The following is a 44128-nucleotide window of genomic DNA, read 5'->3' as shown; positions in this document are numbered from 1 at the left end:
ACGGGGGGGGGGGGGGGGGGGGGGGGGGGGGGGGGGGGGCCCCCCGCGGGGGGGGGGGGGGGGCCCGCCCCCGGGGGGGGGGGGGGGGCGGCCGCGGGGGGGGGGGGGGGCGGCGCCCCCCCCCCCCCCCACGCCGCTGGACCGCAAGGCGTTCGAATCTTTACCTATCGTTACTGACCCATGCTGCTCCGCCGATGTCTTCAGGGATGCAGTAGTTTCCCATGATATCCCGTGTGCATACTTGGAAGCGAACCCGGCTGCCTTGGCCGCCGTAGTAGTTGGTGCTGCTGTTTTCGTAAAGGTCCTTGTTGCACTGTCCCCAATTTGGGGCATTTAGATTGTTGTTGCATTCACCGTGTCGGTACGGTCTCCATGTCGAGCCGTCGTGCAGCCAGTTCTCCCAGTAGATGAAGGTTTGATCCCCGTCTGTGCTCCCATCTTGGATGCGCCAGATGTCTCCATTCTTGACGAAGCAGCCTTTGGCGGACAAGCCCCCAAAGGGAGGTTTGCTGACTGTGGTGCACTTGTCGCCGTTTTCCTCGAAGGTGTAACTGGCGACATCGTCTTCGAATGGTTTGGGGAAGTCGGTGGCGAGGGCTTGGCCTTGGGACCCGAGAAGGAGGATGCCGATCGCAAAGGCCATAACAACAGTCCTTCTCATGACTGCTTCTTTCTTCATGGTTTCTGATTAAACGGGCGGGTGGGGATCACTGCAAGGGTGTTGGATGTTCGGAACAGTTCGGAACAGTTCGGGGTTGACTGAACGGCCTTTGGGCTGGACCAAGGGGATTCGCTCAGCGCTCAGCTGTCGCAGGGACCCACACCGCCGGCGTTGGCGCACCTGTTCACCGACAAGCAGGGCTTCATGTGGCAGCCGCAGGACGACTTCGTCCAGCACTTCGCCGCCGACGTCGCCCCGGCCGGGCCAAGGCGATGCACGCCGTACAGCAGCCAATTGCCGGCTCAACCTTCACGGAAGCGATGGGAGTCCCGGCCTGGAAATCATTACCGTCCTGGTACCTAATAGCCACGCAGGACCGAGCGATCCCGCCAGCCGCGCAGCGCATGTTCGCCAGCCGCATGGCCGCGACCACCAGCGAAGTCCCCGCCAGGCACGTCCCGATGGTTTCTCACCCCGGCGAAGCGGCACAGCTCATCAAGACCGCAGCCGAAACCCGGACCGCAATGCCGGCAGGGCCTGTCGCCGCTCACGTCAGCGAAGCCGGTCCCGTCGAGTTCGAGCTTCCCGACATCACCACGGGAGAGCGGCTGACTCGGCTGGTCGCCGTCCTGTTCACCTCCTCGCGGGGGAAGCTGCTGAACGACACCTACTGGTCGCAGTTGTGGGCGGACTGGCGCGAGGCTGCCGGACGGCCGAAGGATGGCACCTTCCACTCCCCGCGTCACGTCTTAGCCACGAGGCTGATGAGCAACGGTGCCGAGCCACAGGAGGTACAGGAGGCGCTGAGGCACGCCAACCGGCGAATCACGCTGGAGACCTACGTCCACTGGCTGCCGAAGAAGGACCGGCCGCGCGGGCCTGGTCGGCGACCTCCTGCGGCACGCAGACGGCATGCTGCCGAAGCATCCCACCGGTCAAGATCAAACCTGAGCTGTGCCCTGGTTGTGCCGGATGATCTTCAGTCGGAGTTCTTGCAGCTCAGAGGGGGTTTGTGGTGGGCCGCCTGGGACTCGAACCCAGAACCTAAGGATTAAAAGTCCTCAGCTCTGCCAATTGAGCTAACGGCCCGCCGTACCAGGCTACCGGAACCCTGCTCCCAGAGGCGGCCGGGAGTGTTTTCGCTGCTGGGTCAGGCCGTTGCCGAGGGCGGATGCCGTGACGTGGCAGCCGCCCGTTACTGACAAGGGCTCAGTCCCGATCGACCCTGCGCGCTGCCGTCGATTTACCCACAGAGCGCGGCGTAGAGCGCCTTCACCGTCGTACCTGCCGTTGTGGCGACCTGGTGTACCACCACCTCGGGTAGTTCACCGGCCCCGAGGCCCGCTGCGGTCGCGACGGGAGGGTGTCGATTCCCGCCGCCCTTACGTTTCTGCTGGACGACGAGGTAGAGGACCTCCATCGCGGCCTGCTCGGTCGGGAAGTGCCCGCGTCGTCGGGCGGCCTGCCGGAACCGGGCGTTGAGGCTCTCGAGCCCACTGCTTGGCGCCTTCGCCGCCGCTGCCGGCCCACATGCCCAGCACGTCACGTTCTCCGTCGAGGCTGATGCCGACCACGACGTAGACGGTCCGGTTCGCGACCTGTCCCTGGCGGATTTTCATCACCAGGGCGTCGATGAACACCACCGGATAGATCCGGTCCAGGGGCCGTTGCCGCCAGGCTTCCACCTCGTCCAGGACGCTGTCGGTGACCCGGCTGATCAACTCCCGGGACACGTCGGCGTCATACACGTCAGCCAGATGGGCGGAGATCTCCCCGGTCGTCAATCCTTTGGCATGCAGCGACAGGATCGCCTCGTTGAACCCGTCCAACCCGCGGGCATGCTTCGGGACGATCCGAGTGATCCCTGCGAGGAGCCCACCCGGCCCGACCAGGGACACCCCGTCGGCCTTGGCCCGCTCGACCAACTGCTGAGCGAACTCCACCTCCGCCGCCGTCGACCGCGGAAGCTGAACAGCGTTCTTCTTGTCTGCCATGACGTGGTCCTTCCCGGACAGGATCAACGTCCTGTCCAACGGACTACACCCAGGTCAAACACGGAAATCTACGCAGTCCCGGCTCTGGCACCGTGCCGGGTCATTCGCCCGTGGACTCTCCAAGAACACCGTAGGCATTGCGGAGGTTCGTTCGCAGTAGCTCGGACACCTGCCTCAGCACCGTATGGTGTCGCTGAATGAGCTGCATCTCGTGCTCAGCGATCACACTCCGGAGCACGCCGGAGAGGTTGACCTCGTCACGACATCCGCGGTCCGCGAGCGCCACGGCGATCTCTGCATCGGACGGAGCCGCCGCGGTGGTGCGCTCCGCCCAGCGTGGGTCGCTCTGCGCCTGGTCGGGATCTGTGTATGGGTGTCCCGCTCGCTGCATGCACCTGCGCCACGCGGCAACTACCGATCGATAGCGGTCGTCCGTTCGCGCCTGGTCGGCAGCGCGCGACTCTAGCGCCTGGACTCCGCGCTCCGGCATGATGGTCGGGTCCACGGCCGAGAGGTCGACTGCGGGAGCCCCGCGGTGCAACGAGCGCCGAGCCTGTCCGTCACAACCCCCCGGCGGCACTGCCCGGCCGGAGAACTGAGGTTCGGTACCGCTGAAGACCGGCAGTTGGTTTTCCGGAATCACGATCGGTCGCGCTTCCCGGCGAGCGGCGGCAGCCACCTCCTCAGCGAATCCCGGCGGGCCTCCGTAGCCGTGCTTCTGCACGTCTTGTGAACCGAGCCAGTACAGCAGCGTCGCATGTCGGGGGTGCCTCGACGGCGCCTGCGCTGACTCGGAAAATGCCAGGCCAAACGTAGTCATGCAGTCGTGCAACAATCGGATGTTCGCCCGGTGCACGGCGAAATTTTCGGCCGGGGTCAGTTCATAGCTGTCAAGCGGGAGGACAAGCCCGGCCGCCCCGCCAGGGTTCTGCCCTACCAGGGGCACCCCGTCCGGGCTCCGCGACGTCGTGTTCGCCAGGCAGCCTGCGACGGCGAGCACCGCCGCAAGGAACAGACCAGTCACCGCAGCCCAGGTTTTCAAAGCCCTCATAGGACACTCCCTGTCAAATCGCACGGGGGGACGCGCCGTCCTCCCGCACCGCGGTGCCGATGGCCGCGATGCGGGAGGACCCGGCTTATCGCCAGATGACCGCCGGCCCGTACGCCACGGCGCTGTGCATGTACTTCGCCTGCACCTTGTAGGCGTGGGCGTCGTCGACGCCGGCGGTGTAGTCCTGGGACCATTCCTGTTCACCGTCGCGGCTGCCACACGCGTAAATCGCCTTGTCGGACTGGTTCACCCAGATCAGCGATACCAGGTCCAAGCCATAGTTGTACATCTTCGCCCAGGCGTACCACTTCCCGCCGTACGTCCCCTGGTTCACCCGGATATAGGTCGGCCCGCCGACGTTGGCCGTTGTCCCCGGGACCGGCGAGATGTTCGACGCCAGGGACGGCTCGCTCAACCAGTTGCCACACCAGACCGGGGCGGCGGACGCGGGCGTGGCCGCCACGGTCACGGCAAGGGTCGCCGCCACGGCCGTACCAGCACCGACCCCGATAATCTTCCTGACTAGATTTGCAGCCATCATTGACCTTTCTGATTGATGGACAGTCGTATTGCAGCCCGACGCCCCTCGCGAGGGGAATCGCCAGTTCATTCTTTCCGTCCGAGGGGAGGCTCCGGTTCCTGAGTAGGGACGACGGGCGGCTCGAGTGCGAGCGTCGGTCGGCTATCGGCAATCCGGGACGGCCTGGGACGGGTGATGCATGGCCGACAATCCGGTCCATCGTGTCTAATTTCCGGCCGAGATGTCGGCTGAGCTGAGGTCAGACGCCGCAGGCCAGCGCCGTCGTTGACGTCTTGGACGTGCCGGTGGTGGCGTTATATATCGCACCTTTGAAGGTATGGCTACCCGTTCCGGAGCACGTGTGACTAACAGAGCGGCTCGTGTTGCCACTGAAGGTCACGTAGTTCAACAGCTCCCAACCCGCCCCGTTCCAGACGTAGAGCTGCGTTTCCCAACTCGATGAGGTGCTGCAACCCGTGGTGGTCCCGGTGGTGACCGCCTTGCCGCCGCTTTTGACTGGGGTCGAGACGGTCCAACTGCATGCTGCCTGAGCAGGCTGAACATAGGATATCGATGCTCCAGATCCCAGAGCGAGTGCCGCCATTGCTAGGGCGCCCCGGCGCCGCAATCGGTGCATAATATCGACTCCCTTCGGTGGGTAATTGATTCCTGCCGCGTGCTCCGTGTGAGCGACAGGCCAATATGGATGGGCGGAACCAGTTGCTATTGCGCCATCAGGGTGACCATCGAAAACAGCCATAATTGCCGCAGGAGGCCATTGGAGGTCACGGCTGATCCGGCCGCTTCACCCTTCTTGCTAGGGTGAGATGAGCCAATCACCACCGCCCATCCCGAGCAAGGCATTACGGTGTACGAGACTGTACGGATCCGTTCCGAACACCAAGAGGTGCTCCCAGCAGGGCGCGACGATTCCTCATTGGTCTGCGGGTCGGCGCACGATCTCGATCGCGGTGCGCGGCCAGCGTGTTGCTGGCGCGGTCGACGAGGCGGCCGGCAGACCCGCCCGAGCGGGTCTCGGTCCGGTGTATCGGTGGAGAGTCCCATATCCCGGCTCTGGACCGGTCGGGTCTCATCGATCACCAGGGGGTGCACTGATCGCACATCGATACAATACGTTCCGTGATGATGCAGCCGCCGGGGCCCGGCACGACACGTACGACGGCCGAGTTTGTCGCCCAGTTGCGCAGCGTGAAAGCCTGGTCCCGGTTCTCGTACCGAGAGCTGGAGCGGAGGGCCCGGCGTGCCGGCGATCAGTTGCCGATCAGCACCGTCTCCAGCGCGCTCAATCGAATCTCACTACCGTCCGAGGAACTGGTGGCAGCCCTGGTGCGCGCCTGCGGCGGCAATCCGGCGACCGTGGCGGAGTGGGTGGCCGCTCGCCACGCGTTGACCCCGAGCGACCGGTTCGGGTCGGCTGCCGGTGTACCCGGGCCGGAAGCGCCCGTCGGTTCCGCTCTAGACGGGCCAGCCGGGAGGCAGTGGCCCCCCTGTCTGCTGCCGCCGGACCTGCCGCTGTTCGTCGGTCGGGACGACGAGCTCTCCGAGGCTCGGCGGCTGCTCGACCTGGACTCGGCCGGGCCGGTGACGTTGTTGGTCAGCGGTCCGGCCGGAGTCGGCAAGACCGCCTTCGCGGTACGCCTCGGGCACCTGCTCACCGACCGGTTTCCGGACGGCCAGCTCTACATCGACCTGGGCGGATTCGGCGACGAGCCACTGGGGCAGGTTGCCGTGCTGGGTGCCTTTCTGCGGGCGCTCGGCGTGCATGGTGGGGCGATGCCCCCGGACCTCGCCAGCCGGGTCCATTTGTACCGAACTCTGCTGGCGCAGCGAGAGGTGCTCATCGTGCTGGACAACGCGGCGACCACCCGACAGGTCACCGACCTGCTGCCGAGTGGCGGTCGGTGCGCCACGATCGTCACCAGCCGGACCACACTGGCGGACCTGGGCAGTCGCCGCCTTTCGCTGGGCACCCTGGATTCGACCGCAGGTTTCGCGCTGCTGCGGGAGATGCTGGGCCGCGAGCGGACCACCGCCGAACCCGACGCCGCCCGGTTCATCGTGGAGGCATGCGGGGGGCTTCCCCTCGCGGTGTGGGTGGCCGCCGCGCGGCTGGCCGCCCGACCGCACTGGCCGTTGGTCAGGGTCGCCGAGGCGCTCGGCGACGAGCAGCGCAGACTCGACGAGCTGGCCGTCGGTGACATCGCCGTCCGGGCCAGCCTGGAACTGACCTACCGGGGGATGACCCCGACGGCGCAGCAGGCCCTGCGCCTGCTCAGCCTGTCGCCCGGCCCGGACTTCGCTGCCTGGGCGCTGGCAGCGCTCATCGACACCACGATGGCGCACGCGGAGGCCGTCATCGACGACCTGGTGGAGGTGCACCTTGTGGAGGTCGGCGCCACCGGCGCCACCGGCTTCCGCTACCGGCTGCACGACCTTGTCCGGCTCTTCGGCCGGGAGTTGGCGCAGCGGGCGATTTCGCAGCAGGACCGGGCGGCGGCACTGGACCGGCTGCTCGGCGGGAGCCTGTACCTGGCCGACCTCGCCGCGGATGCCCTCGGGGCGGACTTCCAGGGCAGCTCACGGGCCGAGCTGGTGTCCTGGCGGCTCCCGGCACCGGATATCGATCAGCTGATCGCCGATCCGGTGGCGTGGTTCGACGACGAGCGCCGCTTCCTGATCACCCTGGTCGACCAGGCGCTCGACACTCCCAACATCGGACCAGCGGCTGGAGTGGCCGTCGCATTGACGACCTTCTTCCAGGTCCGCAGTCACTTCGACGAGTGGGAACGGCTCCAGAGCAAGGCCCTCGACGCCGCGCTGCGTACCGGCGACCAGCGCAGCGCCGCCAAACTTCACCGCTGCCTCGGCGAACTCACCACCATCCTGGACCGTTACCCGGAGGCGCTGGACCACTTCCGGCAAGCTCTGCTGCTCGCTGACGGTCGGGAGCCTGCCTACCAGGAAAGCGCCGCCGCCGGCCTCGCCTACGTGCACCGGCTGCTCGGCCAGTACGACTCGGCGGTGCGCCAGTTCGAGGAGGCCGTCGCACTGGCCCGGGCGAGTGACAACGTCAACTGTCTCGTCTACGCCACAAACGGCATCGGTGTCATCGATCTGGAACAGGGGCGGGTCGAGGCCGCCATGGCACGGTTCGAGGAGTGTCTGCAGGTAAGCCGGGCAGCCGGGTACCGGCCCGGTGAGGCCCAGGCCCTGCGCTGCCTGGGGCAGAGCCACCGCGCTCTCGGCGCATACCCGGCTGCCGTGGACTGCTTCCGACGGGCCGCTGCGATCAGCGAGGACCTCGGCGACCGGCTGACCGCCACCCACGCCATCTGCTGGCTCGGCGACGTTCTGGTACGCCAGGGCGCGCACGGCGAGGGACGCCGCCTACTGGCCCGGAGCCTCTGGATCTACCGCGAGTTCGGCAACGTGTGGGGCGAGGCTGCGGTGGCCTACGCGCTCGCCGAGGCGCAGCTCGCCGTAGGGCGCCCGGTGCTGGCCCGGCGGCGCGCGGAGGCCGCCGTGAAGCTGTGGCGGCAGGTCGGCTCCCGGAGCTGGCTTGCCGTCGGCCTCGACACGCTGGCCGAGGCGCACCGTCAGGCCGGAGACACAGTCGCCTCGGCGCGGATCCGGGACGAGGCGGCCGCCGCCCGAGCAGCCCTGCACGACACGGGCCCTCGGCGGTGAGTCGACCCGTGGCCGCAACGGCCAGCCGGCGCGAAGTCGGCCGCGCCCAGAGTCGCCGAATAAGGGCACGTTTGACCATGCCGGGGAATGGAAGCACACATCCGATGAGGACGCACTCCCAGCATCTATCGCTTTGAATGACCTTGAGGCGGCCCACAGAATCTGGCCGCTGATCAGCGAATATGTACAAAGGTCGCTGGATTGTAGTATCGATGCCGGCTGCTGGTGGCGGCAGCGTGTCGGATGTGGTTGGCCGCATCCGGTGGTCGCTGTGTGGATCTTGCAGGGGTGTTCGCCCTGGGTTGCCCGTTACTGCTCGTATAACCCGATCGCGGCGCGGAACGGCGCTCGCCCCGGGTGTCGATCCTGACCGGCGTCCGTCCGAGGCGATGATCCGCCGGCTGTCGCAGGCCCCCGATGCGGACCTGCTCACCCATCACGCCGGCCTCACCGGGGCTGGGCGATGGTGGCACCGCTGACGGTGTCCACATACCACCGCTGATACTGCTCCAGCGGCCATCCGCGTTGCCGGACGAGCCAGTCGAAGTTGCGGACGTCCTGGGCCAACCAGAGGATGTCGGCCACCTGTTCGACGTCCAGGTCAGGGCGGAGGGCCCCCGTGCCGACGAGTTCCGCGGCGAACATGGCCATGCCGCGACGGCGCTCGTCGACGTTCTTGCGCCAGATCTCGGCGGCGTCCGGATCGGCCGTGGCCGCTCCGGCCAGCGCGAGCATCACCTGGGCCTGCCGGGTGTGGACCTCGACCAGATGGCGGGCGTATCGGGTGAGCTTGGCGCGGGGGTCGGCGAGCGCGCGGATCTCGGCGACGAAGGGCCGGTCCGGCAGGGCCACCGGTTCGTCGTCGCCGGCCAGGGTGACGTCAACCAGCTGGGAGAGCAGTTGGCGCTTGCTGCCGAACGCCGCGTACAGCGTCTGGACCGCGACGCCGGCTTCCGCGGCGACGACGGTCAGCGGCGTAGCCGCGTAGCCGGGGTCGACGAACAGGCGGCCAGCCGCTTCGAGGATTGCTCGCCGGGTCTGTCGGGACTGCTCCTGCCGCCGGGACGAGTCATAGCGTCTCTTGACAACCACTGTCTGAGTGTAGTGCTCTATTGGATAGGTTCTTACTCTATCGAAAGGGCGCGGTCATGCCGTTCGGTGTGTTGCAGGAGATGCCCGGCGTCAGCGAGGCGGAGTACCAGCAGGTAGAGCGCCACCTCGGACCGGACCGGCCGCCGGGACTCCTCGCCCATGTCGCCGGCCCGACCGAGGACGGCTGGCGGATCATCAACATCTGGCAGGACGAGGCCGCGTTCCGTCGGTTCCAGTCCGAACGGCTGGTCCGGGCCGCAGGCATGGCGGCGCAGGAGGACGGCTTCGACCCCGCGAAGGCGGCCAGCTTTCGATCGATGAGCGTCGACGGCACCGAGATGCCGTTCTGATGGCCGACACCGCCACCCTGCGGTCCCGTAACGCCGCTTTCTGGACGGGAGCGGCAGCCGGCTGGATCCGCCACGCCGATCGGCAGGACGAGATCGGCCGACCGCTGGGCGGGCCCGCCATGGATCGAATGGCCGTTCGGCCGGGCGAACGGATCCTCGATGTGGGCTGTGGTTGTGGCGGCACCACGGCCGAACTCGCCGGGGCGGTCGGCGAGAGCGGCGCGGCGGTCGGTATCGACATCGCCGAGGCGATGGTGGCCGCCGCCCGGCAACGGTTCCCCACAGACCGGTATCAGGGTATCCGGTTCCGCGCGGCCGACATCGAGACCCTCGACGTCGTGCCGGGGGCTCCGTTCGACGCGGCGTACTCGCGAATGGCCCTGATGCTGTTGGCGGATCCGGTCGCCGGCTGCACCACGATCCGGCGGTCACTGCGCCCGGGAGGGCGCCTCGCCGCGACCGTCTTCCGCGACGGCAGCGTCAACCCGTGGGTGTCCGCGGCGATGCTCGGCGCAGCGCCGCACCTCGGGCCGTTACCACCGTTACCGGTGGGCGACGAGCCCGGTCCGTTCTCCTTCGCCGACCCGGCGCGGCTCGCCCGGGTCCTCACCGTCGCCGGCTTCACCGCCGTCACGATCACGTCGTGTGACGTCGCGATGGATGCTCCGGACGACGCCGATGCCGTGGCCGAATGGCTTGTCGAGGTCGGCCCCGCCGGTGCCGCGTACCGGGCGGCTCCGCTGGCTGGTCAGGCTTCGGCCCGGGCGGGGGCGATCCGGCTGCTCGACCGGTTTCGTGAACCTGGCGTCGGCTACCGACTGCCCGCCGGCCTGTGGCTCGTCACCGCGATCGCCGCCGGGGTTGACGGTGAGTCACGCGTTACACAGTCCGCGGACGAGCCATCCGCTGCGGCCCGACCGTCGGTCACCCACCACCGACAACCACGTCAGGACGAGAACCGATGAGAACGATCCGTACGCTCGCGCCGGCCCTCTGTCTCGTGCTCGCCCTGACGGCGTGTGCCGACGCCGACGCGCCCGAGCCCTCCGGGGCCGCGGCACCGGGCACCCCCGCAGCAGCCGACGCCGCGTCCAGCGCGGCCGGATCCGCTCCGGCCGGTGGCCCGACGCCGGTGTCGGCGAAGGAGGTGTGTGCCTACCTCGACGGCCAGTTGCCGACGCTGCGAGGGATCGGGTCCGAGACGGGCACGATGGCCAACCTCACCGTGAACCTCTATTCCTGGTATGAGAAGCAGGGTGCCGTGCCGACCGGCCGTCAGATCGACGATCAGACCCGGCAGGAGTGCCCGGCGACCCGGACCGAGGTGCTCGAACTCGCCGGTATGGAGAGCTTCGAACGCTTGTAGCCGCCACGAGCCGGCGACGCCCGATCGGCGTCCGGTCGCCGGACCTGGGACGTCGTCGGGATCTGCCCCGACCGGTGGGGATGTGCGCATGGTGAGAGGGCGGGGCATGCGCGTGAGCGGGCGGTCAACGGCGGCGGCACATGACGGACGGTGAATCCGGGTATGGTGCGGTGTGTCGGTGTCGCCGGGCTTTCGCCAGTAATCGAGACACCGATCGGGCCCCAGGGCGAGCGCCGGGTCTGTCACGAGGTTTTCGGCACGAGATGCCGACGACCTGACGTGCCTCTCTTTCCAAGACAGGACTACCGCATGGCATCGAATGGTAACGATCAACCGGTGTTGTTCTTCGCCACGGCGAGCACCGACGGGCTCGACGGTCCGGGCGTGACTTTCGACGGCAGCGAGGAGGCGATGCGGCGACTGCGCCATCCGTTCGCGGTGGAGCAGACCCAGCCGCCGGCGGGCCACGACCCGGAGCAGCGCGCCTGACCCAGTTTCCGTCGGGCGGGCCGACGCTGCGCAGGTCACGTGGCCGGCAGGTGGTACTCGTCGTCGGTGACGTGTGCCCGCTGAGCGGGCGACCTACGTGGTTCATGGGCGCAGGAGGGTCTTGATGGCGCGGCGTTCGTCCATGGCCCGGTAGCCCTCGGCCGCCTGCTCCAGGGGCAGTTCGAGGTCGAACACCCTGCCGGGGTCGATCTGCCGGTCTCCGATCAGCCGCATCAGTTCGGGGAGGAAGCGACGCACGGGGGCGGGCCCTCCGTGCAGGTGCACTCCGGAGAAGAACAGCTCCAGGCCGGGCAGCTCGACGCCGTGGGTGACGCCGACGTAGCCGACGTGCCCGCCGGGGCGGGTGGAGTGGATGGCCTGCATCATCGATTCCCTGGTGCCGACGGCCTCGATGGTCGAGTGCGCGCCGAGCCCGTTGGTGAGTTCCTTGATCCGGGCGACGCCCTCGTCGCCGCGTTCGGTGACGATGTCGGTGGCGCCGTAGTGCAGGGCGAGCTTCTGCCGGTCCTCGTGGCGACTCATCGCGATGATCCGTTCGGCGCCGAGTTGCCCGGCCGCGAGCACGCCGAGCAGCCCGACCGCGCCGTCGCCGACCACGACGACGGTCTTGCCCGGCCCGGCCTCGGCGGCCACCGCGGCGAACCAGCCGGTGCCCAGCACGTCGGAGGCGGCCATGAAGTCCGGGACCAGGTCGTCCGACGGTACGTCGTCGGTGGCGACCAGGGTGCCGTCGGCGAGCGGAACCCGCGCGAACTGCGCCTGCGTGCCGATGGCGCCCATCGGCTCGGCGTGCACGCAGCGGGACTGGTAGCCGGCCCGACAGATCTCACAGGTGTTGTCCGAGGCGAAGAACGAGCCGACCACGAACTGCCCCGGCTTGACGTTGCGCACGTCGCCGCCGACTTCCTCGACGATGCCGACGTACTCGTGACCCATCGGCGCGGGCCCGGCGGACTTCTCGATGCCCCGGTAGGGCCACAGATCCGAACCGCAGACGCAGGTGGCGGTCAGCCGGATGATCGCGTCGGTGGGCGCGATGATCCGCGGATCATCGCGATCCTCCACGCGGACGTCACCGGGGGCGTACAGAAAGACACCACGCATTATTTCTCCTCCAGGGTTCTTTGCCGTTAGCTACCCGGCTGGGACGCTGGAACCGTCGTGCCGCTACTGAAAACCGTCGTGCCGCTACTGATCGTCTTCCGTGGTGGCGATCGGAATGGGTTCCTGGCCGCGCAGCTCTTCCTGCCGGCGCAGTCGCACCACACGCTGGTACCGCCGCGCCTGTCGTTCTACCTCGTGGCCGTCGGTGGGCTGGCGGTGTCGCCGGGAATCATCGCCTCGACGCTGCCGCTGCTGCGCCGGATCACCGGCCCGGAGACCGCCCGGAACGAGTGAGCCACCGTCGTTGCCGAGGACCAGTCGTAGGCCGGGTGGGGACGAGCCGGGCTGGCGAGGAGCACCACCGTGGCGGTGTGGCGCGAACGAGCGCGGTCCGGGATATCCTCGGCGCATATGGCTACTTTTCGCAGCGCCTCAGTGCTTCTCTCCTCGGACGGCACCAGGACCCCCGGCACCGCCGCCCTCTTCGCCGAGCCCGCCCGCAAGGGTGGGACCCCACCGTGGGCAGGCGACTTCCGACCCGCCAACAGCTCCGGCAACGGCCCCAAGAACGCGGTCGGGAAGACCTTCACGTTGGAGCTGCCCGACGGCAGCACCGGCAAGGTCGTGGTCCAGAGCCTCAAGAGCGGGAAGGGAGGCGTCGTGCTGGCGTTGATGGGCGAGGACGCACCCCCCTTCTGATCTGCCGCTGAGAACGATCGAGCCGCTCGCGGCCCTGGTCGGCGGCGGCCCGCCGACCAGGGCCACCGGTCAGCGGCGGCCGGTGGCCAGGGCGACGAGGTACTGTCCGCCGCCCGCGTCGACGCTTGCGGTCACCGGCAGGCCGGGCACCAGCCGGGAGAACCGGTCGACCAGCCAGTCGGCCGCCTCCTGGGCGTCCTTCCTGCTCGGACAGCGGGCGACCAGCTCGCGGCCACCCTTGCGTTCGAGTCGCTCGGCGACGGTGATCAGCGGCGCGGGCTCCACCACGTGCAGACGGTCCGGCCAGGCGATGACCACCTTGACAGCGCCCTTGCGGGTGTTGCAGGCACGGTGCGCGAGTCGCTCGGTGACCTTGGCCTTCTTGTCAGCGGTGCGGCTGTCGACGCTGGGACCACGCGGGTCGTTCACCGGCATGTCGGCATCGACCGGCTCGTCACACACCCAGCATCGCCAGCTGTCACGCCTTGCGACGTCATCGAGGAGACTCATCCGAGCAAACTAGCCTGTCAGCTCCCGGCCAACGACCGGGTGTGGCCGGATCGAGGTCGTCGAACTCCCGGCGGTCGACGTCGAGCACCCCGGCCGTGGCGGCAGCCGGGACCGGCGTCAGCGGCAGAGCTGGGCCCGCACCTCCCCCCGCCCCTGACGGTCGCGGCGAGCAGGAGGCCCGGGGGATTCACGACCGGCGCAACGGGTACCGGGCCAGCATGCGGATCGCGGTGGTGGGTGCGAGCGGGAACGCCGGTACCGCCCTGTTGCGCCGGCTGCGCCGGGAGCGGGGCGTGGAGCTGGTCGGGGTGGCTCGCCGGCTGCCCGGGCCGAACGCCGGCGAGCCGTACGACGGACTGGAGTGGCACTCCTGCGACATCGGGGCGCCGGGGGCGGCCGAGCAACTGGCGGTGATCTTTGCCGGAGCGGACGCGGTGGTGCACCTGGCCTGGCAGATCCAGCCGAGCCACGACCAGCGGGTGCTGCGCCGGACCAACGTCGGCGGCAGCCGGGCCGTGGTCGACGGGGTGCTCCGCGCGAAGGTGCCCGCCCTCGTGTACGCCTCCTCCGTGGGCGCGTACGCCTCCGGCCCGAAGGACCATCCGGTCAGCGAGCGCTGGCCGGTGACCGGGGTGCCCGGCTCGTCGTACAGCCGGGACAAGGCGGAGGTGGAGGCGCTGCTCGACCAGGTCGAGCGGGAGCATCCGGAGCTGCGGGTGGTGCGGATGCGTCCGGGGCTGATCTTCCAGCGGGACGCCGGCACCGAGATCACCCGCTACTTCCTCGGGCCGCTGGCTCCGGTGCGCCTGCTCCGGTACGGCCGCATCCCGCTGGTGCCCAGCCACCGTCGGCTGCGGATGCAGGCGGTGCACGCCGACGACGTGGCAGACGCGTACGCCCGGGCGCTGCTCGGCGACGCGCGCGGCGCGTTCAACCTGGCGGCCGATCCGGTGCTCACGCCGGAGCTGGTGGCCCGGCACTTCCACGGCTGGACGGTGCCGGTGGCCGCCCCGCTGCTGCGCGGCGCGGCGGCGCTGACCTGGCTTGCCCGGCTGCAACCGGTCGACGCCGGCTGGGTGGAGCTGGGCCTGAACGCGCCGCTGATGTCCAGCGCGCGGGCCGAGGCCGAGCTGGGCTGGCAGCCGAGGGTGGACGGGCTGACCGCCCTGCGCGACCTCTTCGCCGGCATGGCCCACGGCGGCCACACCGACAGCCCGCCGATGTCCGCCGACCCGGATCTTCCGGGCCGTTCGGCCGGCCTGTTGAAGGCCCGCCCCGCCGGGCAAGGCAACCCGTACTGACCGCCGGGGCGGGACCGGGGGCCGGGTGCGGGGGTTCAGGCGTGGGACAGGGCGAAGGCCACCAGGAAGCCCAGCACCGTGATCAGGCCGACCAGCAGGTGGGCATCCTCGAACGCCTCGGGGACCATGGTGTCGGTGATCATGGCGAGGATCGCGCCGGCCGCCAGCGCGGTGATCGAGGCGAGCACCTCCGGGGGCGCGCCGCCCAACAGGGTGTATCCGGCCAGCGCCGCGAGGCCGCTCACCAGGGCGATCCCGGTCCACAGGAGGAAGACGTACCGGCGGGTGCGGCCGGCCCGACGCATCCCCGCCGCGCTGGACAGCCCCTCCGGCACGTTGCTGAGGAACACCGCGATCACCGTGACCGCGCTGACCGCGCCGCCGGTGAGCAGGCTCGCGCCGATCACCACGGACTCGGGGATGCCGTCGAGCAGCGCCCCCACCGCCATCGCCGACCCCGACCCGGGCTGTTGCCCCTCCGAGGGCTGGTCGCCGGAGCGCTTGCGGTGCCGCGCGCCGCGCCGGGCCAGCAGCACGTTCGCCCCGGTGTACGCCAGCGCGCCGCCCGCCGCCCCGATCGCCGTCGGCAGCAGCCCGCCCTGCTCGTGCGCCTCGGCGACCAGCTCGAAGGAGACCGCGGACAGCAGCACCCCCGCCCCGAAGGCCATGACGGACGCGACGACCCGTCGCGGGACCGGCACGAACCAGCCCAGCGCCGCCCCGACCAGCAGGGCCGACCCGGCCAGCAGACCCCAGCCGCCCGCCTGCAACCACTCCGGCATTCGCGGAACGCTACCCGAATGCCGGGCGGCGAAAACGGGTCAGAAGTCCGCGTACAGGTAGGGGAGTCGGCGGGGGAAGAGGCGGCGCAGCTCGACGGCGGCGTCCGCCGGCACCTGGCCGAGGCCGCGGACGTCCACCTCCGCCGGGTCCAGCACCCCGTACGCCAGGGCGGAGAGCCCGGCCGCGGTGAGCGTGGCGGTCGGCGCGGTGCCGGTGGCGTCGTCGGCCACCAGTTCCAGCCGGCCGGTGGTGCCGTCGAGCAGGTGGCTGCCGCCCAGCCAGCGGTCCCCGGTCAGCGAGATCCGGGCCCGGCCGGGCCCGGCGGGGAGGCCGGACAGCGCGTCCAGCGAGAGCAGCCGGGCCATCGGCGCCGCCGACCCCGGTCGGGCGACCCGGGCCTCGACGTGCACGGCCAGGTCGGTGAGCCACAGCTCGGGCAGCTCGTCGGCGGCCACCCGCAGCCGCACCCGGCCGACCTGGTCGACGTGCCGGGCCAGGAACTGAAGGATCAGCGCCCGGGCGTACGGGTCGGCGACCAGCAGGTCGTCGCCGGCCAGTTCGCCTCCGTGGTCGTCGATCCGGTACGTCAGCACGCCGACCGTCGCGCCGTCGACGCGGGCGGTGACCAGCCACCGGTCGTCGTCGTCGCGCAGCCACACCGCCCGGGTCTCGGGGAAGAGCGCGAAGCCGTGCCGCTCGGCCAGGCAGCGCTCGGTGAAGGCGCGGTGCGCGGCGTACCCGGTGCCGGTCCGTTCCCAGCTCAGCTCGCCGGGCAGGTCGGCGCGCAGCAGCGGGGCCAGGTCCGCCGGCGTGAAGGTGACCGTGCGGGACCGGGGCAACCCGACGTAACCGAACCGCTCGTAGAACGAGGCGCGGAACGGGTACAACGCGCTCACCAGGTGCCCCTCGTCGCGCATCTCGTCGAGCAGCCGGTGCAGCAGGGCCCGGACGTGTCCGCGCCGGCGGGCCAGCGGATGGGTGGCCACCCCGGCGACGCCGGCCATCGGCAGCACCGCACCGCGCAGGTTCTGCCGCATCGGGATGGCGGAGACCACGGCGAGGGTCTCGCCGGCCTCCTCGGCGATCAGGGTGCGGTTGGCCTCGCCGTACGGCAGGTAACGGTCGAACTCCTCGGCCCGCTCGGGTCGCTTCGGCGACGCCTCGAAGGCGTACGCCTGGAGCGGGAAGGAGGTGCTGGAGCGCTCGGTGGTGGTCACCCGCCGGATATGCATCCCCCATCCCAACCCGCCCGCCGGGCCGGCGCAACCACATTCGCCGGTCGTCGGGGTGGCCCGATTCCGCGGAGGGCGGGTCAGCCGACCGGGAGGTGCCGCAGGTGCCGGCGGCGACGCAGCCGGACGCTGAACACGGCCGCCACCGCGAGGACCATCCCGACGGTGACCAGCGCCCCGTGCACCGAGCCCCGGGCGAGGTACCCGTCGTCGGTGTGGTCCACCGCCCAGGTGGCGATCTCCCGGCTGGACCAGAACGGGGTCAGCTTCGCCCCGCTGCCGGCCGGATCGATCAGCATCTGCACGGTCACGATGACCAGCAGCAGCAGGGTGCCCTCCAGCTCGCGGGGGAGCAGGGCCCCGATCAGCATGCCCAGCGGCGGCGCGATGGCCATGCAGCAGAGCATCGCGGCGGCCACCCCGCCGTACCGCAGGTTGGGCGCGTCGAACGCGACGAGCAGGAAGAACGGCAGGGCGATGGCCAGCCCGGCCGCCCACAGGCCGAGCATCCGGCCCAGGTAGAGGTGGTGCGGGCCATAGCCGGCCAGCCGCAGCCGTGGCTCAAGCTCCCGGGCGGCGCTGGTGGCGAAGAGGGCGGCGGTGCTCACCGCCCAGCTGATCCCGAGCATCAGCGAGCGCACCGACTGCCCGACGTAGGCGTCCCGCCGGAGCAGGTAGAAGGTGAGCGGCAGCAGCAGCATGAGCGCCAGCACGCCCCGGCGGCGCAGCAGCTCCCGCAGGGTCATCTCGGCGACGGTCAGCATCCGGTTCACGCCCGTCCTCCCCACCCGGCGTCGCCGTCGCGCACCGTCCCGCCCGCCGGGGTGAGGTCGAGGACGAGGTCCACCCGGTCGAGCTGGTTCAGCAGGTGGGTCACCACCACGATCGCCCTGCCGGCGTCGCGCAGCCGGCCGAGCTGCTCCCAGAAGTCGACGTACGCGCCGCGGTCGAAGCCCTGGTACGGCTCGTCGAGCAGCAGCACGTCCGGCTCGGTGAGGGTGGACATGGTCAGGTTGAGCTTCTGCCGGGTGCCGCCGGAGAGGTGCCGGGTGAGCATGTCGCCGGGGGCGTCCCAGCCGAGTTGCCGGGCCGCCGCGCGGCCCGCCCGCCGGGCCGGGCCCCGGGCCAGGCCGCCCCCGGCCCCGACCAGCACGAAATGCTCGTCGGGGAGGAGGAAGTCGGCGGTGCCGCCCTGCTGCGGGCAGTAGCCGAGGCGGCCGGTGACGGTCACCTCGCCGGCGTCGGGGGAGATCAGACCGGCGCAGATCCGCAGAAAGGTGCTCTTGCCGCAGCCGTTCGCGCCGACGATCGCCGCGATCTGGCCGGCCCGGACGGTCAGCCCGGCGTCGCGGAGCACCGTGCGCCGGCCGTACCGCTTGGTGATGCCCCGGGCGTGCAGCCGGATCGGACCGGGGGCCGCCGGGACGGGCGGCGGGGTCGCGCCGATGCTCTCGGCGATGGCGGCGGCGTACCGGCCGGGGAGCCCGAACACGACGGCCGGGTCGCCGCCGCCGTCGCGCAGATGGGTGGCGGCCTCCGCGACCACGTGCCGGGCGTCGGCGTCCCGTACCCGCCGCTGGCGCAGCTCGGCCGCGAACGCGCGCAGCCACTCGTCGGCGTTCATCCGTCGAACCTTTCGGTCACTAGGCCGGTCACCGGGGCGACGAAGGCGAGCCAGTCCTGCCCGCCCCGGCGCAGCTCCGCCCGGCCGAGGTCGGTGATCCGGTAGTACTTGCGGGCCGGGCCGGCCGCGCCCTCCCGCCACTGCGCGCTGACCAGTCCCGTGCGTTGCAGGCGCAGCAGCACCGGATAGAGGGTGCCCCCCTGGATGGACCCGATGCCGGCCGCCTCCAGCGCCTGGGCCAGCTGGTAGCCGTACGACTCCCGGTCGCGGAGCAGGCCGAGCACGCAGAGGTCGAGCACGCCCCGCAGCCACTGGCCCCGACGCTCGATGTCCACGCGGCGACACTAGCGCCGCTACCTAGCTTGCACAACTACCTACTCGGTGGCGGCGGGTTCGCTCCGGGTCGCCCGGGCCTGTCCGGGTCGGCCCGGGCGACCCGATCAGCCCGATCAGCCCGATCAGCCCGGACGGGGTGAGCGGTCAGGCCGCGGTGACGTCGGAGACGACGACGGTGACGTTGTCCGGGGCACCGGCCTGGTGGGCGAGTTTCACGAGCTGCTCGCCGCAGTGCTGACGGTCGCCGTACATGGCCAGGGCGGCGGCGATCGACCCGTCGTCCACGTAGTCCGACAGGCCGTCGCTGCACAGCAGCAGCCGGTCGCCGGCGAAGACGGTGAGCGCGCCGACCGCCGGGGGCGCGTCCGCACCCTGCACGGCCCGGGTCACCAGCGAGCGCTGCGGATGGTGCCGGGCCTGGGCCGGGGAGAGCGCGCCCTGGTCGACCAGCGTCTGGACGAAGGTGTCGTCCCGGGTGAGCTGGGTCAACTCGCTGTCCCGCAGCAGGTAGCAGCGGGAGTCCCCGACCTGGGCGAGGACCAGCACGTCTCCGGCGAGCAGGCCGGCCGTGAGGGTGGTGCCCATGCCCTCGCGGGCCGGGTCGACGGAGATGGCGGCCCGGATGCGCCGGTTGGCGGTGCTCACGACGGACCGTAGCGCGTCGGTGGCGCCCTCGGTGGTGGTCGGCGGGTTCAGCTCGTCGAGGATCCGGATGACGATCTCGCTCGCCACCTCGCCGGCCGGCAGGCCACCCATGCCGTCGGCGACCGCGACCAGACGGTCACCGGCGAGGGCGGAGTCCTCGTTGTTGGTCCGGACCAGGCCGACGTCGTTGAGGATTGCCGAGCGGAGGATCAGTTTCATACGACAAGCTTGCCAAGAAGACCCTCCCGCCGTCTCTACGCACTACTGCGTAGGGTGAAAAGAATGATGCCGGTCCCCATGGTCGGGCGCGCCGGTGAGCTTGCCGAGCTCGACCGGGCGTGGTCCACACTGGCGCTCGGCGGTCGGCCCGGCCCAGCGGTCGCGGTGCTCACCGGCGCGGCGGGCGTCGGCAAGAGCCTGCTGGTGGCGGCGGCCCTGGACGGCTTTGCGCCCCGCCCGGCGGTGGTGCTCAGCGGGGCCGCGCGGGTGCACAGCCCGGCCCCGTACGACTGGCTCGCCGCAGTGCTCAGCGGGCGGGACACCAGCCACCTCGACCTGCCGCCCGACGCGCTCGCCTGGCTCGCCCAGCAGCCCACCGCCCCCCGCGAACGGTACGCCCCGGGCACGCTGCTGCGGCTGGCCGTGCGTACGGTCCGGCTGCTGGTCGGCGTCGGCCCGGCGGTGCTGGTGGTGGAGGATCTGCACGCCCTCGACCCGGCCAGCCTGAACCTGGTCGGCGAGCTGGCCACCGCGCCCGACCTGCCGGCGCTGCTGCTGGTGGCGAGCCGGCCCGCGGCGGACGCGGTGGCACCGGACCTCGCCGCCCGCGTCCTGTCCCGGTTCTGCGGGGTACGCGGCGCCGTCCGCCAGCACCTCGGCCCGCTCGGCCCGGCCGAGGTCGCCGAGGTGCTGGACCAGGTGTACGCGGGGACGCGCCCGTCCCGCCGGCTGGCGACCTCTGTGTGGCGGCGGACCGGCGGAAACCCGTATCTGCTGACCGAGTTGCTCGCCGCGCACTCCGGCCAGGGGCCGGACGCCCTGCTGCGCCGGCCGCTGTCGGAGCACCCGGGCACCCCCGCGCCGCGCGCCGCGGCCCCGCCCGACGCGGCGTACCCGCCCGCCGCCCTGCTTCCGGCCGACCTGCTCCCGGCCGACGCCGAGCTGACCGGTCGGGAGGTCGAGGTGCTCGCCTGCCTGGTCGCGGGGATGTCCAACAAGCAGGCCGCCCGGGCGCTGGGGATCTCGGTGCGGACGGTGACCGTGCACGTGTCCAACCTGCTGCGCAAGACCGGGTCGGCGTCGCGCACCGAGGCGGCGCTCTGGGCCGTCCAGCACCGGCTCCCGGCCCGGCAGGCCTGACTCCGGTCCCGGACCGGGCGCGGCGGCCGGCGCGGCGGTGCGGTACGGGTGCGGCGGCGGGCGGTCAGTGGCGGGGGTAGCGCAGCAGCAGGCTCGCCCACACCTCCTCGTCGCCGACCGCCGCGTAGCTGTGCGGCACGTCCGAGGTCCAGCGCAGGTGGTTACCGACGCCGGCGGTCAGCGGGGCGTCCACCGGCCCGGCGCGGAGTACCCCGGCGAAGACCGTGATGTGTTCGGTGACCCCCTGCTGGTGCGCGGGCGAGAGCTGGCCGGGCCCGGGGGCGACGCGCATCCGGTACAGCTCGTACGTCGCGTCGGTGTCGGTGAAGACCTCCAGCAGGGTGGCGCTCACCGCCGCACCCCGGACCGTCGGGGTCGCGGCCGGCCCGGCGAGTACGGCGGTCAGCGGCACCCCGAGCTGGGCGGTGATCGCGTAGAGCGTCTCCAGCGTGGGGTTGCGGGTGTTGTTCTCCAGGCCGGAGAGGGTGGCCTTCCCGACCCCGGCCAGCCGGGCCAGGGTGGACAGCGACATCCCCCGCTCCTCGCGCAGGGCGCGCACCCGGCGGCCCACCGTCTCGGCGCCGGTGTCGACGCCCCTTCCCCGGGCTGGTGCTGACGGTTCCACCCCGCTATGGTGCTACACACTTCCGTTCCGTAAACGGAACACTGGAGGGGGAGACGTGGCCGGCCTGCTGCAACCCGTGCTCGCCGGGCTGGTGACCGCGCTCGTGGGCTTCGCCAGCTCGTTCACCGTGGTGCTCGCCGGGCTGCGCGCCGTCGGCGCCGACGAGAGCCAGGCCGCCTCCGGGCTGCTCGCCGTCAGCGTCGCGTCCGGTGTCTGCGCGGTGTGGCTGGGGCTGCGGCACCGGCTGCCGATGGCGATCGCCTGGTCCACCCCCGGCGCGGCGCTGCTGGCGGCCACCGGTCCGGTCCCCGGCGGCTGGCCGGCGGCGGTCGGCGCGTTCGTCGTGTGCGGGGTGCTGATCGTCGCCGCCGGGCTCTTCCCGGCGCTGGGCCGGGCGGTGGCCGCCATCCCCGGCCCGATCGCCAGCGCGATGCTGGCCGGCGTGCTCCTGCCGCTGTGCACCGCGCCGGTCCGCGCCCTGGTCGAGGTGCCGGCGCTGGCCGCGCCGGTGGTCGTCACCTGGTTGGTCCTGCACCGGTTTGCCCGCCGCTGGGCGGTGCCCGCCGCGCTGGTGGTGGCCGCGGTCGCCATCGCGCTGACCACGCCGGGCGGGATCGGCGCGCACGGCCTGAAGCCGGTGTTCACCCTCACCGCGCCCGAGTGGACGGTCCCGGCGGTGGTCGGGCTGGCGCTTCCCCTCTTCCTGGTCACCATGGCCGCGCAGAACGTCCCGGGGATGGCGGTGCTGCGCGGCTACGGCTACCGGCCGCCGCTCGGCGCTGCGCTGCGCGTCACCGGCCTGGCCAGCGCCCTCGGCGCCCCGGTCGGCGGGCACGCGGTCAACCTGGCCGCGATCACCGCCGCGCTGGCCGCCGGACCGGACGCCCATCCGGACCCGGAACGCCGCTGGGTCGCCTCGGTCACCGCCGGGGTGGGGATGGCCCTGCTCGGCCTCGGCGCGGGCGTCGCCACCGCCCTGGTGCTGCTCTCCCCGCCGGTGCTGATCGAGGCGGTGGCCGGGCTCGCGCTGCTCGCCGCGCTGGCCGGCGCGGTGTCGGCGGCGGTCGCCGACCCGCAGGCGCGGGAGGCCGCCGTGGTGACCTTCGTGGTAACCGCCTCCGGGGTGAGCCTGCTCGGCGTCGGCGGCGCGTTCTGGGGGCTGCTCGCCGGCTGGCTGATGCTGCTCCTCTTCCGCCGCCGCCCGACCCCGGACGCCCCGACCCCGGACGCTCCGATCCCGGATGCCCCGATCCCGGATGCCCCGATCCCGGACGCCCCGACCCCGACACCGGACGCCCCGGCCCTGCCCGTCCCGACCCCGGCTGCCCGGGCGAGCGAGTAGGCCGACTGCACGTCGGAGAGACGGTGGGGATCAGTCCGCCTCGGCGGACACGCCGACCTCCATGATCCGTAGCCGGACCCCTGACACGTTCTCCTCGACCATGCGGCGCAGCGCGCGGGCGTGGTCGAGGGTGTCGAGGGCGATCAGCACGTGGGCGGTCTCCCGGTCGGCGTCGTCCAGCCCCCACCAGCCGCGCACGAACCCGGGGCTGCGCCGCACCACGTCCGCCATGTGCGCGAACCGGGCCCGTTGCTCGTCCGCGTCGACCGCCTCGGCCTGCTGCTCCCCGATCAGGATGTACATCGGTCCACCATAGGGGCTGGCCTATTCCTCCGCGGGGAGGCTCGTGGCGGGGACGTCGAGGCGTACCCGGCCGTCGGCGACGCCGGCGATCTGGTCGGCCAGCACGTAGACGGCGCCGGTCGGGGCGAGGTCGGTGGAGACCTTCAGGTAGCCGGTGCGCAGCAGGCGGGCGGCCAGGTCGGCCGGCACGTCCGGCTCCTCGACCGCCGCCGACTCGATCAACTCGTCCAGGCTGCCGCCGGGGTCCGCGGCGGACGCCTGGACGGTCACCGCGTTCGGGTCGCCCCGCTGGACGAGGTCCACGGTGCCGACCTGCGCCCCGGTCACGTCGACCACCGGCATCCCGGTGGTGACGCGGGAGATGGTCGCCTGCTGATCGGTGCCCTGCTGCTCCATCCTGGCGCGGTTCCCGGGCCGCCCGCCGGCTAAACACCGCCCCGGTCAGGGGCGTGCGTCCGGCGTCGGCTGCCACGCGTCCGGCGGGCGGGGCGACAGCTCGCGCCAGCCGTCGGCCCCGGCGAGCAGCGCGCGGACGGTCTCCTCCGCCTCCTCGACGCTCGGGTACTCGTAGAACTGGGAGACGCCCTCGGCGCCGCCGGCCCGCTGCTCGACGTGCCACCGGTCGCCGTTCACCCGGAGGAAGACGTCCCGCCGCGCCAGCCGCCCCCACTTGCCGTTCCACCAGTGCTTCCGCTGCTCCATGACCGGACCCTATCGAACACGTGTACGAAACAGGTCGGCCCCCACGGGATTCCCGTGGGGGCCGATGTACTGCCGGGTGGGCCGGCGCGGGGGCCGTGGCTCGGCGGCGGTGTCCCGGGGGCTCAGCGCGGGGCCGGGGGCTCCGGGCGGCGTCCGAGGACGTCGTCCAAGGCGCCCCGCTGCTGGCCCGGGGTGGCGTGGCCGGCGGCGACCAGCGCGTCCCGGATCTCGGTGAGCAGCTTGACCTCCTCGCTGGGGGCCGCCGGCGGCGGCTCCTCGCCGCGCTTGCGCCGCTCGGCGAGCCTGTTCATCGGGTAGACGACCAGGAAGTACAGCGCCGCCGCGGTGAGCGCGAAGGTGATCGCCGCGTTGACGAACGCCACCCAGTCGAACGGGATGCCCCGGAAGTTGGGGGTCGATCCCTCAAGTCCCTTCGGGTTGCCGGTGATCAGCACGATCAGGACCCTGACCAGTGGTTCCAGGAACGACTTGGTGAGCTGGGTGACCACGCCCGTGAACGCGGCGCCGATGACGACGCCGACCGCGAGGTCGACGACGTTTCCGCGCATGATGAAGTCTTTGAAGCCCTTGAGCATCCGTACTCCCGTGGTGTCCGGTTTACCGTCCGGGGCAACCTATGCCCCCGGGGAGGGCTCCAGAAAAGCACCGGCCTCGCGGGCCGCCGCACCGGGGTCGCCGTCGCGGATCGCGTCCACCAGCCGGGCGTGGTCCACGTACCGCTCGGGCTCCAGCGCGTCGCCCATCGCCTGGGTGATCGTGCTACGCAGCGCCGTGCCGACCGAGGCGTACAGCTCGGCGAGCATGGCGTTGTGCGCGGCGGCCACCACTGCCGTGTGCAGCGCCGCGTCAGCCTCGACGAACTCGCCGACCCGGCCCGCGTGCCAGGCGGCCTCCCGGGCGGCGAGCGCGCCGTCGAGGGCGGCCAGGTCCTCCGGGGTACGCCGCAGCGCGGCGAGCCGGGCGGCCTCCACCTCGAAGGCGCGGCGCACCTCGACCACCTCGGTCATCCGGTCGTCGGTGAGCCGGCGGGCCACCACCGGGGCCAGCTCGTCGGTCGACACCACGTACGTGCCGGAGCCCTGGCGGCACTCCAGCACCCCGCCGTGCACCAGGGCGCGGACCGCCTCGCGGACTGTGTTGCGCCCCACCCCGAGCGCGGCGACGAGCTGTGGTTCGGTCGGGATGCGCCCGCCCACCGGCCACTCCCCGCCGAGGATGCGGGACCGGAGCTGCTCGATCGTCTGCCGGACCCGGTGGCCCCGGGGCGGCACGGGCACGGAATTCACCGGCGGTGTCACTGGTTACATCACCCGTCCGAAATTCATCCCATGATTGTAGGTTGAAGGCCATGACCCCGCCACCGACCGCCACCGAGGACCCCGTCACCGTGCCCGACCGGCCCAGCCCGACCGCCGACGTGCCCCCGGCCACCGACGCCGCCACGGCCCCGGTCCCGAAGCAGCGGCCGGCAACCGGCGGGCTGCTGGTGCTGGTCGGAATGCTGCTGGTCGCGCTCAACCTGCGCGCCGCCGTGACCAGCCTCGGCGCCCTGCTCGACGAGGTCCGCACCGGCCTCGGGCTCTCCGGGGCGATGGCCGGGTTCGTCACCACCCTGCCGACCATCGCGTTCGCCGGGCTCGGCGCGCTGACCCCGTGGCTGGTCCGCCGGTTCGCCCCGGCCCGGGTGCTGGTGGTCGCCATGGCGTCCCTGGCCGTCGGGCAGGTGCTGCGGGTGGTCACCGACTCGGCGCTGGTCTTCGTGGCCACCAGCGCGCTCGCGCTGGCCGGCATCGCGGTGGCGAACATCCTGCTGCCCATGCTGGTCAAGCAGCACTTCCCGCACCGCACCGGGCTGGTCACCGGGGCGTACACGATGGCGCTGACGGTGGGCACGACGGTGGCCGCCGCGTCGGCCGTGCCGGTCGCGCACGCCTTCGGCTCCTGGCGGGCCGGGCTCGGCGTCTGGGCCGCGCTGGCCGCGGTGGCCGTAATCCCGTGGGTGCCCCTGGCGCTGCGGGCCCGCGCCGCACGCCGGGCCGGGACCCCGACGGTGGCCGCCGCCGCGCCGGCCCGGGTCCGGCCGGCGCGGACCCGGCTCGGCTGGGCGATGGCGGTCTACTTCGGGGCGCAGTCGCTGAGCGGGTACGCGATCATGGGCTGGCTGGCCCAGCTCTTCCGGGACGCCGACTTCGCGCCGGAGACGGCCGGGCTGCTGCTGGCCGGGGTGACCGCGCTCGGCGTGCCGGTCGCGCTGCTGATGCCGGCGCTGGCCGGCCGGCTGCGGACGCTGCGCCCGTTGGTGCTCGGGCTGACCGCGTTCTCCACGGCGGCCTACCTGGGGCTGGCGCTCGCGCCGCACGACGCCGCGCTGCTCTGGGTCGCCCTGCTCGCCCTCGGTCAGGGCGCGTTCCCGCTGATCCTGACCACCATCGGGCTGCGCGCCCGCACGGCCGAGGGGACGGTGGCGCTGTCCGCCTTCGCGCAGAGCACCGGGTACGTGATCGCCGCGCTCGGCCCGCTGCTGGTCGGCATCCTCTACGAGGCGACCGGCGGGTGGACCGCGCCGATCGGGTTCCTGCTCGCCGCCCTGGCCGTGCAGACCGTCGCGGGCCTGGCGATCGCTCGTCCCCGGTTCATCGAGGACGAGCGCTGAGAGGGCGGGTCAGGAGGAGGCCGGCGTCGGGTCGCCCGCGACGGCCTGCTCGACCGTCGGGTAGGTGTGCAGCACCTCGACCAGCCCGCTGACCTCCAGGATGCGCAGCACGCCGCGCTGCGGGGCGGCCAGCCGGACCACGCCGCCGGCCTCGTCGCAGCCGTTCTTGGCGCGCACGAACACGGACAGCCCGGTCGAGTCGCAGAACGAGACGTCGGCCAGGTCGAAGACGAGGCGGCTGCGACCCTTGTCCAGCAGATCCGTGATCTGGTCCTGGAGCTGCGGTGCCGTCGCCATGTCCAGCTCGCCCGCGACCGATACGACGACGACGTCGCCGCGCTGTTCCGTGTGTACCGTCAAGGACATTCGGACCTCCTGTGATCGGTGGAACGGTATCCCACGTTCGGGGTTCGCCGCTGAACGGAAGCGGCAGCCGTGTCCACGATCATTTCTTTGCCTTGTGGCAATTAGTTGCTGGGTACCCGGTGGTAGAGTCCGGCCGGTCCAGGTCAGAGGGAGGATGCCGTGGCATTGAACGCGGAAGAAAGCGGTCGGCTGACCGGTCTGCTGAGCGAGCATGCCGAGCGGGTCACACAGCGCTGGACGGAGATCGCCACCGCTTCGCTGCGCGGCCGACTCAGCCAGGCCGAGCTGCGCCGCCAGGTGCAGGAGCTGCATCGTGCCATCATGGAAGCGGCACGGGACGGTGCCTTCGATCTTGAGTCCGAGTCGGCCGGTGAGCTGCGCGCCGTGCTCGCCGAGCTGTCCAGGGGCCGGGCCCGGCAGGGGTTCACCGCCACCGAGACGGCGGTCAGCGTGTACGCCCTCAAGGACGTCCTGCTGGAGCTGATGGAGGCCGGCGAGGGCACCGCCACCCTGCGCGACTACGTGGCCTTCTCCTCGCTGGTCGACCAGATGGGGCTGTTCACCTTCGAGAGCTTCGTCCGCACCCGGGAGGGCCTGATCGCGGACCAGGCCGAGCAGCTCCTCGAACTCTCCACCCCGGTCGTCAAGATCTGGGAGGGCGTGGTGGCCGTGCCGCTGGTCGGCACGCTCGACTCGGCCCGGGCCCAGGTGGTGATGGAGCGGCTGCTCCAGACCCTGATCGACACCAGCTCGCCGTACGCGATCATCGACATCACCGGCGTGCCGGCGGTGGACACCCAGGTCGCCCAGCACATCCTCAAGACGGTGGTGGCCGCCCGGCTGATGGGCGCCGACTGCATCATCTCCGGCATCCGCCCGCAGATCGCCCAGACCATCGTGGCGCTCGGCATCGAGTTCGGCGACATCGCCACCAAGGCCAGCCTGGCCGACGCGCTGCGCCACGTGCTGCGGCTGAGCGGGGCGGCGAACGCCCGCCGGCATCCGCGACGGGAGTTCTGATGGAGCGGGTTCCGGTCCTGAAGATCGGCGACATCCTGCTCGTGTCGATCCAGGTCGACATGTCCGACCAGACGGCGGTCCAGCTCCAGGAGGACCTGGCCGAGCGGATCGTCGCCACCGGCTGCCACGGCGTGATCATCGACATCACGGCGCTGGACATCGTCGACTCGTTCGTCGGCCGGATGCTGTCCGCCATCGCCTCCATCTCCAAGGTGCTCGACGCCGAGACGGTGGTGGTCGGGATGCGTCCCGCCGTCGCCATCACCCTGGTCGAGCTGGGCCTGTCGCTGAACGGCATCCGTACCGCCCTGAACGTCGAGCGCGGCATGGAGCTGATCGCGGCGGCCGGGCACGACGACTACGACTTCGCCGTCGACGACGAGCCGGACGACGAGACGACGGCCACGAAATGACCGCCGGCATCGACCTGGGCCACCCGCAGGCGCAGGCGATCCAGAGCGACGAGGACGTGGTGCGGGTCCGCCAACTGGTACGGACGGTGGCGGTGGCGGCCCGGCTCTCCCTGGTCGACCAGACGAAGCTGGTCACGGCGGCCAGCGAACTGGCGCGCAACACCCTGGTCTACGGCGGGGGCGGCGAGGCCGAGGTGACCACGGTGGACAACGGCCTGCGGCGTGGCATACGAATCGTCTTCGCCGACGACGGCCCCGGCATCGTCGACCTGGGCCTCGCCCTCACCGACGGCTACACCACCGGTGGGGGCCTCGGCCTCGGCCTGAGCGGCGCCCGCCGACTGGTCGACGAGTTCGACATCGTCACCGGGCCGGGTCAGGGGACCCGGATCACGATCACCAAGTGGTCCCGATGATCGCCGAAGACCTGTCCGACCACGGCCTGTGGTTCCGGGTGGAGAGCGGCAGCACGGCCAGTGCGGTCCGGCGGGCCGCCGAGCGGTTGGGCCGGCAGCTCGAGATCGGTGAGGCCCGCACGGCCGACCTGGCGATCGTCGCCGCCGAGCTGACCAGCAACCTGGTCAAGCACGCCGAGGACGGGGTGCTGCTGCTGCGCCCGGTGCGTCGGGGCGGGCAGGCCGGCGTCGAACTGGTCGCGATCGACTCCGGGCCCGGCATGGCCGACCTGACCGTGTCCTCCCGGGACGGGCACTCCACCGCAGGGACCCTCGGCATCGGTCTCGGCGCCATCACACGTCAGACCGACTGGTTCGACGCCTACTCCCGGCCCGGCAGGGGCACCGTGCTGGCCGTGCAGGTCTGGCCGCGGGGGCCCCTCCCGGAGCTGTCCTGGGTCGGCGCGCTCACCCGGCCGATCACCGGCGAGTCGGTCAGCGGCGACGGGTACGCCCTCCGGATCGCCGAGGGGCGGCACCAGGTGCTGACCTGCGACGGTCTCGGCCACGGGCCGCTGGCGGCGGCGGCCACCGACGCGGCGCTGGCCGCGTTCCGGGCCGCCCCGGCCGGGTCGCCGGCGACGGTGGTGCAGCACCTGCACCGGGCCATGTCGCACACCCGGGGCGCGGCGCTGGCCGTCGCCGAACTGGACTCGGACGCCGGCCTGCTGCGGTTCGCCGGGCTTGGCAACATCTCCGCCTCCGTGGTGGCCGAGGGTGAACGGCGGCGAGGGCTGGTCTCCCTGCCCGGGATCGCCGGCCATCAGCGACCCGTCGTCCGCGAGTACGACTATCCCTTCCCGGCCGGAGCGTCGCTGGTGATGCACAGTGATGGGGTGGTGGACCGCTGGCAGCTCGACGACTATCCCGGGCTGCTCCGCAGCGGTCCGCTCGTGATGGCCGCGACGCTGCTGCGAGACGCGGGGCTGCGCCGGGACGATGCCTGCGTTCTGGTCGCCCGGGCGGCGCCGTGACCGGGTCGCCGCTGCTCCAGATGGCGCTGCGGGTCGAACACGACATCTTCGTGGTTCGGCAGCGCGGCCGGGAGGTGGCCGCGGCGGTCGGCCTGGAGCACCAGGACCAGATCCGGCTTGCCACCGCCCTCAGCGAGGTGGCCCGGGACCTGCTGCACGCCGCCGGCGGTGCGGACGTCACCTTCACCGTCGACCTCGACGGGCAGGGCCCACCGCGGGTGCGGGTGGACCTGGCCCCGGTGCGCCCGCTGCCCGACGGCCGGTACGAGCCGCACTCCGGCGCGGTGGCGCGACTGGTGGACATGTTGGGCGTGGTGGACCGGGAGGGCGATACGGTCGTGAGGATGTCCCGACGTGTCCCCGCAAGCGCACAGGCGCTGACCCCGGAGCGGATCGCCGAGCTGCGTGCCGAGCTCGGCAGCAGCGCTCCCGGCAGCGCCCTGGACGAGCTCGCCTCCCAGAACGAGCAGCTCATCGCCGCCCTGGACGAGGTGCGCAGCCAGCGTGACGAGCTGGCCGTGCTCAACGAGGAGCTCCAGGAGACCAACCAGGGTGTGATGGCCCTGTACAACCAGCTCACCGAGGAGCTGGAGGAGACCAACCGGGGCGTGGTCGCGCTCTACGCCGAGCTGGACGAGAAGTCCGCCCAGCTCCGTTCGGCCAGCGAGTCGAAGAGCCGGTTCCTGGCCAACGTCAGCCACGAGCTGCGCGCCCCGGTGACCGCGGTCATCGGGCTGAGCAGGCTGCTGGCCGACTCCGCGTCCGACCCGCTGACCGAGGAACAGGCCCAGCAGGTCGGGCTGATCCGCTCCTCGTCCACCGACCTGCTCGGCCTGGTCAACGAGCTGCTCGACCTGGCCAAGGCCGAGTCCGGGCGGTTGGAGCCGAACTGGGCCGAGGTGGACCTGCGGGCGGTCTTCGGCCAGTTGCGCGGCACCCTGCGCGCGCTGTCCAAGACGGATGTCGAGCTGGTGGTGGAGGACCCGCCCCCGCCGGGGACGCTCCGCTCCGACGAGGTGCTGCTCGCCCAGGTACTACGCAACCTGCTGCACAACGGGCTGAAGTTCACCGAGCAGGGCGAGGTCCGGCTGCGGGCGGAGGTTCGCGACGAGCGGTGGTGGCTGTCGGTCGCCGACACCGGCGCCGGCATCGCCCCGGAGCTGCACGATCGGATCTTCGAGGAGTTCTACCAGGTGCCGGGGAGCCCGCGGATCGGCGGCACCGGCCTCGGCCTGCCGTACGCCCGCCGGGTGGTGCGCCTGCTCGGCGGCACCCTGGAACTGACCAGCGAGCCGGGCCGGGGCAGCACCTTCACGGTCACCCTGCCGATCGGCGGAGGGTGACCGCGGCGGGCGGTCCGGCGACCGTACTGGTGGTCGACGACAGCCGCACGAAGCGGTACCTGCTGGTGAGCTGGCTCAGCCGGGCCGGCTTCGCGACGCTGGAGGCGGAGACCGGCGGGGAGGCGCTGGCCCGGATCGGGGTGGACCAGATCGACCTGGTCGTGCTCGACGTCCGGCTGCCCGACCTGACCGGGTTCGAGGTCTGCGAACGGATCAAGAAAGCCCAACCGGCGATGCCGGTGATCCACGTGTCAGCGCACGCCGTCGACGTGGCGGACCGGACCCAGGGCCTGACCCGGGGCGCGGACGCCTACCTGGCCGAGCCGATCGAGCCGGAGGAGCTGGTCGCCACCACCCACGCGGTGCTGCGCTACTACCGGGCCCGGCAGCGCGCCGAGCTGCTCGCCGAGCGGCTCACCGGGCTGGCCGAGACGACCGTGGCGGTGCACGCCGCGCCGAACTTCCCCCGGCTGCTGACGTCGGCGGCGGCCGGCGCCGCCCGGATCTTCAAGGGACCGGCGGCGGTGGTGGCGGAGACCTTCGACGGTGACTGCATCGCCGGGGTCTGCGCCGGCCCGGGGGACGAACCCCGGATCGTGCCGTGGGTCGTCGACGACTCCGGGGTGCCGACCGGCTCCACGGTGTGGGTGGACGACCCCGGCAACTGGGGTCTGGTCGGCTGGCCCGACGGAGACCGGGTGACCGTGGCCGCGGCGAAGCTGCGCGAGGACCGGGCACCGCTCTACGTGGTGGTGCCGACGCACACCCAGACCGCCGGGACGCCGGTGCTGGTGCAGGTCGCCCAGGCCGTCGCGGCGGCGGTGGAGGCGCAGCGCTCCTTCGACGAGGAGCACCGCATCGCCGTCACCCTGCAACGCAGCCTGCTGCCCCGCCGGATCCCGGAGATCGTCGGGCTCGACCTCGCCGTCCGGTACGAGCCGGCCAGCGCGCAGACCGAGGTGGGCGGCGACTTCTACGAGTTGGTGATGCTCGACGGCCACCTGCTGATGGCGATCGGCGACGTCGCCGGGCACTCCCTGCACGCCGCGACGGTGATGGCGGAGCTTCGACACGCGGTGCGCGCGTACGCCGTCGAGGGGCACCAGCCGGGCGCGATCCTGCACCGGGTCAACGAGCTGATGCTGACGCTGCTGCGCAACGAGCTGGCCACCATCTGCCTGCTGCTGCTGGAGCCGAACTCCGGCCGCGTCCGGCTGGCCAGCGCCGGTCACCTGCCGGCGCTGATCAGCCTGGACGGCACGGTGGAGTATGTCCAGCACTCGGCCCCGCTGCTCGGCGTCCGCGCGGCCCGCCCCGAAGACCTTGAGTTCGTGCTGCCGGCCGGGGCGACGCTGGTGCTCTACACCGACGGGCTGATCGAGCGGCGGGACACCGACATTGACGAGGGCCTGGCGGCCCTGGCCCGCTGCGCCGAGGTGGTGGACGCCGACCTGGACGCGTTCTGCCGGCGGCTGCTGGTCGAGCTGGCCCCCACCGAGATCAACGACGACGTCGCCGTGGTCGCCCTCCGCCGCCGCCGGTGAGGAAGTCCCCTTCCCTACCGGGCTGACGCCGGCCGGTTGAGCGACCGGGCGTACGCGGTCGGAGAGATCCCCGTGGCGGCGGTGAACTCGCGGACCAGGTGGGCCTGGTCGGCGTAGCCGAGGCCGGCGGCGAGGGCCGCCCAGTCCACCGGCCCACCGGCGGCCTGCTCGACCGCCTCCTGGACCCGGTACCGCCGGATCACCCACTTCGGGCCGACGCCCACCTGGTCGAGGAAGAGCCGTTGCAGTCGCCGGGTGGTGGTGCCGTGCCGCCGGGCCAGGTCGTCGACCCGCAGCACGCCCCGGTCGACGCGGATCTCCTCGGCCAGCGCCAGCGCCTCCGCCGCCGACGGGTCGGGTTGGGGCCCCCAGGCGAGCAGAAGGTCGTCCAGGGCGGTGCAGCGCTCGTCGTCCGTACCGGCGCAGGGCCGCCGGCCCGCGACGAGGCCGGCGGCGAGCGGGCGGCGCTCGCCGGTCAGCTCCGCGACCGGCCGCCGCCAGAACGGCCGGAAGCCGCCCGGGCGGAACTGCACCCCGCTGACCCCGCCGGTGCCGGTCAGGGTGATCCGGAACAGCTCCCGCCCGACGCCGGTCACCTCGGCGGTCTCCCGACCGTCGCCGCCGCGCTGGAACACCAGGTTGACCGCCGGGTGCGGGAGCACCCGCTGCTCGAACGGCTCGTCCAGCTCCCAGTCGATCAGCCAGTAGTGCTCGACGTACGGGCGCAGCACGGCGGCGGGCAGCCGGCGGCGGAAGCGGACGTCGCGCAGCAGCCGGCCCGGGTCGAGGATGCCCCGGCTGTCCCCGCGCGGCTGGTGTCGCATTTCTTCAAGACCACCCTCATACGCTGCTCCTATGGCCACGAAGACTAGTGAACTGCTGTCCGGAGCCGCGCCGCGCGCCGTCGCGGTGGCCCGGGCGATCCGTGACGACCAGCTCGACCTGCCGACCCCGTGCGCGGACTACTCCGTCCGGGACCTCATGAACCACCTGTACCAGGTGGTGGTCAACTTCCAGGAGTTGGCCGCCAAACGGCCGGCGAACTGGGACAAGACTGACTACCTGACCGACGGCTGGCAGGACCGGTTCGCCGCCGAGACCGAGCGGTTGATCGAGGCGTGGGCGGACCCGGCCGCGCTGGAGGGCGTCTCGCCCGGGATGGGGCTGCCCCCGGAGACCGTCGGGGAGATGGGGCTGATCGACCTCACCGTGCACGCCTGGGACCTGGCCCGGGCCACCGGCCAGCCGTTCGACGCCGCGCCGGACGTGACCGCCGTCCTGCACGCGTTCATGGACCGGATGGGCGACACGGGCCAGCGGATGGGTGCCTTCGCCGCCCCGGCCGCCGCCCCGCCGGACGCCGCCCCGCTCGACCGCGCCCTGGCCCGCATGGGCCGCCACCCCGCCTGGTCCCCGCGCTGACCCGGCCGCCCCGGCCGCCTGCCCTCGAGATCGCGCAAATTCAGAGAATCAGTGGCCTCAGCGACGGGGGATGCCACTCTTTCCGTGAATGAGCGCGATCGTGGCGGCGGCGGCAGGATGGCGGGATGGACCTTGTGACGCTTGACGACATTCGGGGCGCCGCCGCCGACATCGCCCCGACTGTGCTCCGCACGCCGTTGCTGCGCGCACCCTGGGACGACGCGCTGTGGCTGAAGCCGGAGAGCCTGCAACCGGTCGGCTCGTTCAAGCTGCGCGGGGCCACCCACGCGGTCGCCCGGCTCGACCCGGCCGGGCGGAGCCGGGGCGTGGTCACCCACTCGTCCGGCAACCACGGGCAGGCCCTCGCGTACGCGGCGCGGGTGGCCGGCGTCCCGTGCACGGTGGTGGTGCCGGAGGGCGCCCCGGAGGTGAAGATCGCCCGGATGCGGGCGTTCGGGGCGACGGTGCTGCTCGTCCCGCCCGCGCAGCGGCTGGCCGAGGCGCAGCGGATCGCCGCCGAGGCCGGGGCGGTGCTGGTGCCGCCCTTCGACGACCGGCGGATCATCGCCGGGCAGGGCACCGTCGGCACGGAGATCGTCGACGACCTGCCCGACGTGGACGTGGTGCTGGTGCCGGTCGGCGGGGGCGGCCTCGCCTCCGGGGTCGCCACGGCGCTGCGGGCGCTGCGCCCGTCGACCGCCGTGATCGGCGTCGAGCCGGAACTCGCCGCCGACGCCCGGGAGTCGCTCGCCGCCGGGCGGGTGGTGCCCTGGGACGTCGACCTGACCTACCGCACCTGCGCGGACGGGCTGCGCACCAACCTTTCCGAGCTGACCCTGGCCCACCTGCGGGACCGCCTCGACGGCATCGTCACGGTGACCGAGGAGGAGATCCGGGCGGCGGCGGGACGGCTGATCAACGAGGCCCGGCTGGTGGCCGAGCCGAGCGGCGCGGTGGCGACGGCCGCCCGGCTGTTCCGCGCCGGCGAGCTGCCGGTGGGTCGTACCGTCGCGGTGGTGACCGGCGGCAACGTCGATCCGACCCTGCTCGCCGACCTGGTCACCGCCTCCTGACGGCGCGCCCCGCCGGCCTCCGCCGGGTGGCGGAGGCCGGGTGGGAGGGCTTTCCCCCTACGTCACCTTCAGCCGGTCGAGGACCCAGGCGTTGATGAACGCCTCCTCGCGCCAGGAGTCGTACCGGCCGCTGGGGCCGCCGTGGCCGGCGCCCATCTCGGTCTTGAGCAGGTAGTCGCCCCGGGGCGCGACCGCCCGCAGCCGGGCGATCCACTTCGCCGGCTCGTGGTACAGCACCCGGGTGTCGTTGAGGCTGGTCACCGCGAGGATGGCCGGGTAGTCCACCGCCGCCACGTTCTCGTACGGGGTGTACGACTTCATGTACGCGTACACCTCCGGGTCGTCGAGGGGGTTACCCCACTCCTCCCACTCGGTGACGGTCAGCGGCAGCGACGGGTCGAGGATCGAGGTGAGCGCGTCCACGAAGGGCACCTGCGCGACGATGCCGGTGAACGCGTCCGGGGCGAGGTTGGCCACCGCGCCCATCAGCAGGCCGCCGGCCGAGGCGCCCCGGGCCACCAGCCGGTCCGGCGACGTCCAGCCCGAGTCGGCCAGGTGCCGGGCGCAGGCGACGAAGTCGGTGAAGGTGTTCTTCTTGGCCAGCATCTTGCCCTCGTCGTACCAGCGGCGGCCCAGTTCGCCGCCACCCCGGATGTGGGCGACCGCGAAGATGACGCCCCGGTCCAGCAGGGAGAGCCGGGGGATGGAGAACCACGGGTCCATGCTCGCCTCGTACGAGCCGTACCCGTAGATCACGCAGGCGGCGGAGCCGTCGCGCGGGGTGCCGGCCCGGCAGACCAGCGAGATCGGCACCCTGGTGCCGTCGTCGGCGAGCGCCCAGTCCCGGTGCTGCTCGTAGTCGGCGGGGTCGTACTCCCGGCCGTCCGGGCCGGGCCGGACCGGCTTGCGCCGGCGCAGCGTCAGCTCCCGGGTCACCAGGTCGTAGTCGTACACGGAGTCGGGGCTGACCAGCGAGGCGTAGCGCAGCCGGACCTGCCGGGTGCGGTACTCCGGGTTGCTGTCCAGCCCGACGCTGTAGATCGGCTCCGGGAAGTCGATGTCGTGGCCGTCGCCGCCGCCGACCGGCAGCACCCGCAGCCCGGTCAGCCCGTTGCTGCGCAGCGAGACGACCAGGTGGTCGGCGAAGGCGTCGACCGCCTCCAGCCGGGTGCCGGGGGTGTGCGGGATCAGCGGCACCCAGTCGCCCGGCGCGTCCGCCGAGGTGAACGCCAGCGCGAAGTCCTCGGCGTCGTGGTTGTGCAGGATCAGGAAGCGGTGCCCGTGGTGCTCGACGCTGTACTCGACGCCCTGCCGGCGGGGGGCGACGAGGGCCGGCTCGCCGGTGGGGTTGCCGGCCGGGATGACCCGCACCTCGCTGGTGATCTTGCTGTGGCTGTCGATCAGGATGAACTTCTCCGACCGGGTCAGCTCGACGCCGACCCAGAAGCGCTCGTCGTCCTCCTGGTGGACCACGACGTCCTCGGCGGCCCGGGTGCCGATCAGGTGCCGCCAGACCCGGTTGGGCCGCCAGGCGTCGTCCACGGTGACGTAGAACAGCACCGAGGCGTCCGCTGACCAGGCGGCGCCGTAGGAGGTGTCGGGCACCTCGTCGGGCAGCACCTCGCCGGTGCTGAGGTCCTTCACCCGCAGGGTGAACCGCTCGTCGCCGGAGAAGTCCGTCGAGTACGCCAGCCACCGGCCGTCGGGGCTGACGTCGAACGCGCCGAGCGAGAAGAAGTCGTGCCCCTCGGCCAGCAGGTTGCCGTCGAGCAGCACCTCCTCGCCGTCGAGCGGGGCGCCGTCGGCGCTCACCGGCGGCTCGGTCTCGCCGGGGTGGACGGCCCGGCGGCAGTGCACGCCGTACTGCTGGCCCTCGACCGTGCGGGTGTAGTACCAGTGGCCGCCCTTGCGGGTCGGCACCGACAGGTCGGTCTCCTGGGTGCGACGCCGGGTCTCCTCGAACAGGGTGCCGCGCAACTCCTCCAGGTGCGCGGTGCGCGCCTCGGTGTACGCGTTCTCCGCCCTCAGGTGGGCGGTCATCTCCGGGTCGTCCTTGGCGGCCAGCCAGGCGTACTCGTCGACGACCGTGTCGCCGTGGTGGATGCGCTCGGTGGGAACCTGCTTGGCGACGGGCGGGATCTCGGTGGTCACGCCGGTCAGGTTACCGGCCGGCCGGGTTGCCGTCGGGGCGCTGCGGCGGCCCGGCGAGGTGTTCTCCCTGCGACCAGGTCCTCGGCGGGGGTCGGCGGCCCGACGTCGCGCGCGGCACCCGGACGGATCGTTCGAACACCTGTACGATAACCGGCATGGCGGCAGCAGCGCGGTCGACCGACCGGTCCGGGGCAATGGGCATCACTCGTCGACTCACCGAGATCTGCGGTCCCTCCTTCGCCCGCTTCGCCGGGGCGGCCGACGAGGTCGCCGGGCGGCCGGCCCGGTGGGTGGCGGTGCCCGGTCATCCGTCCGCCGCGGCCGAGGTGCTCCGGCTGGCCGCCGCCCACGACCTGACGGTGGTGCCCCGGGGCGCCGGCACGAAGATCGACTGGGGTGTCGCCCCGGAGCAGGTCGACATCATGCTCGACACCGGCCGGCTGGCCGGCATCGGCCACCAGCCGGCGGGCGTCCGGGTGGCCGAGATCGGCGCGGGCACCCCGCTGCGCGCGGCCCAGGCGGTCCTGGAACGCACCGCGCAGCGCCTCGCCCTCGACGCGCCCTCGCCCGGTGCGACGGTCGGCGGGGTGCTGGCCGCCGACGAGTCCGGCCCGCTGCGGCACCGCCACGGCGGCCCCTGCGACCAGCTGGTCGGGGTGCGCTACCTGGCCGCCGACGGCGAGCTGACCAGCGCGGGCGGCGGCACGCCCGGTCTGGAGCTGGCCCGGCTGCTGTGCGGCTCGCAGGGCGGCCTCGGGGTGCTGGTCTCGGCCACCCTTCGGGTGCAGCCGGTGCCGGCCAGTCAGGTCTGGGTCAGCCGCCCGGTGGGGAGCCCGCTGGAGCTGCCCGATCTGGTCCGGGCGGTGCTCGCCGCCCGGCTCGACCCGGCGGCCGTCGAGCTGGACCTGCCGGCCCGGGCGAACCGGGCGCGCCCGGCGCCGCACCCCGACGACCCGGCGGCGGCTGCCCGCGCCCGGCACCCCTCGATGTTCCGCCGGGCGGCGCTGCCGGCCGGGGCGGGCACCCTGACGGTGCTGCTGGAGGGCGGCCCCGCCGACGTCTCCGAACGGGTGGACAGCCTGCTCGCCCTGCTGGGCGACGAGGCAACCGTCGACCACTCGGCGCCGACGTGGTGGCGGAGCTATCCGTTCGGCCCCGGCGAGACCGCGCTGCGCATAGAGGTGCCGACCACCGACCTCCACGCGGCCGTCTACGCGCTGCGCGACGCGGCCGGCGGCCCGGTCCCGATCCGAGGCTCCGCCGGGCAGGGCGTGGTGCACGCGGCCCTGCCCGGCTCCCTGCCCGCCGAGCGGGTGGCGTCAATCGTCACCGGGGTGCGCCGGGTGCTGCTCGCCCGGCGTGGCCGGTGCGTCGTGGTGGCGGCACCGCCACCGGTGCGCCAGGCGGTCGACCTCTGGGGCGAGCTGGCCTCACTGCCCAGGCTGCGGGCGGCGAAGGAATACCTCGACCCGCACCAGCGCCTGGCCCCCGGCCGCCTCCCCGGCGGCCTGTGACAGCCGCACCGGCCATGTGGAGGCGCTCAGTCCAGCCACCACCGGTGCATGTCGCTGACGGCGGGGAGGAGACGTAGCAGGGGTAGGGCAACCGCGCTGACGATCCCTGCCAACAACAGGGCCCTGGCCGGGCGGGACAGTTGATGCCAGGTCCGGGCGAGCATGGGCAACGAGACCATGGCCAGCGCTGGGCTGACCAGGAAGCCGGCCAGGTAGAGCAGCGCGACCAAGGCGTAAAGCCAGGTGAACGGGTTCACGCCGGACGGGCCGAAGGGGATTAGATCCTTCGGGTCGTAGTGGCCGGTGAGCATGTCAGCGGGACCTGCCCCTGTTGCGGCTATCCGTCCGAGGTAGAGGACGGTCACCAGCAGGAAGGTGCCCGCGAAGGCCAGGTGGATCGTGGTCAGCAGCCGGACCGATGACGGGGTTCGCGCGCCGGGGGCCGCCGTCGTCGACATGGGGGGAACCTAGCACCGGTAGAGGAGGTGTGCTGTCCCTCCTGCGCGTCGGCACGACTGCCAGGAGGGACGCTCGGTGGTCAGCTGCTGGCGCGGCGAGGCCCGGGGCCCGGCCGTGGCCGGGCCCCGAGAGGTCCTCAGTCGACCAGTAGCGCCACCAGGGGGTTGAGCGTCGCCAGGACGGCTGCCACGGCACCGAGGACCGTCGCCGCCGTCCTCAGATAGGCCAAGACGACCCGGTGGGCGTCCCGCTTCCTGTTGTCCGGCTCCTCGTTGATTGTTACGGTCGGCAAAGGCTCCTCCTACCTGCGATGACACGTCTAGTTGGCCGGAGTCGCAGCAAACGCCCGGTGGCAGCCGGGCGTTTGCTTTACCCATGAAGGTGGAGTCCCTCGGGTTTGCTTCTCTGACCTTGCCGCCGTCAATTGCAACCGTTCGCCGCGAGTTGGTCAAGTCGGCCGGCGGGTTGGGCGCGTCGCTCGGCGGTTGGGATTGGAAGAGGCCTTTCGCGTTCGTCGTTCATGCGGTATTCGTGCACGCGCACCGCATGCCTATATGCAAATTCAGCCGATGTGCGCCCGCGCCCACGTACGTGCGCGCACGTACGTATATCCGATGGTCATACGCGCGCGTATGGGCGCGTGCGGGCGCGCACGCGCACGCGCGTATAGGCGCACGTTCGGAGGATAGGCGATGTGGTCTCAGATTGCAGGAGGGCCGGGTTGGGGTAAATATGTCCAAATCGGGCAAATGGTCGGAGCGCTGGGCACCCGTTCGACCGCTCCGGGTCAAAGTGTGTTTGTCGTCACAGTCTACGTCCGGCGATGGGGTGCACGACGCGGGCATGTCCAGGCGGCTCTTCCCGCTGGCGCACACCCTAAGGGCGCTAATCGATGGGTAATAAGTTTGGCGATAGTTCTGGAACTCCGGTTTATTTGGCGTGGCTGATCGATGGATTGGTTTCCTCGAAGGGGTTCGGTCATAGCGGTTCATGTTCAAGTTTCGGCGATGGTGGAGCATGTGAGTTCCGAATATGGATTCCGCGTTTCGTCGCCGTTTTCGCCATCGTCGAAGCGCAGCGTTCCTTCGCGGAAATTGTCATGCCGTCGTGCTGGGCCGGCAGCCGCAGGCAACCGGGTCCGACGCTCTCCCTCCCGGGAGGCGCCGCTCTGGGCTCAGAGCCGGTCGTTGCGCAGCACCAGGATGGCGATGTCGTCGCGGGGGGCCTCGACCGAGAACCCGATCGCGGTCGAGCGCAGCCGGGCGGCCACCACGTCGGCCGAGTACCCGGCCAGTGGCGCGGCGGACTCCCGCAGCCGATCGGTGCCGAACAGCTCCCGGCCCCGCCTGCGCTCGGTCACCCCGTCGGTGTAGAAGATCAGCGAGTCACCGGGGGCGAGCGTGACCTGTGCCGTCGGCGAACTGATCGCGTCGAGCAGGCCGAGCGCGGTGCCGGTGGCCCCGACGAAGTCGGCCCCGTCGCCGGCCCGCAGCAGCACCGGCCGGTCGTGTCCGGCCAGGTGCAGGGCCACGTCCAACCGGTCGCCGTCGCCCGGCCCGACCGCCGCCAGCGCCAGCGTGCAGTAGCGCCCGCCACCCCGCTCGACCAGCGTCTCGTTGAGCCGGCCCAGGACCTCCGGCAGCGGCTTGCCGTCACCGACCAGCACCCGGATGACGTCCCGGACCAGCCCGGTGACCGCAGCCGCCTCGACCCCCTTGCCGGACACGTCGCCGACCACCACCAGCCAGCGCCCGCCGGGCAGCGGGAGCACGTCGTAGAAGTCGCCGCCGACCTCCGCGTCGTCCCCGGTCGGCACGTACTCGGCGGCGAAGCCGATGCCCTCGACGACCGGTAGGGCCGGCGGCAGCAGCGACTGTTGCAGGGTCTGCGCCACCCTGCGCCGCTCGGCGTGGATGCGGGCGTTCTCGATGGCCAGCGCGGCCCGCCGGGCCACGTCCTCCAGCACGGCTACCTCGTCCGGGTCGTGCCGGTGGCGCTGGTGCCGGCCGACCGCCAGGGTGCCCAGCCGCTGGCCGCGCGCCACCAGCGGGACGGCGAAGCCCTCCATCGGCCCGCCGAGCGGCACCTGCGACCCGGTCCGGGACGCCTCGCGCAGCCGGGCCTGCACCGAGTCCGTCCCGGTCTCCCGGAGCACCTTGTGCAGCTGCGGCAGCACCGACTCATCGGCGTGGGTGGCCGCCGCGAGCCGCAGCTGCCCCCACTCGTCGGCGGTGTGCACCGCGCACCACTGGCCGAGGCGGGGGACCACGAGCTGCGGGATCAGTGCCATGGTCAGCTCGACGTCCAGGGACTGGGCCAGCAGCTCGCTCGCCTCGGCCAGGAACGTCAGCCAGGCCTGCCGGCGGACGTTGGCCCGGCGCAGCCGGTCGTTCTCCAGGTGCAGCGAGAGCCGCTCGGCGGTCAGCACCGCCAACGGCCGGGCGTACGTCGAGGGGGCGGCGTCCAGCTCCAGCTCCCCGGCGTAGGGCCGGTGCACCGCCAGCGGCACCCGGAGCAGCTCGTTTCCGGCCCGCGGGGCGCGACCGTAGCGGGCCAGCACCTGCGTGCCCTGCCCGTCCCCCCGGTCCAGCCGGACCACGCCGCCGGCCGCGCCGACCATCTCGGCCAGCCGGGTGAGCAGGTCGGTGGCGAACTCGGGCAGCGGGTCCTCGGCGTTCTGGTCGGGGGCGGTCTGCATCAGCTCGCTCATCGCCCCGGCGCTCGGCCCAGGGTGCTCGGTGGCCGGACCGTCGCCGGAGCGGATGGTCGCCAGGCCCCACCCGCCGGCGGGTGGCGGGCCGGGGGCGACCGGCCGCCCGGCGGGGTCGCGCCGGTCGAGCCGGAACCACACCCCCTTGCCCGTGGGCAGGTACGTGGTGCCCCACCGGCTGGCGAAGTGGTCGACCAGCAGCAACCCGCGGCCCCGCTCGGAGACTTCGTTGATCTCGGAGCTGTCGTTGCGGACGCCCACGGTCAGCTCGTCGACCGTCCTGGCGGCGAAGTCGGAGACGGTGACGGTCAGCCCGACGTCGTCGGCGACGACCTCGATGTCCAGTTCCGTGCGGGCGTGCTCGACGGCGTTCGTGGTCAGCTCGGTGGTCAACAGCAGGGCCTCGTTGAGCAGGTCGTCGAGGCTCGCGGCGGCCAGCACGGACCGGACCAGGGCGCGCGCGGCGGCCGGCGTCCGCCGGTCGGCGGGCAGCCGTACCCGACGGACGCGTTCGTCCGGACCGCCTGAGGTCGCCGGTCCCGCCTCCGCTGACACCTTCGTATCCTCCACCGCGGCCCGGCCGTAAGCCAAGCCGACCCGGATGCCGCCACGAGGGGCGTACCCCGCCCGGGGGACCGCCCGGGCGGCGTTGGCTCCGGCGGCCGTCGTCCCGGCCGGCCGCGTTCCCCTGAGCCGTGAGCTGCTTCGACGCGTGGGCGACCCGGCGGGCGGCGCGGCGCGGCATCGACGCTCGGCCGGGCACAATGATGGGATGGCCGGTGTGCCGGCAGGCCCCGGCGGTCCCGAACTGAGCGAGGAATGATGACCACGGCGAAACACTCGGTAGCCGCGGACCCGTCCGCGCCGGACCAGGCCGCCCTGCTCAGCGAGCTGGCGGAGGCGCTGCGCCGGGTGCGCGGCGGTGACCTGAAGGTCCGCCTGCCCCGGCGGGCGGGCGCGGCCGGCGAGGTGGCGGACGCGTTCAACGACGTGGTGGCCCTCCAGGAGCGGCAGCACCTGGACCTGCGCCGGATCAGCCGGATCGTCGGCCGGGACGGCCGGCTCACCGAGCGTCTCGACGAGGAGGGGCTGGAGGGCTTCTGGGCGGAGGGGCAGCGCGCGGTCAACTCGCTGATCGATGACCTCGGCCGCCCGACCACCGAGATCGCCCGGGTGATCGTGGCCGTGGCCGACGGCGACCTTTCCCAGCACATGGCGCTGGAGATCGACGGCCGGCCGCTGCGCGGCGAGTACCTGCGGATCGGCCGCACGGTCAACACGATGGTCGACCAGCTCTCGTCCTTCTCCAACGAGGTGACCCGGGTGGCCCGGGAGGTGGGCACCGAGGGCAAGCTCGGCGGCCAGGCCGACGTGCGCGGGGTGGCCGGCACCTGGAAGGACCTCACCGACTCGGTGAACACCATGGCGTCGAACCTGACCGGCCAGGTGCGGTCGATCTCGCAGGTGGCGACGGCGGTGGCCAAGGGCGACCTGTCGCAGAAGATCACGGTCGGGGCGCGCGGCGAGGTCGCCGAGTTGGCCGACACGATGAACTATCTCACCGACACGCTGCGACTCTTCGCCGAGCAGGTGACCCGGGTGGCCCGGGAGGTGGGCACCGAGGGCAAGCTCGGCGGCCAGGCGGAGGTGCCGAACGTCGCGGGCACCTGGAAGGACCTCACCGACAGCGTCAACTCGATGGCGTCGAACCTGACGGCCCAGGTGCGCAACATCGCCCAGGTGTCCACGGCCGTCGCCCGGGGCGACCTGTCGCAGAAGATCACCGTCGCCGCGCAGGGCGAGATCCTTGAGCTGAAGGACACCGTCAACACGATGGTGGACCAGCTCTCCTCGTTCGCCGACGAGGTGACCCGGGTGGCCCGCGAGGTCGGCATCGAGGGCAAGCTCGGCGGCCAGGCCCAGGTGCGTGGGGTCTCCGGCACCTGGCGGGACCTCACGGAGAACGTCAACCAGCTCGCCGGCAACCTGACCAGCCAGGTCCGCAACATCTCCCAGGTCTCCACGGCCGTCGCCAAGGGCGACCTGAGCCAGAAGATCACCGTGGACGCGCAGGGCGAGATCCTGGAGCTGAAGAACACGGTGAACACGATGGTGGACCAGCTGTCGTCGTTCGCGGACGAGGTGACCCGGGTGGCCCGTGAGGTGGGCACGGAGGGCAAGCTGGGCGGTCAG

The 44128-nt window shown here is 72.2% G+C and carries 47 protein-coding genes, 1 tRNA gene and 1 pseudogene; 22 read left to right on the top strand and 27 right to left on the bottom strand.

Going from position 1 to position 44128, the window contains the following annotated elements:
- Positions 1-160 precede the first annotated feature (160 nt).
- The gene (locus ACH4T9_RS22295) at positions 161-679 is read right to left on the bottom strand and encodes a hypothetical protein (RefSeq protein WP_396671639.1); all 519 of its coding nucleotides are present in this window, start codon (positions 677-679) and stop codon (positions 161-163) included.
- Positions 680-867: 188 nt separating this feature from the next.
- Between ACH4T9_RS22295 and ACH4T9_RS22290 the strand changes: the two genes are divergently transcribed.
- Positions 868-1716, top strand: a complete 849-nt coding sequence (locus tag ACH4T9_RS22290; protein ID WP_396672050.1) for an alpha/beta fold hydrolase — start codon at positions 868-870, stop codon at positions 1714-1716.
- Here ACH4T9_RS22290 and ACH4T9_RS22285 read toward each other — a convergent pair.
- From ACH4T9_RS22285 to ACH4T9_RS22265, 5 genes and pseudogenes are all read right to left on the bottom strand, one after another.
- Positions 1675-1750: transfer RNA gene (locus ACH4T9_RS22285), tRNA-Lys, on the bottom strand. The two genes, ACH4T9_RS22290 and ACH4T9_RS22285, sit on opposite strands and share 42 nt — an antisense overlap.
- Positions 1751-1904: 154 nt before the next feature.
- Positions 1905-2207, bottom strand: coding sequence for a transposase (locus tag ACH4T9_RS22280; protein ID WP_396671638.1), 303 nt, complete (start codon positions 2205-2207; stop codon positions 1905-1907).
- 9 nt (positions 2208-2216) lie between these two features.
- Positions 2217-2655: pseudogene (locus tag ACH4T9_RS22275) on the bottom strand (transposase); the annotation flags it as partial.
- A gap of 100 nt (positions 2656-2755) precedes the next feature.
- A complete protein-coding gene (locus tag ACH4T9_RS22270) occupies positions 2756-3679 on the bottom strand; it encodes a hypothetical protein (RefSeq protein ID WP_396671637.1) in 924 nt (307 codons plus the stop codon).
- Positions 3680-3791: 112 nt separating this feature from the next.
- Entirely contained in the window at positions 3792-4193 is a 402-nt protein-coding gene (locus ACH4T9_RS22265) for a hypothetical protein (protein ID WP_396671636.1), read from the bottom strand.
- A 1176-nt stretch (positions 4194-5369) separates the two neighbouring features.
- On the opposite strand from ACH4T9_RS22265, the gene ACH4T9_RS22260 reads away from it, so the two are divergent.
- Positions 5370-7934 carry an ATP-binding protein gene (locus tag ACH4T9_RS22260; protein WP_396672049.1) on the top strand — a complete coding sequence of 855 codons (2565 nt, stop codon included), beginning with the start codon at positions 5370-5372 and terminating at the stop codon, positions 7932-7934.
- Positions 7935-8381: 447 nt separating this feature from the next.
- Here the strand turns inward: ACH4T9_RS22260 and ACH4T9_RS22255 are convergent, their stop codons facing one another.
- Positions 8382-9026 (bottom strand): TetR/AcrR family transcriptional regulator, encoded by a 645-nt coding sequence (locus tag ACH4T9_RS22255; RefSeq protein ID WP_396671635.1) that lies wholly within the window; start codon positions 9024-9026, stop codon positions 8382-8384.
- A 56-nt stretch (positions 9027-9082) separates the two neighbouring features.
- Between ACH4T9_RS22255 and ACH4T9_RS22250 the strand changes: the two genes are divergently transcribed.
- From ACH4T9_RS22250 to ACH4T9_RS22235, 4 genes are all read left to right on the top strand, one after another.
- The gene (locus ACH4T9_RS22250; protein WP_396671634.1) at positions 9083-9376 is read left to right on the top strand and encodes a hypothetical protein; all 294 of its coding nucleotides are present in this window, start codon (positions 9083-9085) and stop codon (positions 9374-9376) included.
- Positions 9376-10341 (top strand): class I SAM-dependent methyltransferase, encoded by a 966-nt coding sequence (locus ACH4T9_RS22245; RefSeq protein ID WP_396671633.1) that lies wholly within the window; start codon positions 9376-9378, stop codon positions 10339-10341. Before ACH4T9_RS22250 ends, ACH4T9_RS22245 begins: the two co-directional genes overlap by 1 nt.
- Positions 10338-10742, top strand: a complete 405-nt coding sequence (locus ACH4T9_RS22240) for a hypothetical protein (RefSeq protein ID WP_396671632.1) — start codon at positions 10338-10340, stop codon at positions 10740-10742. Before ACH4T9_RS22245 ends, ACH4T9_RS22240 begins: the two co-directional genes overlap by 4 nt.
- A 309-nt stretch (positions 10743-11051) precedes the next feature.
- Entirely contained in the window at positions 11052-11231 is a 180-nt protein-coding gene (locus ACH4T9_RS22235; RefSeq protein WP_396671631.1) for a hypothetical protein, read from the top strand.
- Between the two features lie 102 nt (positions 11232-11333).
- Here the strand turns inward: ACH4T9_RS22235 and ACH4T9_RS22230 are convergent, their stop codons facing one another.
- The gene (locus tag ACH4T9_RS22230) at positions 11334-12356 is read right to left on the bottom strand and encodes a zinc-dependent alcohol dehydrogenase family protein (RefSeq protein WP_396671630.1); all 1023 of its coding nucleotides are present in this window, start codon (positions 12354-12356) and stop codon (positions 11334-11336) included.
- A 57-nt stretch (positions 12357-12413) separates the two neighbouring features.
- Between ACH4T9_RS22230 and ACH4T9_RS22225 the strand changes: the two genes are divergently transcribed.
- Both ACH4T9_RS22225 and ACH4T9_RS22220 read left to right on the top strand, forming a co-directional pair.
- Entirely contained in the window at positions 12414-12650 is a 237-nt protein-coding gene (locus tag ACH4T9_RS22225; protein WP_396671629.1) for a hypothetical protein, read from the top strand.
- Between the two features lie 117 nt (positions 12651-12767).
- Complete coding sequence (locus ACH4T9_RS22220) at positions 12768-13055, top strand: hypothetical protein (protein WP_350883550.1); 288 nt, start codon at positions 12768-12770, stop codon at positions 13053-13055.
- A 69-nt stretch (positions 13056-13124) separates the two neighbouring features.
- On the opposite strand, the gene ACH4T9_RS22215 is transcribed toward ACH4T9_RS22220, so the two are convergent.
- On the bottom strand, positions 13125-13565 hold the full coding sequence (locus ACH4T9_RS22215) for a hypothetical protein (RefSeq protein ID WP_396671628.1): 441 nt from the start codon (positions 13563-13565) through the stop codon (positions 13125-13127).
- A 218-nt stretch (positions 13566-13783) separates the two neighbouring features.
- On the opposite strand from ACH4T9_RS22215, the gene ACH4T9_RS22210 reads away from it, so the two are divergent.
- A complete protein-coding gene (locus ACH4T9_RS22210) occupies positions 13784-14866 on the top strand; it encodes an NAD-dependent epimerase/dehydratase family protein (RefSeq protein WP_396671627.1) in 1083 nt (360 codons plus the stop codon).
- Between the two features lie 35 nt (positions 14867-14901).
- Here the strand turns inward: ACH4T9_RS22210 and ACH4T9_RS22205 are convergent, their stop codons facing one another.
- The 6 genes from ACH4T9_RS22205 to ACH4T9_RS22180 form a co-directional block, all read right to left on the bottom strand.
- Positions 14902-15648, bottom strand: coding sequence for a ZIP family metal transporter (locus tag ACH4T9_RS22205; RefSeq protein WP_396671626.1), 747 nt, complete (start codon positions 15646-15648; stop codon positions 14902-14904).
- 39 nt (positions 15649-15687) lie between these two features.
- Positions 15688-16881, bottom strand: a complete 1194-nt coding sequence (gene eis / locus ACH4T9_RS22200; protein ID WP_396671625.1) for an enhanced intracellular survival protein Eis — start codon at positions 16879-16881, stop codon at positions 15688-15690.
- Positions 16882-16961: 80 nt separating this feature from the next.
- Complete coding sequence (locus tag ACH4T9_RS22195; protein ID WP_396672048.1) at positions 16962-17645, bottom strand: hypothetical protein; 684 nt, start codon at positions 17643-17645, stop codon at positions 16962-16964.
- Between the two features lie 5 nt (positions 17646-17650).
- Positions 17651-18505, bottom strand: a complete 855-nt coding sequence (locus ACH4T9_RS22190; protein WP_396671624.1) for an ATP-binding cassette domain-containing protein — start codon at positions 18503-18505, stop codon at positions 17651-17653.
- The gene (locus tag ACH4T9_RS22185; protein WP_396671623.1) at positions 18502-18840 is read right to left on the bottom strand and encodes a PadR family transcriptional regulator; all 339 of its coding nucleotides are present in this window, start codon (positions 18838-18840) and stop codon (positions 18502-18504) included. Before ACH4T9_RS22185 ends, ACH4T9_RS22190 begins: the two co-directional genes overlap by 4 nt.
- A gap of 145 nt (positions 18841-18985) precedes the next feature.
- Complete coding sequence (locus tag ACH4T9_RS22180) at positions 18986-19705, bottom strand: PP2C family protein-serine/threonine phosphatase (RefSeq protein WP_396671622.1); 720 nt, start codon at positions 19703-19705, stop codon at positions 18986-18988.
- Between the two features lie 63 nt (positions 19706-19768).
- Here ACH4T9_RS22180 and ACH4T9_RS22175 point away from each other — a divergent pair, with 63 nt between their 5' ends.
- Complete coding sequence (locus ACH4T9_RS22175; RefSeq protein WP_396671621.1) at positions 19769-20845, top strand: LuxR C-terminal-related transcriptional regulator; 1077 nt, start codon at positions 19769-19771, stop codon at positions 20843-20845.
- 64 nt (positions 20846-20909) lie between these two features.
- Here the strand turns inward: ACH4T9_RS22175 and ACH4T9_RS22170 are convergent, their stop codons facing one another.
- Positions 20910-21470 carry a helix-turn-helix domain-containing protein gene (locus ACH4T9_RS22170; RefSeq protein ID WP_396671620.1) on the bottom strand — a complete coding sequence of 187 codons (561 nt, stop codon included), beginning with the start codon at positions 21468-21470 and terminating at the stop codon, positions 20910-20912.
- 55 nt (positions 21471-21525) lie between these two features.
- Between ACH4T9_RS22170 and ACH4T9_RS22165 the strand changes: the two genes are divergently transcribed.
- On the top strand, positions 21526-22812 hold the full coding sequence (locus tag ACH4T9_RS22165) for a benzoate/H(+) symporter BenE family transporter (RefSeq protein ID WP_396671619.1): 1287 nt from the start codon (positions 21526-21528) through the stop codon (positions 22810-22812).
- 30 nt (positions 22813-22842) lie between these two features.
- Here ACH4T9_RS22165 and ACH4T9_RS22160 read toward each other — a convergent pair whose 3' ends face one another.
- From ACH4T9_RS22160 to ACH4T9_RS22140, 5 genes are all read right to left on the bottom strand, one after another.
- Positions 22843-23115, bottom strand: coding sequence for a hypothetical protein (locus ACH4T9_RS22160; protein ID WP_396671618.1), 273 nt, complete (start codon positions 23113-23115; stop codon positions 22843-22845).
- 21 nt (positions 23116-23136) lie between these two features.
- Entirely contained in the window at positions 23137-23511 is a 375-nt protein-coding gene (locus tag ACH4T9_RS22155; RefSeq protein ID WP_396671617.1) for a hypothetical protein, read from the bottom strand.
- A gap of 45 nt (positions 23512-23556) precedes the next feature.
- Entirely contained in the window at positions 23557-23817 is a 261-nt protein-coding gene (locus tag ACH4T9_RS22150; RefSeq protein ID WP_396671616.1) for a hypothetical protein, read from the bottom strand.
- A 122-nt stretch (positions 23818-23939) separates the two neighbouring features.
- Complete coding sequence (mscL, locus tag ACH4T9_RS22145) at positions 23940-24413, bottom strand: large conductance mechanosensitive channel protein MscL (protein ID WP_396671615.1); 474 nt, start codon at positions 24411-24413, stop codon at positions 23940-23942.
- 39 nt (positions 24414-24452) lie between these two features.
- Complete coding sequence (locus tag ACH4T9_RS22140) at positions 24453-25136, bottom strand: FadR/GntR family transcriptional regulator (RefSeq protein ID WP_396671614.1); 684 nt, start codon at positions 25134-25136, stop codon at positions 24453-24455.
- 50 nt (positions 25137-25186) lie between these two features.
- On the opposite strand from ACH4T9_RS22140, the gene ACH4T9_RS22135 reads away from it, so the two are divergent.
- Positions 25187-26491: an MFS transporter gene (locus ACH4T9_RS22135; protein ID WP_396671613.1), complete on the top strand. Its 1305-nt coding sequence runs from the start codon at positions 25187-25189 to the stop codon at positions 26489-26491.
- A gap of 9 nt (positions 26492-26500) precedes the next feature.
- Here ACH4T9_RS22135 and ACH4T9_RS22130 read toward each other — a convergent pair whose 3' ends face one another.
- Positions 26501-26857: an STAS domain-containing protein gene (locus tag ACH4T9_RS22130; RefSeq protein ID WP_350883523.1), complete on the bottom strand. Its 357-nt coding sequence runs from the start codon at positions 26855-26857 to the stop codon at positions 26501-26503.
- 159 nt (positions 26858-27016) lie between these two features.
- Between ACH4T9_RS22130 and ACH4T9_RS22125 the strand changes: the two genes are divergently transcribed.
- From ACH4T9_RS22125 to ACH4T9_RS22100, 6 genes are read left to right on the top strand one after another with little or no spacing between them, the layout of a single operon-like run.
- The gene (locus ACH4T9_RS22125; protein ID WP_396671612.1) at positions 27017-27877 is read left to right on the top strand and encodes an STAS domain-containing protein; all 861 of its coding nucleotides are present in this window, start codon (positions 27017-27019) and stop codon (positions 27875-27877) included.
- Entirely contained in the window at positions 27877-28290 is a 414-nt protein-coding gene (locus tag ACH4T9_RS22120) for an STAS domain-containing protein (RefSeq protein WP_396671611.1), read from the top strand. Before ACH4T9_RS22125 ends, ACH4T9_RS22120 begins: the two co-directional genes overlap by 1 nt.
- On the top strand, positions 28287-28706 hold the full coding sequence (locus ACH4T9_RS22115) for an ATP-binding protein (RefSeq protein WP_396671610.1): 420 nt from the start codon (positions 28287-28289) through the stop codon (positions 28704-28706). The genes ACH4T9_RS22120 and ACH4T9_RS22115 overlap by 4 nt, the downstream gene beginning before the upstream one ends.
- Positions 28703-29719, top strand: a complete 1017-nt coding sequence (locus tag ACH4T9_RS22110) for a SpoIIE family protein phosphatase (RefSeq protein WP_396671609.1) — start codon at positions 28703-28705, stop codon at positions 29717-29719. The genes ACH4T9_RS22115 and ACH4T9_RS22110 overlap by 4 nt, the downstream gene beginning before the upstream one ends.
- 20 nt (positions 29720-29739) lie before the next feature.
- Positions 29740-31062: a sensor histidine kinase gene (locus tag ACH4T9_RS22105; protein WP_396672047.1), complete on the top strand. Its 1323-nt coding sequence runs from the start codon at positions 29740-29742 to the stop codon at positions 31060-31062.
- Positions 31059-32606, top strand: coding sequence for a SpoIIE family protein phosphatase (locus ACH4T9_RS22100; protein WP_396671608.1), 1548 nt, complete (start codon positions 31059-31061; stop codon positions 32604-32606). Before ACH4T9_RS22105 ends, ACH4T9_RS22100 begins: the two co-directional genes overlap by 4 nt.
- A gap of 14 nt (positions 32607-32620) precedes the next feature.
- Here ACH4T9_RS22100 and ACH4T9_RS22095 read toward each other — a convergent pair whose 3' ends face one another.
- Positions 32621-33430: a DUF6597 domain-containing transcriptional factor gene (locus ACH4T9_RS22095; RefSeq protein WP_396671607.1), complete on the bottom strand. Its 810-nt coding sequence runs from the start codon at positions 33428-33430 to the stop codon at positions 32621-32623.
- Between the two features lie 31 nt (positions 33431-33461).
- Between ACH4T9_RS22095 and ACH4T9_RS22090 the strand changes: the two genes are divergently transcribed.
- Both ACH4T9_RS22090 and ACH4T9_RS22085 read left to right on the top strand, forming a co-directional pair.
- Entirely contained in the window at positions 33462-34028 is a 567-nt protein-coding gene (locus ACH4T9_RS22090) for a TIGR03086 family metal-binding protein (protein WP_396671606.1), read from the top strand.
- Between the two features lie 125 nt (positions 34029-34153).
- The gene (locus tag ACH4T9_RS22085; protein WP_396671605.1) at positions 34154-35101 is read left to right on the top strand and encodes a threonine/serine dehydratase; all 948 of its coding nucleotides are present in this window, start codon (positions 34154-34156) and stop codon (positions 35099-35101) included.
- A 57-nt stretch (positions 35102-35158) separates the two neighbouring features.
- Here the strand turns inward: ACH4T9_RS22085 and ACH4T9_RS22080 are convergent, their stop codons facing one another.
- The gene (locus tag ACH4T9_RS22080) at positions 35159-37252 is read right to left on the bottom strand and encodes a S9 family peptidase (RefSeq protein ID WP_396671604.1); all 2094 of its coding nucleotides are present in this window, start codon (positions 37250-37252) and stop codon (positions 35159-35161) included.
- Between the two features lie 155 nt (positions 37253-37407).
- Here ACH4T9_RS22080 and ACH4T9_RS22075 point away from each other — a divergent pair, with 155 nt between their 5' ends.
- Entirely contained in the window at positions 37408-38766 is a 1359-nt protein-coding gene (locus ACH4T9_RS22075) for an FAD-binding oxidoreductase (RefSeq protein ID WP_396671603.1), read from the top strand.
- A 26-nt stretch (positions 38767-38792) separates the two neighbouring features.
- Here the strand turns inward: ACH4T9_RS22075 and ACH4T9_RS22070 are convergent, their stop codons facing one another.
- From ACH4T9_RS22070 to ACH4T9_RS22060, 3 genes are all read right to left on the bottom strand, one after another.
- Complete coding sequence (locus ACH4T9_RS22070; RefSeq protein WP_396671602.1) at positions 38793-39224, bottom strand: hypothetical protein; 432 nt, start codon at positions 39222-39224, stop codon at positions 38793-38795.
- A gap of 137 nt (positions 39225-39361) precedes the next feature.
- Complete coding sequence (locus tag ACH4T9_RS22065) at positions 39362-39517, bottom strand: hypothetical protein (RefSeq protein WP_396671601.1); 156 nt, start codon at positions 39515-39517, stop codon at positions 39362-39364.
- An 882-nt stretch (positions 39518-40399) separates the two neighbouring features.
- On the bottom strand, positions 40400-42490 hold the full coding sequence (locus ACH4T9_RS22060) for a SpoIIE family protein phosphatase (protein ID WP_396671600.1): 2091 nt from the start codon (positions 42488-42490) through the stop codon (positions 40400-40402).
- A 264-nt stretch (positions 42491-42754) separates the two neighbouring features.
- On the opposite strand from ACH4T9_RS22060, the gene ACH4T9_RS22055 reads away from it, so the two are divergent.
- On the top strand, positions 42755-44128 hold a 1374-nt coding region (locus tag ACH4T9_RS22055; protein ID WP_396686854.1), incomplete at its 3' end, for a HAMP domain-containing protein.

This window comes from Micromonospora sp. NPDC020750 (assembly GCF_044334565.1).
In the GTDB taxonomy this organism is placed as follows: Bacteria; Actinomycetota; Actinomycetes; order Mycobacteriales; family Micromonosporaceae; genus Micromonospora.
This window is presented reverse-complemented; position numbering and strand designations above follow the sequence as displayed.

Coding starts and splice junctions, on each gene's coding strand:
- ACH4T9_RS22295 (WP_396671639.1), bottom strand. CDS start 679: ATGAAGAAAGAAGCAGTCATGAGAAGGACTGTTGTTATGGCCTTTGCG.
- ACH4T9_RS22260 (WP_396672049.1), top strand. CDS start 5,370: ATGATGCAGCCGCCGGGGCCCGGCACGACACGTACGACGGCCGAGTTT.
- ACH4T9_RS22250 (WP_396671634.1), top strand. CDS start 9,083: ATGCCGTTCGGTGTGTTGCAGGAGATGCCCGGCGTCAGCGAGGCGGAG.
- ACH4T9_RS22245 (WP_396671633.1), top strand. CDS start 9,376: ATGGCCGACACCGCCACCCTGCGGTCCCGTAACGCCGCTTTCTGGACG.
- ACH4T9_RS22240 (WP_396671632.1), top strand. CDS start 10,338: ATGAGAACGATCCGTACGCTCGCGCCGGCCCTCTGTCTCGTGCTCGCC.
- ACH4T9_RS22235 (WP_396671631.1), top strand. CDS start 11,052: ATGGCATCGAATGGTAACGATCAACCGGTGTTGTTCTTCGCCACGGCG.
- ACH4T9_RS22230 (WP_396671630.1), bottom strand. CDS start 12,356: ATGCGTGGTGTCTTTCTGTACGCCCCCGGTGACGTCCGCGTGGAGGAT.
- ACH4T9_RS22220 (WP_350883550.1), top strand. CDS start 12,768: ATGGCTACTTTTCGCAGCGCCTCAGTGCTTCTCTCCTCGGACGGCACC.
- ACH4T9_RS22215 (WP_396671628.1), bottom strand. CDS start 13,565: ATGAGTCTCCTCGATGACGTCGCAAGGCGTGACAGCTGGCGATGCTGG.
- ACH4T9_RS22210 (WP_396671627.1), top strand. CDS start 13,784: ATGCGGATCGCGGTGGTGGGTGCGAGCGGGAACGCCGGTACCGCCCTG.
- ACH4T9_RS22205 (WP_396671626.1), bottom strand. CDS start 15,648: ATGCCGGAGTGGTTGCAGGCGGGCGGCTGGGGTCTGCTGGCCGGGTCG.
- eis (WP_396671625.1), bottom strand. CDS start 16,881: ATGCATATCCGGCGGGTGACCACCACCGAGCGCTCCAGCACCTCCTTC.
- ACH4T9_RS22195 (WP_396672048.1), bottom strand. CDS start 17,645: ATGCTGACCGTCGCCGAGATGACCCTGCGGGAGCTGCTGCGCCGCCGG.
- ACH4T9_RS22190 (WP_396671624.1), bottom strand. CDS start 18,505: ATGAACGCCGACGAGTGGCTGCGCGCGTTCGCGGCCGAGCTGCGCCAG.
- ACH4T9_RS22180 (WP_396671622.1), bottom strand. CDS start 19,705: ATGAAACTGATCCTCCGCTCGGCAATCCTCAACGACGTCGGCCTGGTC.
- ACH4T9_RS22175 (WP_396671621.1), top strand. CDS start 19,769: ATGATGCCGGTCCCCATGGTCGGGCGCGCCGGTGAGCTTGCCGAGCTC.
- ACH4T9_RS22160 (WP_396671618.1), bottom strand. CDS start 23,115: ATGTACATCCTGATCGGGGAGCAGCAGGCCGAGGCGGTCGACGCGGAC.
- ACH4T9_RS22155 (WP_396671617.1), bottom strand. CDS start 23,511: ATGGAGCAGCAGGGCACCGATCAGCAGGCGACCATCTCCCGCGTCACC.
- ACH4T9_RS22150 (WP_396671616.1), bottom strand. CDS start 23,817: ATGGAGCAGCGGAAGCACTGGTGGAACGGCAAGTGGGGGCGGCTGGCG.
- mscL (WP_396671615.1), bottom strand. CDS start 24,413: ATGCTCAAGGGCTTCAAAGACTTCATCATGCGCGGAAACGTCGTCGAC.
- ACH4T9_RS22135 (WP_396671613.1), top strand. CDS start 25,187: ATGACCCCGCCACCGACCGCCACCGAGGACCCCGTCACCGTGCCCGAC.
- ACH4T9_RS22130 (WP_350883523.1), bottom strand. CDS start 26,857: ATGTCCTTGACGGTACACACGGAACAGCGCGGCGACGTCGTCGTCGTA.
- ACH4T9_RS22120 (WP_396671611.1), top strand. CDS start 27,877: ATGGAGCGGGTTCCGGTCCTGAAGATCGGCGACATCCTGCTCGTGTCG.
- ACH4T9_RS22115 (WP_396671610.1), top strand. CDS start 28,287: ATGACCGCCGGCATCGACCTGGGCCACCCGCAGGCGCAGGCGATCCAG.
- ACH4T9_RS22110 (WP_396671609.1), top strand. CDS start 28,703: ATGATCGCCGAAGACCTGTCCGACCACGGCCTGTGGTTCCGGGTGGAG.
- ACH4T9_RS22105 (WP_396672047.1), top strand. CDS start 29,740: ATGGCGCTGCGGGTCGAACACGACATCTTCGTGGTTCGGCAGCGCGGC.
- ACH4T9_RS22095 (WP_396671607.1), bottom strand. CDS start 33,430: ATGCGACACCAGCCGCGCGGGGACAGCCGGGGCATCCTCGACCCGGGC.
- ACH4T9_RS22090 (WP_396671606.1), top strand. CDS start 33,462: ATGGCCACGAAGACTAGTGAACTGCTGTCCGGAGCCGCGCCGCGCGCC.
- ACH4T9_RS22085 (WP_396671605.1), top strand. CDS start 34,154: ATGGACCTTGTGACGCTTGACGACATTCGGGGCGCCGCCGCCGACATC.
- ACH4T9_RS22075 (WP_396671603.1), top strand. CDS start 37,408: ATGGCGGCAGCAGCGCGGTCGACCGACCGGTCCGGGGCAATGGGCATC.
- ACH4T9_RS22070 (WP_396671602.1), bottom strand. CDS start 39,224: ATGTCGACGACGGCGGCCCCCGGCGCGCGAACCCCGTCATCGGTCCGG.